Source organism: Yeosuana marina (assembly GCF_011762485.1).
Taxonomy (GTDB): domain Bacteria; phylum Bacteroidota; class Bacteroidia; order Flavobacteriales; family Flavobacteriaceae; genus Yeosuana; species Yeosuana marina.
In genome coordinates this window covers 73,747-131,417 of record NZ_JAAKGI010000027.1, presented here as the reverse complement: position 1 = coordinate 131,417, position 57,671 = coordinate 73,747, and the positions used below count along the sequence as shown (strand labels likewise).

General features: G+C 32.0%; 48 protein-coding genes (1 of these 48 running past the window's edge). 28 read left to right on the top strand and 20 right to left on the bottom strand.

All coding sequences use genetic code 11. The features are described from left to right. Window positions 1–40 carry the 5' portion of an ATP phosphoribosyltransferase gene (gene hisG, locus G5V56_RS14890; protein ID WP_166966520.1) on the bottom strand. Its footprint begins 818 nt before the window's first position, so only the first 40 of its 858 coding nucleotides appear in the window; its start codon is at window positions 38–40; the stop codon falls past the left edge of the window. A gap of 328 nt (window positions 41–368) precedes the next feature. Between hisG and G5V56_RS14885 the strand changes: the two genes are divergently transcribed. Then, on the top strand, window positions 369–887 hold the full coding sequence (locus G5V56_RS14885; RefSeq protein ID WP_166966518.1) for a thioredoxin family protein: 519 nt from the start codon (window positions 369–371) through the stop codon (window positions 885–887). Between the two features lie 65 nt (window positions 888–952). Here the strand turns inward: G5V56_RS14885 and G5V56_RS14880 are convergent, their stop codons facing one another. The 11 genes from G5V56_RS14880 to G5V56_RS14830 form a co-directional block, all read right to left on the bottom strand. Further along, window positions 953–1,768 carry a prohibitin family protein gene (locus G5V56_RS14880; RefSeq protein WP_166966516.1) on the bottom strand — a complete coding sequence of 272 codons (816 nt, stop codon included), beginning with the start codon at window positions 1,766–1,768 and terminating at the stop codon, window positions 953–955. Window positions 1,769–1,910: 142 nt separating this feature from the next. Beyond that, the gene (locus G5V56_RS14875) at window positions 1,911–2,681 is read right to left on the bottom strand and encodes an SDR family NAD(P)-dependent oxidoreductase (protein WP_166966514.1); all 771 of its coding nucleotides are present in this window, start codon (window positions 2,679–2,681) and stop codon (window positions 1,911–1,913) included. A gap of 13 nt (window positions 2,682–2,694) precedes the next feature. After that, a complete protein-coding gene (locus G5V56_RS14870) occupies window positions 2,695–4,638 on the bottom strand; it encodes a VWA domain-containing protein (RefSeq protein ID WP_317166433.1) in 1,944 nt (647 codons plus the stop codon). Between the two features lie 93 nt (window positions 4,639–4,731). Continuing rightward, on the bottom strand, window positions 4,732–5,478 hold the full coding sequence (gene fabG, locus G5V56_RS14865; RefSeq protein WP_166966510.1) for a 3-oxoacyl-[acyl-carrier-protein] reductase: 747 nt from the start codon (window positions 5,476–5,478) through the stop codon (window positions 4,732–4,734). 277 nt (window positions 5,479–5,755) lie between these two features. After that, window positions 5,756–6,634: a succinate--CoA ligase subunit alpha gene (sucD, locus tag G5V56_RS14860; protein WP_166966508.1), complete on the bottom strand. Its 879-nt coding sequence runs from the start codon at window positions 6,632–6,634 to the stop codon at window positions 5,756–5,758. A gap of 65 nt (window positions 6,635–6,699) precedes the next feature. Beyond that, a complete protein-coding gene (locus G5V56_RS14855; protein WP_166966506.1) occupies window positions 6,700–7,638 on the bottom strand; it encodes a UDP-3-O-(3-hydroxymyristoyl)glucosamine N-acyltransferase in 939 nt (312 codons plus the stop codon). 6 nt (window positions 7,639–7,644) lie between these two features. Next, window positions 7,645–8,211, bottom strand: a complete 567-nt coding sequence (gene efp / locus G5V56_RS14850; RefSeq protein WP_166966504.1) for an elongation factor P — start codon at window positions 8,209–8,211, stop codon at window positions 7,645–7,647. Window positions 8,212–8,242: 31 nt separating this feature from the next. After that, complete coding sequence (gene lpxA, locus G5V56_RS14845; protein WP_166966502.1) at window positions 8,243–9,028, bottom strand: acyl-ACP--UDP-N-acetylglucosamine O-acyltransferase; 786 nt, start codon at window positions 9,026–9,028, stop codon at window positions 8,243–8,245. A 268-nt stretch (window positions 9,029–9,296) separates the two neighbouring features. Continuing rightward, entirely contained in the window at window positions 9,297–10,703 is a 1,407-nt protein-coding gene (locus G5V56_RS14840) for a bifunctional UDP-3-O-[3-hydroxymyristoyl] N-acetylglucosamine deacetylase/3-hydroxyacyl-ACP dehydratase (protein ID WP_166966500.1), read from the bottom strand. Next, a complete protein-coding gene (lpxD, locus tag G5V56_RS14835) occupies window positions 10,690–11,718 on the bottom strand; it encodes a UDP-3-O-(3-hydroxymyristoyl)glucosamine N-acyltransferase (RefSeq protein WP_166966499.1) in 1,029 nt (342 codons plus the stop codon). Before lpxD ends, G5V56_RS14840 begins: the two co-directional genes overlap by 14 nt. 142 nt (window positions 11,719–11,860) lie before the next feature. Then, window positions 11,861–13,081, bottom strand: coding sequence for an HD domain-containing protein (locus tag G5V56_RS14830; protein WP_166966497.1), 1,221 nt, complete (start codon window positions 13,079–13,081; stop codon window positions 11,861–11,863). Between the two features lie 105 nt (window positions 13,082–13,186). Here G5V56_RS14830 and porX point away from each other — a divergent pair, with 105 nt between their 5' ends. The 4 genes from porX (at window position 13,187) to G5V56_RS14810 (ending at window position 16,052) form a co-directional block, all read left to right on the top strand. Continuing rightward, window positions 13,187–14,740: a T9SS response regulator signal transducer PorX gene (porX, locus tag G5V56_RS14825; protein WP_166966495.1), complete on the top strand. Its 1,554-nt coding sequence runs from the start codon at window positions 13,187–13,189 to the stop codon at window positions 14,738–14,740. Between the two features lie 85 nt (window positions 14,741–14,825). Beyond that, on the top strand, window positions 14,826–15,254 hold the full coding sequence (gene tsaE / locus G5V56_RS14820; RefSeq protein ID WP_166966493.1) for a tRNA (adenosine(37)-N6)-threonylcarbamoyltransferase complex ATPase subunit type 1 TsaE: 429 nt from the start codon (window positions 14,826–14,828) through the stop codon (window positions 15,252–15,254). A gap of 170 nt (window positions 15,255–15,424) precedes the next feature. Further along, complete coding sequence (locus G5V56_RS14815) at window positions 15,425–15,568, top strand: hypothetical protein (RefSeq protein ID WP_166966491.1); 144 nt, start codon at window positions 15,425–15,427, stop codon at window positions 15,566–15,568. Next, a complete protein-coding gene (locus G5V56_RS14810) occupies window positions 15,531–16,052 on the top strand; it encodes a hypothetical protein (RefSeq protein ID WP_240911338.1) in 522 nt (173 codons plus the stop codon). The genes G5V56_RS14815 and G5V56_RS14810 overlap by 38 nt, the downstream gene beginning before the upstream one ends. On the opposite strand, the gene G5V56_RS14805 is transcribed toward G5V56_RS14810, so the two are convergent. Beyond that, window positions 16,053–18,485 carry a TonB-dependent receptor domain-containing protein gene (locus G5V56_RS14805; RefSeq protein WP_166966487.1) on the bottom strand — a complete coding sequence of 811 codons (2,433 nt, stop codon included), beginning with the start codon at window positions 18,483–18,485 and terminating at the stop codon, window positions 16,053–16,055. A 189-nt stretch (window positions 18,486–18,674) separates the two neighbouring features. Between G5V56_RS14805 and G5V56_RS14800 the strand changes: the two genes are divergently transcribed. The 4 genes from G5V56_RS14800 (at window position 18,675) to G5V56_RS14785 (ending at window position 22,063) form a co-directional block, all read left to right on the top strand. After that, a complete protein-coding gene (locus G5V56_RS14800; protein WP_166966485.1) occupies window positions 18,675–19,874 on the top strand; it encodes an alanine dehydrogenase in 1,200 nt (399 codons plus the stop codon). A gap of 37 nt (window positions 19,875–19,911) precedes the next feature. Then, window positions 19,912–20,283 carry a hypothetical protein gene (locus G5V56_RS14795; protein ID WP_166966483.1) on the top strand — a complete coding sequence of 124 codons (372 nt, stop codon included), beginning with the start codon at window positions 19,912–19,914 and terminating at the stop codon, window positions 20,281–20,283. A 4-nt stretch (window positions 20,284–20,287) separates the two neighbouring features. Next, a complete protein-coding gene (locus G5V56_RS14790; RefSeq protein WP_206285910.1) occupies window positions 20,288–20,881 on the top strand; it encodes a sugar transferase in 594 nt (197 codons plus the stop codon). Between the two features lie 111 nt (window positions 20,882–20,992). Beyond that, window positions 20,993–22,063, top strand: a complete 1,071-nt coding sequence (locus G5V56_RS14785; protein ID WP_166966481.1) for an SDR family NAD(P)-dependent oxidoreductase — start codon at window positions 20,993–20,995, stop codon at window positions 22,061–22,063. On the opposite strand, the gene G5V56_RS14780 is transcribed toward G5V56_RS14785, so the two are convergent. After that, window positions 22,060–23,229, bottom strand: coding sequence for a proline dehydrogenase family protein (locus tag G5V56_RS14780; protein ID WP_166966773.1), 1,170 nt, complete (start codon window positions 23,227–23,229; stop codon window positions 22,060–22,062). The two genes, G5V56_RS14785 and G5V56_RS14780, sit on opposite strands and share 4 nt — an antisense overlap. A 102-nt stretch (window positions 23,230–23,331) precedes the next feature. Here G5V56_RS14780 and aroB point away from each other — a divergent pair, with 102 nt between their 5' ends. Beyond that, window positions 23,332–24,399: a 3-dehydroquinate synthase gene (gene aroB / locus G5V56_RS14775; protein WP_166966479.1), complete on the top strand. Its 1,068-nt coding sequence runs from the start codon at window positions 23,332–23,334 to the stop codon at window positions 24,397–24,399. Window positions 24,400–24,619: 220 nt separating this feature from the next. After that, window positions 24,620–24,931: a hypothetical protein gene (locus G5V56_RS14770; RefSeq protein ID WP_166966477.1), complete on the top strand. Its 312-nt coding sequence runs from the start codon at window positions 24,620–24,622 to the stop codon at window positions 24,929–24,931. A gap of 651 nt (window positions 24,932–25,582) precedes the next feature. On the opposite strand, the gene G5V56_RS14765 is transcribed toward G5V56_RS14770, so the two are convergent. Genes G5V56_RS14765 through G5V56_RS14750 form a run of 4 tightly spaced genes read right to left on the bottom strand, consistent with a single transcriptional unit; the run spans window position 25,583 to window position 31,882 of the window. Beyond that, complete coding sequence (locus G5V56_RS14765; protein WP_166966475.1) at window positions 25,583–27,979, bottom strand: GumC family protein; 2,397 nt, start codon at window positions 27,977–27,979, stop codon at window positions 25,583–25,585. Window positions 27,980–27,987: 8 nt separating this feature from the next. After that, entirely contained in the window at window positions 27,988–28,764 is a 777-nt protein-coding gene (locus G5V56_RS14760; RefSeq protein ID WP_240911336.1) for a polysaccharide biosynthesis/export family protein, read from the bottom strand. A gap of 35 nt (window positions 28,765–28,799) precedes the next feature. After that, the gene (locus tag G5V56_RS14755) at window positions 28,800–30,755 is read right to left on the bottom strand and encodes a polysaccharide biosynthesis protein (RefSeq protein WP_166966473.1); all 1,956 of its coding nucleotides are present in this window, start codon (window positions 30,753–30,755) and stop codon (window positions 28,800–28,802) included. Continuing rightward, window positions 30,752–31,882 (bottom strand): aminotransferase class I/II-fold pyridoxal phosphate-dependent enzyme, encoded by a 1,131-nt coding sequence (locus G5V56_RS14750; protein WP_166966471.1) that lies wholly within the window; start codon window positions 31,880–31,882, stop codon window positions 30,752–30,754. The genes G5V56_RS14755 and G5V56_RS14750 overlap by 4 nt, the downstream gene beginning before the upstream one ends. A 1,937-nt stretch (window positions 31,883–33,819) precedes the next feature. On the opposite strand from G5V56_RS14750, the gene G5V56_RS14745 reads away from it, so the two are divergent. The 17 genes from G5V56_RS14745 (at window position 33,820) to G5V56_RS14665 (ending at window position 53,428) form a co-directional block, all read left to right on the top strand. Next, entirely contained in the window at window positions 33,820–34,815 is a 996-nt protein-coding gene (locus G5V56_RS14745) for an SDR family oxidoreductase (RefSeq protein ID WP_166966469.1), read from the top strand. A gap of 367 nt (window positions 34,816–35,182) precedes the next feature. Beyond that, on the top strand, window positions 35,183–36,463 hold the full coding sequence (locus G5V56_RS14740; RefSeq protein ID WP_166966467.1) for a nucleotide sugar dehydrogenase: 1,281 nt from the start codon (window positions 35,183–35,185) through the stop codon (window positions 36,461–36,463). Window positions 36,464–36,502: 39 nt separating this feature from the next. Continuing rightward, window positions 36,503–38,056, top strand: a complete 1,554-nt coding sequence (locus tag G5V56_RS14735) for a lipopolysaccharide biosynthesis protein (RefSeq protein ID WP_166966460.1) — start codon at window positions 36,503–36,505, stop codon at window positions 38,054–38,056. Window positions 38,057–38,060: 4 nt separating this feature from the next. Then, the gene (locus G5V56_RS14730) at window positions 38,061–39,305 is read left to right on the top strand and encodes a glycosyltransferase (protein WP_166966458.1); all 1,245 of its coding nucleotides are present in this window, start codon (window positions 38,061–38,063) and stop codon (window positions 39,303–39,305) included. Window positions 39,306–39,309: 4 nt separating this feature from the next. Next, the gene (locus tag G5V56_RS14725) at window positions 39,310–39,921 is read left to right on the top strand and encodes a CatB-related O-acetyltransferase (protein WP_166966456.1); all 612 of its coding nucleotides are present in this window, start codon (window positions 39,310–39,312) and stop codon (window positions 39,919–39,921) included. Beyond that, window positions 39,911–41,059 (top strand): glycosyltransferase family 4 protein, encoded by a 1,149-nt coding sequence (locus tag G5V56_RS14720; protein WP_166966454.1) that lies wholly within the window; start codon window positions 39,911–39,913, stop codon window positions 41,057–41,059. The genes G5V56_RS14725 and G5V56_RS14720 overlap by 11 nt, the downstream gene beginning before the upstream one ends. After that, window positions 41,056–41,985: a glycosyltransferase family 2 protein gene (locus G5V56_RS14715; RefSeq protein ID WP_166966452.1), complete on the top strand. Its 930-nt coding sequence runs from the start codon at window positions 41,056–41,058 to the stop codon at window positions 41,983–41,985. The genes G5V56_RS14720 and G5V56_RS14715 overlap by 4 nt, the downstream gene beginning before the upstream one ends. Continuing rightward, window positions 41,975–42,718 (top strand): glycosyltransferase family 32 protein, encoded by a 744-nt coding sequence (locus G5V56_RS14710; protein ID WP_166966450.1) that lies wholly within the window; start codon window positions 41,975–41,977, stop codon window positions 42,716–42,718. The genes G5V56_RS14715 and G5V56_RS14710 overlap by 11 nt, the downstream gene beginning before the upstream one ends. Continuing rightward, window positions 42,715–43,881 carry a non-hydrolyzing UDP-N-acetylglucosamine 2-epimerase gene (gene wecB / locus G5V56_RS14705; RefSeq protein WP_166966449.1) on the top strand — a complete coding sequence of 389 codons (1,167 nt, stop codon included), beginning with the start codon at window positions 42,715–42,717 and terminating at the stop codon, window positions 43,879–43,881. The genes G5V56_RS14710 and wecB overlap by 4 nt, the downstream gene beginning before the upstream one ends. A 15-nt stretch (window positions 43,882–43,896) precedes the next feature. Then, entirely contained in the window at window positions 43,897–45,018 is a 1,122-nt protein-coding gene (locus tag G5V56_RS14700) for a glycosyltransferase family 4 protein (protein WP_166966447.1), read from the top strand. Window positions 45,019–45,218: 200 nt separating this feature from the next. Next, window positions 45,219–46,235 (top strand): acyltransferase, encoded by a 1,017-nt coding sequence (locus tag G5V56_RS14695; protein ID WP_166966445.1) that lies wholly within the window; start codon window positions 45,219–45,221, stop codon window positions 46,233–46,235. 285 nt (window positions 46,236–46,520) lie between these two features. Next, a complete protein-coding gene (locus tag G5V56_RS14690) occupies window positions 46,521–47,621 on the top strand; it encodes an EpsG family protein (RefSeq protein WP_166966427.1) in 1,101 nt (366 codons plus the stop codon). A 10-nt stretch (window positions 47,622–47,631) separates the two neighbouring features. Further along, entirely contained in the window at window positions 47,632–48,516 is an 885-nt protein-coding gene (locus G5V56_RS14685; RefSeq protein WP_166966420.1) for a glycosyltransferase family 2 protein, read from the top strand. A 2-nt stretch (window positions 48,517–48,518) separates the two neighbouring features. Beyond that, window positions 48,519–49,661: a glycosyltransferase family 1 protein gene (locus tag G5V56_RS14680; protein WP_166966413.1), complete on the top strand. Its 1,143-nt coding sequence runs from the start codon at window positions 48,519–48,521 to the stop codon at window positions 49,659–49,661. Between the two features lie 3 nt (window positions 49,662–49,664). Further along, window positions 49,665–51,041, top strand: coding sequence for a phenylacetate--CoA ligase family protein (locus G5V56_RS14675; protein ID WP_240911332.1), 1,377 nt, complete (start codon window positions 49,665–49,667; stop codon window positions 51,039–51,041). Window positions 51,042–51,045: 4 nt separating this feature from the next. Then, entirely contained in the window at window positions 51,046–52,464 is a 1,419-nt protein-coding gene (locus G5V56_RS14670; RefSeq protein ID WP_166966410.1) for an MBOAT family O-acyltransferase, read from the top strand. Between the two features lie 4 nt (window positions 52,465–52,468). Further along, a complete protein-coding gene (locus tag G5V56_RS14665) occupies window positions 52,469–53,428 on the top strand; it encodes a hypothetical protein (RefSeq protein ID WP_166966408.1) in 960 nt (319 codons plus the stop codon). A 46-nt stretch (window positions 53,429–53,474) separates the two neighbouring features. Here the strand turns inward: G5V56_RS14665 and G5V56_RS14660 are convergent, their stop codons facing one another. Together G5V56_RS14660 and G5V56_RS14655 are read right to left on the bottom strand one after the other, a co-directional pair. Then, on the bottom strand, window positions 53,475–55,445 hold the full coding sequence (locus G5V56_RS14660) for a right-handed parallel beta-helix repeat-containing protein (RefSeq protein ID WP_166966405.1): 1,971 nt from the start codon (window positions 55,443–55,445) through the stop codon (window positions 53,475–53,477). Between the two features lie 727 nt (window positions 55,446–56,172). Beyond that, window positions 56,173–56,394: a hypothetical protein gene (locus tag G5V56_RS14655; RefSeq protein WP_166966402.1), complete on the bottom strand. Its 222-nt coding sequence runs from the start codon at window positions 56,392–56,394 to the stop codon at window positions 56,173–56,175. Window positions 56,395–57,671: the final 1,277 nt, after the last annotated feature.

The window sequence follows — 57,671 nt, the reverse complement described above, 5'->3', positions numbered from 1 at the left end:
AACGACCTGATTTTTGTACTGCAATTCTTAATTTACTCATTTTTGTTAATTTAAAAGTTATCCGTTTTCGGGATAAAAAGATTCCCGTTTTAACGGGAAAAATAAAACCCGTTTGATTGTCTCAAACGGGTTTAAAATATATGTTGAATTTATTCAATACATTTTCACTTCGCTTGAGGGCAAATTTGAAAATGATGGTGATGATTTTGAATAAAACTCATAATTTCTTTTTTAATCGTAGCAAATATCTAAAATTTAAATGAATGTATGCAAATATTTGGTTTTAATTTTTTAGAAATTGAATATTTTTAGGTAATATGCATTAAAATTCAAGTAATCATAAATATTTACCTAATTCAATAAAAATTATGAAACCAAGATTGTTATCAATCGCAATTATGTTCTTTATGATGAGCAGTCATAATGGATTTACTCAAGAATCTTCTAAAGATATTTTAATAAAAGCAACGGCGCAAGCTCAAAAAGAAAACAAAAACGTTTTTATAATGTTTCATGCTTCTTGGTGTGGTTGGTGTAAAAAAATGGATCGTAAAATGAATGATTTAGCCTGTAAAGACTTGTTTGACCAGAATTATGTTATTGAGCACTTAGTGGTTAAAGAAACTTCTGCCAATAAGAAACTAGAAAACCCTGGTGCGGAAGATTTATTAGCGCAATATAAAGGTTCTAATTCCGGCATTCCTTTTTGGTTGTTCTTTGATGAGAATGGAAAGTTTTTAGATGATTCTTTTGATTTGAAGGGGAATAATTTAGGTTGTCCTGTTTCTAAAGAAGAAGTGTCATTATTTATAGACAAACTTAGAAAAACATCCTCATTAAACGAAGATGAACTTGCTACTATCTCAACCGTGTTTTTATCAAAATAGCTAAAACAATAAAGGCAGAAACCTTCTTTAGGTTCTGCCTTTTTAAAATAATTCTTATTTATCAGTTATTGATTCCCTAGGATTAAAGGTAACCCACTATCACCAGAACCGATAACTATAATTTTACTATTAGGTGAGTCGGCTAATTTAATAGTCGCGTCGATACCTTTATCTTGCAAAATTTTATCTGTTAACGAGGCACTCAATATTCTGTTAGATTCAGCCTTACCTTTGGCTTCAATAATTACTTTTTCAGCTTCTTTTTGCGCTGTCACTAATCTAAATTCGTATTCTAAAGATTCCTGTTCTTGCTTTAACTTACGTTCAATAGCTGTTTTAATCGTAGCTGGCAAGGTTACATCACGTACCAATATTTCATTCAATTGCACGTACTGTTTTTCAAGAATTTTCTTAGTTTCTATAAAAATTTCATCTTGAATAATGTCACGTTTACTTGAATATAATTGCTCTGGGGTGTAACGACCTACAACGCTTCTTGCAGCACTTCTAATAGCTGGTTTGATAACTCGATCTAAATAATTTTGACCAAGCGATTGGTGTAAATGTCCTAAGTCGTTATAAACCGGCTCATACCAAGCAGATGCATCAATTTGAATCTCCAAACCGTTTGAAGATAGTACTCTCATTTTTTCAAAAAGTTCTTGTTGACGAACTTCGTAAACATATACCTTATTCCAAGGCGCAACTAGATGAAACCCTTCACCCATTGGAGGTTCATCTGTTACAACACCTTTTCCAAAGGTCTCAAATAATACGCCTGCTTCACCAGAATCTATGGTTACAGCAGATTTTGCCAATACCACAATTAGTATGATGGCAGCAATAATAATTGGTATTCCTATTTTTGGTAATTTTTCCATAATCTATTGTTAATTTATATTAGTCCGTTATATTTTCTTAAAAATCACTTTATTGATAAACTAAAAACCCCAAAAAAGTGTGAGTATTTCCTATATTTATCAAAGATACGGCATTTTTGTTGCCTTATTGAATTACAAATGATTAGATTTTACCTTGATTTACTAACTGTCCACCATCTATTGTTAATAGCTGACCAGATGTTGTCACTGCATCCACTGCTAAATAAATAATACCTCTAGCAATATCTTCAGGCAATGAGGTTTTATTTATAAGAGAAGCTTTTTCAATACTTTTCTTTACAGACTCATATCTATCTCCTAAAAAGCCTTTAGTCCATCTAGTTTGGATAAAACCTGGGCAGACACCATTTACTCTAATCTCTGGAGCAAGTGCATGAGCAAGTGAAAGTGTCATAGTAGATAAGGCGCCTTTAGATGCTGCATAAGCAATTGAACTTCCTACACCAGATATAGCACTAATAGAAGATATATTAACAATAGCACCATTAACCTTTTTTAAATATGGCGTTGCAAATTTCACCATTTGATAGGCTCCAATAACGTTAACTTCGTAAAGATCTTGAAAATCTTTTTTATCTAGCCCTTCCAAGTTACCGTAATCACAAAATCTAGTGGTTCCAGCATTATTAACTAAAACATCAATTCTACCTAAAGTATTGATTGTATCTTCTACCATTCTTTTGCAATCTTCTTCTTTAGCTACATTTGCTTGACATACCAGAGTATCTACTCCAAAACTTTTACATGTCGCTTCTATCTTGTAAGCTTCGCTTTTATTTTGAGAATAGTTTATAACTACATTCCACCCCCTTTTTGCAAATTCAATACAAGAGGCAGCTCCAACTCCAGATGATGATCCAGTTACAATAGCAGTTTTAGTATCTATGTTCATTTTTTGTCTATGCTCAGATTAATCCGTTATATTTTCTTAAAAACCATTCAATAGTTAGACTTAAGACTATTAAAAAGAGTAGATATTTCCAATCTATCAAAGGTATGGTATTTTTATGGCTTTTTTGTATAGTTTGGTATCTATTGTCCTGTAGTAAATCAGTTATTAATGATTGATTTTGTGCGATAAAATAGCTTTTACCTAAACTATTAGTAGCAACTTGTTGCAGTTTTGTTACATTGGCATTTAAAAATTGTTGCTCAACGTTATATTCTAATATTTTAAAATGCCCTGATTGCGATATGTTTTCATTAGAAGCATTTACAACAAAACTATATTCTGATGGCTTTAAACTACTTAAATCAACCTGATACATATTGTCTTTAAGAATAAAAGGAAATGTTTGTTTTTTATTGGAAAGAGAATCTTTTACAGTAATTTCAAGCCCTTCACGATTATCAAAATTATAGTTTTTATCAAAAAACTCAGCTTTAATGGTAATGCCATTATTACCATTATAAAACGATTCATAATCAATAGTCAATCGTTTTTTAGGTTTGTTCGTAGAAAGGTATTGAATGATTTTATTAATAAAATTATCAAAAGCAGCAAACGACTTATTATCTATAAAACTTTGCGCTCTCCATTGCCAGATTCCTTCGCCAAATAAAACAGCTTCTCGTTTACCAGTAACTTCAAACGTACTAAGCAATGGTTTTGTTGATGTTTTAGAATCAATTTTCTGATATAAAATGGTTTCAAAAGGAATGGTGAAGGACACCTCTCCAAACTTTGACTTTAAAGGCGGAAACGATTCAAAGTTTATATCCTGAATAATAAAAGGAGCATAACTTTTATTTAATTCAGCTTGAACATCGTCTGTTTGATTTGTTATTTCTTGTGAGAAATATGTTGCATTTAAATTTAAAAAACGTAAATCTGTATCTGTTCCAATAATTATAAAAACACCTTTGTTATCGGTTTTTAGAGATTCAATCAAAGATTTAAATGTATTGTTTGGTTGATATAATATAACTGATTGAAAATCATTTTTTTGGACTAAAAAACTATTTGGTTTTAAAATAGTTACACTATGTTGTTCATTATTTTCAATGCTCTTTTTTAAGGCTCCAATATCTGGATGCGGAAAATCACTAACTATAGCAACATTTGTTTTTTGATCGATAACTTCAACAGCAAATACTTTAGAATTATTGATTGTGTTTTTTTCATTTTTAATTGGAGTAATTGTAGCTTTATAGGTATCGACCCCAACTCTATTTGCGGGTAGCGTAAAGTTTATTAGTTTTGAATTGTTGTTTTTTGAAAAGCTAACGGATTCAGAATATACCAATTTTTTTCCTGAACGTACTTCAAAACGAGAATTAATAGCCTTGTTACCATTATATACAACAATACATTCTACAGGAAATTGATTTTTTAAAAAGGCGTATTTGTTAACATTTAACTGCTGAATACTTAAATCTGTATGGGTTACTGTATCGCCTAAAATTATTGGATATATAGGATGCTTATAATTTGATGCCGTGTATTGATAATCATTACCATACGTTTGATTTCCATCTGTAATTAAAAGCATGGGCGCTGTCTCATTTTTATAAACTTGAGACAATTGATTGAATACATTATCTATATTCGTTTCTTGTTCTGTAAAGGTTATTGAATCGGTTGCCTTTAAAGTATTGCCAAAGGTATAGGTAGTAATATCAAACTTCGTGTTAAGTTCCTTATTCTCTTTTATAGTTTTTAATAAACATAGAAGGTTACCATCTTGTTTTAAATGTTTTATGGAGGTTGAATTATCAACTGCAAGAATTAAATTCGGCTTTTCTTTATAAAACGTTGTATTTTCAAATTTCGGATTTATAATTAGTAATAGTATAGAAAACAACGTAACAAATCTTAACAACAAAAAAAGCATGTTCAATTTAGACATGCTTTTTTTATGGTATTTATATTGGAAAAAGGCTAATAATAGCGCTATAATTCCGGCAATGATAATATATAATAGCGTAGTAATTGTCATTAACTATGTTAGCATTCCTCCATCAACATTAATTGTTTGTCCAGTGACATACGCACTTAAATCGCTTGCTAAAAAGACACATACATTAGCTACATCTTCAGGAGTGCCTCCACGTTTTAAAGGAATTCCTGCGCGCCATCCTTTGACCACTTCTTCATCAAGCTTCGCTGTCATTTCAGTTTCAATAAAACCTGGAGCAATCACATTGCTTCTTATATTTCTTGAACCTAATTCCAAAGCTACAGATTTTGAAAATCCAATAATTCCGGCTTTGGAAGCAGCATAATTAGTTTGCCCAGCATTACCCTTAACACCAACAACAGAACTCATATTGATAATCGATCCTTTACGTTGTTTAAGCATTGTTCTTTGCACAGCTTTGGTCATGTTAAAAACTGACTTTAAATTGACTTCAATTACAGAATCAAAATCTTCTTCACTAATACGCATCAGCAAATTATCTTTAGTAATACCCGCATTATTGATTAAAATATCAATACTACCAAATTCTGCAACCACTTCGTCAGCTAATTTCTGAGCTTCGTTAAAATCAGCAGCATTACTTTTGTAGCCTTTAGCTTTAATTCCAAGGGCATTCAATTCTGTTTCCAATTCATTGGCTGCTTCAACAGATGAGCTATATGTAAAAGCTACATTGGCGCCTTGTTGGGCAAAAACCTGAGCAATACCACGACCTATACCTCTACTAGCGCCTGTTATAATTGCTGTTTTTCCTTCTAATAATTTCATGTGTTTATGTTTATTGTTTTTTAACAGACGCATGCTGTTTGCTAATAATCAATCTTTTGGATGATAAAGCTTTTAGCATGCTCGTTTCATGTGTTTATTTTTTATTGACTAGATGCAACATCCAAAGACTTATTCTTTTTTATAAATAAATTTTAGTCATGGATATTTAATTTAATTGTAATGTTTTGTTGATTATCAAAGATAGCAAATACAAATTGTATCAAATAAAAAACCTTACAAGATTTATTGTAAGGTTTTTAAAAATATTTTGTTGTGATTATAAAGAAGCTAATACTTCTGCAACTTTTTTTCCTATCTCAGCAGGTGAATTAACCACATGAATACCACAATTCTTCATGATTTTCTTTTTTGCTTGTGCTGTATCATCACTACCACCAACAATAGCACCGGCATGTCCCATAGTACGTCCTGCAGGAGCAGTTTCGCCAGCAATAAATCCTATAATGGGTTTTTTACTTCCGCTATTTTTATACCAAGTTGCAGCATCTGCCTCTAATTGACCACCTATTTCACCAATCATAACAACGGCTTCAGTTTCTGGATCATTAATTAATAATTCAACCGCTTCTTTGGTAGTGGTTCCAATAATTGGATCCCCTCCAATACCTATCGCAGTTGTAATTCCTAATCCTTGTTTTACAACTTGATCGGCAGCTTCATATGTAAGTGTTCCAGATTTTGAAACAATACCTACTCTGCCTTTTTTAAATACAAATCCGGGCATGATACCTACCTTTGCTTCATCTGGAGTAATAACTCCCGGACAATTAGGTCCCACAAGACGGCATGATTTATTTTGAATATATTCAGCAACCTTAATCATATCTGCAACTGGAATTCCTTCTGTAATTGTAATAATAACTTTAATCCCTGCATCGGCAGCTTCCATGATTGCATCTGCAGCAAATGCTGGTGGAACAAAAATAATGGTTGTGTCTGCACCTACTTGCTCTACAGCTTCCAAGACAGTATTAAAAACCGGCTTATCTAAATGGGTTTGACCACCTTTACCAGGTGTTACACCTCCAACAATGTTGGTGCCGTAATCTATCATCTGGCCAGCATGAAAAGTACCTTCACTACCTGTAAACCCTTGAACTATTATTTTTGAATTTTTGTTTACTAAAACGCTCATTTTTCTTTTATTATTTAACTAAAACTACTACAAAAATACTTTATTGAAATTTGTTTTAAACTATTTTATTTTATTTTTTTGAGTTCTGATAAAATATTAGGGATTTGCTTTATAGATGCCATTTCTTTAAGTTCAATTCTTGCTTCTTGAGCAGGCGTTCCCCAATAGGTTTTATGACCTTCTAACGATTTACTAATTCCAGCTTGCGCATGCACTACAGCTTTCTCGCCAATAGTGATGCCACTTGTGCAGCCAACTTGCCCCCAAATAGTTACATCGTCTTCAATTATCACACAGCCAGCAATACCCGCTTGAGAGGCTATTAAACAATTTTTACCCACAACGGTATCATGTCCTATCTGAATTTGATTATCAAGTTTAGAGCCCTCTCCAATTATAGTATCGCCTGTTACGCCTCTGTCAATGGTGCACAGCGCTCCTAGATCGACATGATCTTCAATAACAACACGTCCGCATGATTTTAAACGGTCATAGCCTTCTGAACGTTTTTTATAATAGAATGCATTAGCCCCTAAAACAGTCCCTGCATGAATGGTGACGTGATTACCAATAACGGCATCATCGTAAATACTGACATTTGAATGGATAATACAGTGATCACCAATAACAACATTGTGCCCAATAAAACAATTAGGTTGTATCACAGTGTTTTTTCCAATAATGGCTGAATCTGATATGGATGATTGTGATGCAATAAACGGTTTAAAATGATTGGTAAGTTTATTGAAGTCTCTAAAAGGATCGTCACTTATCAATAATGCTTTTCCTTCAGGGCATTCAACTTCTTTATTAATTAAAATAATGGTTGCTGCTGAATTTAAAGCTTTGTCATAATACTTTGGATGGTCAACAAATACAATGTCACCAGGGGTAACAACATGTATTTCGTTCATTCCTAAAACTGAAAAGTTTTCGTCACCAACAAAATCACAATCAATCAGTTTTGCAATTTGTTTTAAGGTATGTGGTTTTGGAAATTTCAATGAAAGTTATTCTTTAACACGTTCTTTATAGGTTCCCTTGTCTGTTTCTACCTTAATTTTATCACCTTCGTTGATAAATAAAGGAACATTTACAATCGCTCCAGTTTCAACTGTAGCAGGTTTTGTAGCATTCGTTGCTGTATTCCCTTTTACACCAGGTTCAGTAGCAGTTACTTCAAGAACAACACTTGCAGGCATTTCAACAGAAAGAGGCATATTGTCTTCGGTATTAATAATCACAGTAACGACCTCGCCTTCTTTCATCAAACTAGGATTGTCTAATGCTGCTTCCGTTAATTGAATTTGCGTATAGTCTTCTTGATTCATAAAATGATAATATTCCCCATCATTATATAAAAATTGAAATTTATGAGTTTCTACACGCACATCTTCTAATTTATGACCCGCTGAAAAGGTGTTGTCTATAACTTTCCCATTGGTTACACTTTTCATTTTTGTTCTTACAAAAGCCGGACCTTTTCCCGGCTTTACATGTAAAAATTCAATTATTTTGTAAATATCATTATTGTATTTAAGACACAATCCGTTTCTAATATCACTTGTAGTTGCCATATATTAATTTATAAAGTCGTTTTTAGTTTTTTTAATTTGATTTGAAGTAGCCTTTCATGATACCTCTATGCGAGTTCTTAATGAATTGAAGAATCTCATCACGCTCTGGTGTTGCTTCCATTTCAGCTTCAATAATTTCTGAAGCTTGAGTGTTATTATAATTTTTTTGGTAAAGTATTCTATAAATATCTTGAATTTCTCTAATTTTATCTGAAGTATACCCTCTCCTTCTGAGTCCAACAGAATTTATTCCAACATACGATAAAGGTTCTCGAGCCGCTTTAACATACGGTGGCACGTCTTTCCTTACTAATGAACCTCCAGTAACAAAGGCATGATTTCCAATGGAAACAAATTGGTGAACCGCTGTCATACCTGCTAAAACCACATAATCTCCAATGCTAATATGTCCCGCTAACGTACTGTTATTTGAAAAAATACAATTATTCCCAACAACACAATCATGTGCAATGTGGCAATAGGCCATAATTAAACAATTATTACCAATAACAGTTTTCATTTTATCTGCAGTACCTCTATTAATCGTAACACATTCTCTTATGGTCACATTATCTCCAATTTCCACAGTGGTGTCTTCGTCATTATATTTTAAATCCTGCGGAATGGCAGAAATCACTGAACCAGGGAAAATATTACAATTCTTTCCTATTCTTGCGCCTTCCATAATGGTAACATTACTACCTATCCAAGTGCCTTCTCCAATGGTAACATTATTATTTATAGTTGTAAAAGGCTCAATAACTACATTTTTTGCAATTTTTGCTCCTGGATGTACATATGCTAATGGTTGATTCATTTTTATAATTTTGATTTTGATAAAGCGGTAAAAATGTGTTCGCAATTTAATGTTTTCGTTTTAAAGAAAATAATAGTTATTGCTTGGTTCATTTTTATAATTTTGATTTTGATAAAGCGGTAAAAATGTGTTCGCAATTTAATGTTTTCGTTTTATAGAAAATAATAGTTATTGCTTGGTTCATTTTTAAAGTTTTAATTCATTTAAGTCTGAAATGTATTTAATAAAATAATTGTTAGAACAGGTATACTACTTAAAATATTCTTTATTACTTTACTTTAGATATTTGAGCCATAAGTTCTGCTTCTGCACAAAGTTTACCATTAGCATAAGCGTAACCTTGCATATGACAAATTCCGCGACGAATAGGGGTTATCAATGAACACTTAAAAATTAACGTATCTCCTGGCACAACCTTTTGCTTAAATTTAACATTATCCATTTTCATGAAAAAGGTTAAATAATTCTCTGGATCTGGTACTGTATTCAATACTAAAACGCCCCCTGTTTGCGCCATAGCCTCAACAATTAAAACACCTGGCATTACTGGTGCTCCAGGAAAATGACCAGCAAAAAAGGACTCATTCATTGTCACATTTTTGGTAGCAATTACATAGTTGTCTGTAAGCTCAAACACTTTATCAATTAATAAAAAAGGTTGTCTATGAGGCAACATGGCCATAATTTGATTAACATCCATTAAAGGCGGTAAATTCAAATCAATTTTAGGCACATTATTGCGTCTTTCATTTTTAATGATTTTAGACATCTTTTTAGCAAACTGAGTGTTTACAAAATGACCTGGTTTATTAGCTATTACTTTACCTTTAATTCGGGTTCCTATAAGGGCTAAATCACCCAAAACATCTAATAACTTATGCCTTGCAGCTTCATTTGGGTGATGCAAGGTTAAATTATCTAAAATCCCATTTGGTTTAATGGCGATATTGTCTTTTTTAAAGGCTACTTTAAGTTTGGCAAGTGTTTCTGGAGATAAGGCTTTGTCTACATAAACAATCGCATTATTTAAGTCGCCCCCTTTTATTAAACCATGCTCTAAAAGCATTTCAATTTCATGTAAAAAACTAAAGGTTCTTGAATTTGAAATATCTTTCTTAAAATCTGATATTTTATTTAAGGTCGCATTTTGGGTTCCTAAGACTTTCGTGCCAAAATCTACCATGGCTGTAATTTGGTATTCTTTGGACGGCATCACTAAAATTTCACTTCCTGATTCTTCATCTGTATATGAAATAACATCTGAAATAATAAACTCTTCCCTAAAAGCATCAAGTTCCACTATGCCTGCTTTTTCAATAGCTTCTACAAAGAATTTTGAAGAACCATCCATAATTGGAGGTTCAGAAGAGTCTAATTCAATAATTACGTTATCTACATCCATGCCTACCAGAGCTGCCAACACATGCTCTGATGTCTGAATAGTAACCCCGTTTTTTTCCAAACAAGTCCCTCGCTCTGTATTGGTTACAAGAGTTGCGTCCGCTTCAATTACAGGCGACCCTTCCAAATCAATCCGTTTAAATGCTAATCCGGAATTAGCTTTCGAAGGTTTAAAAGTAAGAGTCACGTTTTTTCCTGTGTGTAAGCCAACACCTGATAAAGAAATTTCTTTCTTTATGGTTTTTTGCTTTATTTCAGTATTAACTATTGCCATGTATTTTTTTTTCTATTTCATTAATATCTTTAATAATCTTTGGTAGGTTCTTAAAGTGAACATACGACTTATTATAATCTCCGTAAGCAATCGCTGGAGACCCTTGTAATACTTCATTATCTTTTACATTACGCCCAATACCAGATTGCGCTTGTATTTTAACATTATTACCAATTGTTAAGTGGCCAACGATGCCTACTTGACCACCAATTACACAATTTTCACCAATTTTTGTAGAACCAGCTATACCTGTTTGCGCTGCAATCACTGTATTTTTACCAATCTCAACATTATGCGCTATTTGAATTTGATTGTCCAATTTAACCCCTTTTCTGATAATAGTAGATCCTAAAGTTGCTCTATCGATGGTTGTTGTAGCGCCAATATCAACAAAATCTTCAAGAATAACGTTTCCTATTTGCGGTACTTTACTATATTCACCATTATCACCAGGTGCAAAACCAAAACCATCAGCTCCTATAATGACGCCTGAGTTTATAACACAATAATTACCAATGATAGTTTCTGAATAAATTTTTGCGCCAGAGAAAATAATGGTATGATCTCCTATAACAACATTGTCTCCTATATAAGTTCCTGGAAAAATCTTTACATTATTACCTATTTTAACATGATCTCCTATATAAGAAAACGCCCCAATATAAATGTTTTCGCCATAAACCACATCGCCAGAAATATGACTTGGTTGTTCTATGCCTGTTTTGTTTTGTTTAATTAAGTTATAATATTCAAGCAATCTTGAGAACGACTTGTAAGCATCTTCGACACGAATTAAGGTCGTATCAAGCTTATTTTCAGGTTTAAAAGATTTATTAACAATGGTTATTGATGCTTTTGTTGAGTATATATAAGGCGTGTATTTTGGGTTCGCTAAAAATGTTAGCGAACCTTCTGTGCCCTCTTCTATTTTAGCTAATTTAGAAACTTCTACTTCGGTATTCCCTTCAATTTCACCTTCTAAAATTTCTGCTATTTGTTGTGCTGTAAATTTCATTAGATAAACACTAGTTGCATTAAAGAGGTATAAGTAATTTGCCTAGAAAAAAGTTTATTAAATGTTAACGTTCTAGATGTATTCATATAGCTCTCTAAGTTTGTTCTTTTTGTTTGATTGTGGCAAAAATATGAAAAATGTCCTAAAGTTTTTCTTTAGGATAGCATATATAATATTTTGTGACTGGTTTTGACAAGGCTTTTAGATTAAATAAATCTGATGCTTCCGTTATATCCTCTATCTTTCCAGATTTATGCAAAATGTTAATGTTTTGGGTTTTTGGCATATAGGCTTGATTAGAAATCGTACCCATGAACACAAAATACTCAGCCTCTTTTTTTGTTATATGATGCGTCGTAATTAACTTTTGAAGATGCTTTTGAAGTTTGTCTTTATTGATTGTCTTAGTCTTAACTTTTATTTTAAGTAAATCTCTATTAATAATCATTTTGCATAAATTACTTAAAACAAAATCTGCATGATGCTGCCATTGTTTCATCGCTGAAATAATATCGAAATCATCAAGTTCTGAAAACAATTTTACAGTAGATTCATTAAAATCGTTCAATGCAATGTTATGCTCTAAAAAATAGTTAAAGGCATAACTTGACTCTAATGCAATACCAGATTTTTTTAACTCTTTAGCACGTTTTAAAACACGTATTAACAATTGTTCTGCAACAATCCCCGTTTTGTGTAAATAGACTTGCCAATACATAAAGCGCCTCGCATTTAGGAATTTTTCAACACTATAAATACCTTTTTCTTCAACCACTAAGCAATCATTTACCACATTTAGCATTGTAATAAGACGCTCACTACTAATATTTCCTTCTGCAACACCTGTATAAAAACTATCGCGCTTTAAATAATCGGCTCTGTCCATGTCTAATTGTCCAGAAACCAATTGACACATAAATTTTTTGGGATAGGTTCCCTTAAAAATTTCTATGGCAAGCGTTAAACTTGAGTTAAATTCTTTATTCAATTGCTCCATAAACAAGAGTGAAATTTGCTCATGAGATAGACCTTTTACTATAGTATGTTCCATGGCGTGTGAGAATGGTCCGTGCCCAATATCATGCAAAAGAATCGCTATATATAGTGCGTTTTCTTCATCTTCAGAAATAGTAACTCCCTTAAAACTAAGCACATTAACGGCTTGTTTCATTAAATGCACACAGCCTATAGCGTGATGAAAACGAGTGTGATGTGCTCCAGGATACACGAGATACGACATCCCCATTTGGGTTATTCGGCGCAGTCTCTGAAAATACTTATGCTGTATTAAATCAAAAATAAGCGCATTGGGGATAGTAATAAAACCGTAAATTGGGTCGTTAAAGATTTTAAGTTTATTCAAACTTTAAATTTTAATGTTAAATTGTTACAAATATATAGATATGAGTAGCATATTTCTCATTATATAATTAAAAAAACATCCTAAACAACATTTAAATTTTTATAAATGAATACAATACAAATACTCTGGATTGATGATGAAATTGATTTATTAAAACCTCATATTTTATTTCTTGAGCAAAGACATTATAAAGTTACAACTTGTACAAGTGGCTCTGAAGCGCTAGATATTTTAGAAGAGGTCAATTTTGATATTGTTTTCTTAGACGAAAATATGCCGGGACTCTCGGGTCTTGAAACTTTAAATGAAATTAAAGAAAAACGTGATACGCTTCCAGTAGTAATGATTACAAAGAGTGAAGAGGAATATATTATGGAAGAAGCTATTGGTAATAAAATTGCCGATTACCTTATAAAACCTGTTAACCCAAACCAAATTTTGCTTAGTTTAAAAAAGAACTTAGACCATTCTAGACTAATTTCAGAAAAAACAACCTCTAACTATCAACAGGAGTTTAGAAAAATAGCCATGGATTTATCGATGGTGAATACGTTTGAAGAATGGGCCACTTTATATCAGAAATTGATTTATTGGGAAATTCAATTAGAAGATATTGAAGACATCGGCATGTTTGAGATCTTAGAATCTCAAAAAATTGAAGCCAATGCGCAATTCGGAAAATTTATCGATAAAAATTATGAATCTTGGTTTGAAGCAAATGCAGAAGCGCCTGTGATGTCTCATACACTTTTTAAAGATAAAATAGCCCCAGAACTGAGTAAAGAACAACCTACCCTATTAGTGATAATCGATAATTTACGATTTGACCAATGGAAAGTTTTTGAGCCTATTATTAATAATTATTACAAAAAAGAAAGCGAAACACCTTTTTACAGCATTTTACCAACTGCCACACAATACGCTAGAAATGCTATATTTTCTGGTTTAATGCCAAGCGACATGGAAAAGTTGTTTCCACAATATTGGAAAAACGATACCGATGAAGGCGGTAAAAACCTTTATGAAGCAGAGTTTTTAGAAAGTCAACTGAAACGTTTAGGATTACGTCATTTAACCTATGAATACCATAAAATTACCAATTTAAAAACGGGTAAAAAATTGGTTGAAAACTTCAATACCTTAAAAAACAATGACTTAACGGTAGTTGTTTATAATTTTGTTGATATGCTTTCACATTCTAAAACCGAAATGGAAGTCGTTAAAGAGTTAGCATCAAATGATAAAGCCTACAGATCGTTAGCCTTAAGTTGGTTTAAAAACTCTCCCCTATTAGAAATGATTCATCAAGCACAGCTATTAGGGTTTAAACTTATTATAACAACAGATCACGGAACGATTAATGTAAAAAATCCATCAAAAGTAGTTGGAGATAGAGATACTAGTTTAAACCTTCGCTATAAAACTGGTAGAAGTTTAACGTACGAAACTAAAGATGTATTGGTAGCTAAAGATCCAAAAAAAATACATTTGCCCTCAATAAATATGAGTAGTTCTTATATTTTCGCTAAAGGCGATTTGTTTTTTGCCTATCCTAATAATTACAATCATTATGTGAGTTATTACAGAAACAGCTATCAACATGGAGGGGTTTCGCTTGAAGAAATGATTATTCCGTTTGTTGTTTTCAACCCTAAATAAATCTGTATAACGCAAAAAACATCGATGAAATACATAAATTATTAGGTTTTTTCAAAAATTAATACTAATATTGTACAAAAATTAAATGCAGTACACCTTAAATTCGATTCATGAGGTCGCTAAACAGATTATTACCTGTTTAAACTCAAAAATCATAATTATATATGGTGATATGGGGGCTGGAAAAACAACGTTGATAAAAGCGTTGGTTAAAGCATTGGGAAGTGATGACGAGGTAAGTAGTCCAACGTTTTCGATAGTTAATGAATACACAATGAAAGATGACACTATTTTTCATTTTGATTTATATAGAATTAAAGATTTAGAAGAAGCTTACAATTTTGGTATTGAAGATTATATATTTTCTAAGTATTGGGTAATTATAGAATGGCCAGAAATTGTTGAAAGTGTGCTTCCTGATAAAATTGATAGAATAGATTTAGCGTTACAATCAGATAATTCTAGATTGTTAAAGTTGAATTTTAAAACAGATATTGATAAGCAAATATGCTGATTTTTATAGCTAATAAACAAAATAGCGCTCCAAATTTTGAAGGTTTACGGTAAAGCCACAACGTCAAATTTTAAAATCTATTGTTTTTAACATAATTTTAACATTTTCGAAAAATCTTCAAGACACTTTTAGTTACTTTTGAGGTATTAATTAATTAATCCCTTAAAATTATGAAAACTAAAAAGTATGTAATTGCACTAGCAATTTTCGGAGGTATGTTGTTTACAGCTTATGCAGCTAACACAATGAACCAAGATGGAAACCAAACCGCCAAAGTTGAAAAAGCAAGAGTTAAAATTCCAATTTGCGGATAAAAGAAGTTTAATAATAGGGAGTATTATTGCAACTATAATAGCAATGACACCCTATTTATTTTATTTATATGAAAGTGTTCCAGATGTTAAAGTTTGGAACACTTTTTTATTTACCTATAGAAGTGGATATTATGAAAGCGCAAATATTAGCATATGGGTTTTAAGTAGTAAGATAATACCTTTATTACTTCTTTTTATTTGGTTTTTTACGTGTCGACACTGGTGGTTTCATGCGCTTTTAGTTCCAATAGCCATGTACAGTTATCAAATATTTTTTACATTAAAACAGGATTTAGAATATGTTGATAGCAATCAGCTTATTTATTTAATCCCTATTATGGCAATCATAGTGCCTTCTATCTATTTAATTAGAGCACAAATTTTTAATAAAATCAATGATGCCACGAAATCTTTACAAGAATTAGAAGATGAATTTAAGGTATCCCCTAAATCCTTTTGGGATAAGATTAAACAATATTTTTAACTAGTTAGAATTTTTATTTAAGCGATCTCTCTCCTCCAACTCAATATCTTTTTGATTCGTTTTTAAATGGATATTTCCAAACTTGTAGTTAAATCCCACTGTAAATAAGCGATTTTCAAATCTCGATTTTAAATAATAATCCTGATTTAAATAATCATTGGTTTGTGTGAAGTTTTGAGTATTAAATACATCAGTAACACCAACGCTTAAGGATCCTCTATTATCCCACAACGTCTTTTTTAAATTAATAGTAAGCCCATGTCGACTTGTAATATTAGATGGACCATTTACAATAGGTGAGATATACAAATACGAGATATCAGCTAGTAAACTTTTGTCCTTAAGAAAGGAAAAATAATTAATTAGTTGGGAGTAAAATGACCATCTATTATTAGTCACTAATTGATTATTGATATCCTGGGCATAAAATTGATTGTCTTCATGAAACAACGAGGATAACAAATACATATTCCAATTTGTCGCTATCTTAGTATAGGTTGTAAAGTCTAATCCGTAAGAAATATTTTGATTAATATTGGTATTATTATATGTAATTAAATTTTCAACATTGTCTTGTAAAATAATCTCCAGTGTTGGGTCGTTTTCGTATCTGTAATAAGCTTCAAACGTATATTTTCTATTAAAGGTGTATCCTAAAGTAAACACATCATCAATTTCTGGTTTTAAATTAGGATTACCAACTGAATAAGCGTTATCATTTAAAAAATACTTAAACGGATTCAACTCACTATATCGTGGCCTGTATATACGTCTGTTATAATTAAAATAAAGTTCATGATGGTCATTAAAACGATGTAAGATATAGAACGACGGAAACAATTTCAGATAATCAGTATTATTTATTTGACTAGTAGCTAATGAGTTTCCTTGAATGTCTGTGTATTCTGAACGAAGTCCTAACTTTAAACTCCATGAATTCCAATCTTTAGAAAAACTTGCATAAGCAGCATAGTTCTTTTCATCATATAAAAAGGTGTCAGAATTCTCTAAATCTTCTTCTTTAGTGCCATTAACAAAAGTAAATTGATTTAATATACTTTTAGAATCAATACTAGAAACTTTAAATCCTGATTCAAATTGAGCAGAGTTATCAATAGGTAATTCATAATCGATTTGACCCGTGTATAATTTAATTTTTTGACTCGAGTATGTTTGGAATTTATTATTTCTAAAGGCATCTGCTGCATTGGGTAAAAAATAATCAGTATCTACATTTTGATAACTTGAAAAATCATAATCTGTATAGTGCGTATTTACTGAAATTTTCTCACCTTCTTTGTCAAATTTATGCACATAATCTAAATTAAAAGATAGGTTATACGTTTCATCAACTAACTTATTCGACGTATGAAACGTAGAATCTAAAACTTTATTAGAGTTAAAAACATCGGTTAAAGAATTAACAGAGGTCTTAGTATGATCTCTAGGCGCGATAAGCATATTAGTTGAAACGCTCAACGTATTACGCTCATCAATTTTAAAATCAATATTAGCATTAACCGTTTGGTTCATCGTTTCCCTTGTTCTTTTAAAGTCTGTTTCCCAGCTAGAAAAAATTTGATTATTATCTATAAAATTAACAACCTCGTTATTATGTCTAAAGTCTTTTCTCGGACTTATACTATAATTTACATATGCATCGATAACCTCCGTTTTAAAAAAATGACTTGTACCTAAAGCATATTTAGGATATTCAGAGCCTTGTTTATAGGAACCAAAAACACTGCCGTTATAGCCTGGTAATAAACTCTTACTCATCACGATATTAAGAACAGAACCACCTTCTGCTTCATATTTGGCTGGTGGATTGGTAATCACTTCAATAGATTTAACACTTGAAGCGGACGTACCTTCTAGTAACTGCTGAATTTCATTGGCCGACAAATGTACTTTCCGGTCATTAATATAAACCGTAGGTGTACTATTTTTTATCGTAATGGCATCGTTATACACCAAAACGCCAGGGGTGTTTTTTAAAACATCTAAAACATTACCATTGGAGAGCGTGCTATTCTCAACATTAAAAACTAAACGATCAACCAAGCGCTTTAACGTGGGTCTTTTAGCTGTAACAGTCACTCCCTCTAAATTTTGCAATTGCTCCTTAAGGATGATTGGTTTATAATTAAGGTTGCTGTGCAACGAAATAGTATCTCTATACGTTTCATAACCTAAGAAACTAACCTCTAACATGTAATTATCGGCTTTCAAACCTTCAAACTTAAAAATACCGTTATCATCTGTTGTGGTACCTTTGATAAAATTTGAATCTGACACGGATGTTATGATAACATTTGAGAATACGATAGGAGCATTATGTTCGTCTTTTATAGAACCATTTAAACTGAGTTCTTGGGCGTTGCAAATAAATGGACTTATAATAAAAAGAGATAATAATAATCTTACAAACATATATTTAAAACTAAGTAACAAACATAAAATAATTAAATTAAAAATCATTGTGGATTTAGCGTAATGGTTAATAAAATCTTACATTTTGTTTATATAATTATCATTTATTCCGATGAAATGCATCATTTTATTTTAAACATTCAAATTTTTATTCGTAATTTGATTTTTTATTAAACGCATTAAATACGTATGTCTAAATCGCTATCTCCTTTTACAAAACAGCAGCTTTTACCGCAAGAAGAGACTCTTGAAATTTTTAAACGTAAAGGCGAATTATTTATTGGTATCCCCAAGGAAACAGCTTTTCAGGAAAAACGGGTTTGCTTAACACCCGATGCGGTATCTGCATTGGTTAATAACGGCCATAGAGTACTTTTAGAGGCTGGTGCTGGTATTGGCGCTAGTTTTAGTGATAAAGATTATAGCGAAGCAGGTGCCGAAATTACAAAAGACACAGCTAAGGTTTATGCATGCCCTATGATTTTAAAAGTTGAGCCACCAAGTTTGGAACAAATTAAACTTTTGAATCCACAGACCATCTTAATTTCTGCGTTGCAACTAAAAACGCAAAGCAAAAAATATTTTGAAGCGTTAGCATCAAAACGAATTACTGCCTTAGCTTTTGAATTTATTAGAGACGAAGATGGCTTATACCCTGCCGTAAGATCCTTAAGTGAAATAGCAGGAACAGCCTGTGTTTTAATAGCTTCCGAACTCTTATCAAATAGTTCTGAAGGTAATGGTTTAATGTTTGGTAATATTAGTGGAGTGCCTCCGGTAGAAGTGGTTATTATTGGTGCAGGTACGGTTGGAGAGTTTGCAGCACGAAGCTCTATTGGTTTAGGGGCTAATGTAAAAATTTTTGATAATTCACTTTCAAAACTACGCCGAATTCAAACCAACCTAGGTAGAACCTTGTCTACTTCTACCCTTCAGCCAAAAAATCTAACCAAAGCCTTAAAACGTTGCGATGTGGTGATTGGAGCCGTTAGAGGAACCAACAGAGCACCTATAGTCGTCACAGAATCTATGGTCGAATCTATGAAAAAAGGTTCCATAATTATAGATGTGAGCATCGATATGGGCGGCTGTTTTGAAACGAGTGAAGTCACTACTCATAAAAATCCTACATTTGTAAAACATGATGTCATTCACTATTGCGTACCAAATATACCTGCAAGATACTCCAGAACGGCATCAGTATCAATAAGTAACATTTTTACGCCTTACCTATTAAAAATCGCGGATGACGGCGGCATTGAAAATTCTTTACGATTTGACAAAGGTTTAAAAAATGGATTGTATTTTTACCACGGTATTTTAACCAATAAATCTGTTGGAGAGTGGTTCGATTTAAAACATAGCGATATCAATTTGCTTATTTTTTAATCGTTAAAACATCCGCATTAAATTTCTTATTTTAAAAATGACATTATTACAACGTGTTGGATATTATCTTGGAGGGTTTTCCATGGGCTTAATTATTTTAGCCTTCTTTTTAAACGGTAAACATGTGTCTTGTAGTTATGGGCCTGAGGCCAGAGTTTTAAAAGATATAAGCACAAAAAAAGTAGTTTATAATGAAGCTGTGACTGAAGCTATTTCAAATCAAACAATAGATTCAACAACCATTGCACAAATCCTAGCAAATGGCAGTATTAGTTTTTCTGATAGTCAAGCCAGAAAAAAACCGTGCGGAATTTATGCTATTGAAGGAACAAACGACCAAAAAAACATTGTGTTATCTGTTGAAAATTGCGACAGTATTGCAACCGTTTTAAAGATTACCATGAAATAACTATATGATAAAGCGTGGTTTTGATTGTGTCGTGTCTTTAGTAAGCCTTATCATCCTCGCTCCTGCTCTGCTTGTCATTGCGCTTATGATTAAGTTAGACTCCAAAGGCCCCGTATTATTTATACAGCCAAGAGTCGGCTTAAATAATGTCGATTTCAACATCTTTAAATTTAGAACGATGTATTTGGAGTCTGATAAACAAGGCTTATTAACCTTAGGAAATAAAGATTCAAGAATTACCAACGTTGGTTATTTTTTGCGTCGTTACAAAATTGATGAATTCCCTCAACTGCTGAACGTTTTAAAAGGCGATATGAGCTTTGTTGGACCACGACCAGAGTTACGAAAATATGTGAATTATTACAGTAAAGACGATTTAATTGTCTTTACGGTAAGACCAGGGATTACAGGACTCGCCTCCATAGAATTTAGAAATGAAGTAGAACTTCTCAAAGCAGCAGAGGACCCAGAGCAGTATTTTATTCATACTATTATGCCTAAAAAGCTAAGTCTTAACAAACAATATATACAAAAACGTCATTTCTTTTTTGATTTGAAATTGATAGGAATCACGATCATTAGAGTACTTACAAAATAGACTAGTTTCTAAATATTTGTAATAATTTGGTATTAGGTATACACCAAAAAATTTTATAATTTGCATACGTTAGTTATCCTAATATAACACCTTTTTTACTAAACCCAGTCTATGAATGAAACCAACTCGAATCGAATCAAAAATTTATTAAATGAGTTCGATAATATTCTTAGCATTCAGAATAGCCTTGTATTAGATTTTGATTTTGCAAACGAAACTATTTTAATTACGGGGGCAGCAGGAACTATTGGTAGCGGTTTAGCTAAATTATTAATACGCTATCCTGTCAAACATCTTATCCTCCTTGATAACGCAGAAACTCCACTGTACTATTTGCAAAATGACCTAGAACAGCTATCAAAACAAAATATATCTATTGTATTATCTGACATTCGGGATGAAGAGCCTATAGTTGATTTATTTAAGACCTTAAAGCCATCCATTATTTTTCATACAGCAGCCTATAAGCATGTGCCTTTAATGGAGTCTAATCCTTATGAAGCGGTTAAAATAAATATTTTTGGCACCAAATTATTAGCTGATTTAGCAATACAATATCAGACTAAAAAGATGGTTTTTATTTCTACAGATAAAGCGGTACATCCAATAAGTGTGATGGGCATGACGAAACGTATTGCCGAGATGTATTTAGAACATATCAATAAAACACATAAAACACAATTTGTAATTACTAGGTTCGGAAATGTTTTGGGCTCCAATGGATCATTAATTCCGTTATTTAAAAAACAAATAGAGCGAGATCATGCCATTACGGTTACAGATAGCGACGTATCAAGATATTTTATTAATAAAGATAAAGCCTGTCAGCTTATTTTAAAAATAGCACATAATGATGATTGGGAGTATCCTATATTGACGTTTGATATGGGAGAGCCTATAAAAGTTTTAGACCTTGCTAAAACATTTATCAAACTATACCATACCAATACGGATAATGAGATAGCAATTAAACTCATAGGTCTTAGACCTGGTGAAAAACTTCATGAAGACATCATTGCTAATAACGAGCAATTAAAGCCAACCCGCCATCAAGACATACTCTACGTGGTTAAAAATCAGGAAACGCACTCTAAATCACTTGATTTAAGCTCTTTACAAGCGATTACCCCCTATCAAAAGCCTTCAGAAATTAAGGCACTCTTATCAACCTATTGCGATTAATTGAGCTTTCTACGTTTCCTTTCTTTACTTAATAAGGTTAATTCACGCCCTGTTTGTCCAGCTACTGAGGTATTTTCTTCGGCTCTTCTAATTAAATAAGGCATCACATCTCTAACAGGACCAAAAGGAATATATTTCGCAACATTATAACCTCTCTCTGCTAAATTAAACGTAATATGATCACTCATACCATAAAGCTGACCAAACCAAACGCGATCATCATTATTTTTAAATCCTTTTTCAGCCATAAGCTGCATCATTTTATAAGAACTGTCTTCATTATGTGACCCTAAAAATATGGACATATCTTCAATATGATCCAACATATAAGCAACAGCAGCATTAAAATTAGTATCTGTTGCTTCTTTACTACTACACATAGGTGTTGGGTAGCCCTTATCTTTAGCACGCTCATTTTCTTTTTCTAAATAGGCACCTCTAACCAATTTGTAACCTAAATAATACCCGTTCTCTTTAGCTAGTTGATGTTCTTGCTTTAAAAAGTCTAATCTATCGGTTCGATACATTTGCAACGTATTAAATACAATCGGTTTTTCTGTATTATATTTATGCATCATTTTGGTAACCAAATCATCAGAGGCTTTTTGCATCCAGCTTTCTTCAGCATCAATAAGTACCTCAATATCGTGTTCTTTCCCTTTTTTACAAACCATATCATATCTATAGACAACTTGTTCCCACTCCTCCTGCTCCTTAGCGGTAAGAGAGTCTCCTTTTGATAGTTTTTCAAATAGTTTAAACCGACCAAAACCAGTAGGTTTAAAAACAGCAATGGGCATAGCAGGTCGTTCATTGGCGAAATCCATAATCTTCAAAGTGGTATGCATAGCAGCATCAAATTCTTTAGCACTTTCCTTGCCTTCAGCAGAGAAATCTAAAACCGAACTCACCCCCTTTTCATACAACCTGTCAATCACTGGTAAACAATCTTCTTCATTGACACCACCACAAAAGTGATCAAAAACAGTCGACCGAATAAGTCCCTCTATAGGCAAATGAGCCTTAATAGCAAGGTTGGTCGCGACAGAACCTATTTTAACAAGGGGTTCTATAGAGATCATTTTAAATAAAAAATAAGCGCGTTCAAGCTCAGAATCACTTTTAAGAGAAAAAGCAACTTCAGTATTTTCAAAGATGTGATCGATTTTCATATTGATATAAAATTAATGTAAAGATAATTATTGTTCAATTATCATTTTATATAAAATCTCCTTAATTTCACACCGTAAATTATTTTTTTTTATGTTATGAATTCTATTACCGCAAATAACTCAACTATACATTTTAATAAAACGTGCTATTCGTCTTTAAATAAGCATATTAAAGAATCTAATTTTTCTAATATTTTTGTTTTAGTTGATGAAAACACCCATGAATTATGTTTGCCCATTTTGTTAAATCAATTGGAAACAACAAGTACAATAGAAATTATAGAAATTGAGGCGGGTGAAATTCACAAAACCATTGAGACCTGTCTAGGCGTTTGGAGTACGCTGTCTGATTTTGATGGCGATAGAAAAAGCTTACTTATCAATGTTGGTGGAGGTGTTATCACAGATTTAGGAGGGTTTGTAGCCTCTACCTTCAAACGCGGTATAGCCTATATTAACATACCTACTACCCTATTATCTATGGTCGATGCCTCTGTAGGAGGTAAAACGGGTGTCGATTTAGGAACCTTAAAAAACCAAATAGGTGTTATTAGTACTCCTGATTTAGTACTTATTGATACACAATACCTAAAAACCTTACCGCAAAATCAAATGCGCTCTGGATTGGCTGAAATGCTGAAACATGGTTTGATTAGTGATGAGTCTTATTGGAATAAATTTACAAAGCTATCAGACATGTCATTTGATAATTTAGATGAATTGATTTATAAATCCATTCTAATCAAAAAGAACGTGGTTGATGTCGATCCTTATGAAAATAATCTTCGCAAAACCTTGAATTTTGGTCATACCCTCGGTCACGCGATTGAATCCTATTGTTTAAGCAATCCAAATAAAAAAGAATTGTTACACGGTGAAGCTATAGCCATAGGTATTGTGTTGGCTAGTTACATCTCATCGCAACTAGTCGGACTTCCATTACAAACAGCAAACGACATTAAAACTGTTTTTAACAAATATTACGGCGTTATAAAGTTTGATGAATCAGATTATGCACCCATTCTAGAGTTGATGAAATATGATAAAAAGAATCATCATGGAAATATAAATTTTGTACTTCTGGAAGCAATAGGAAAGCCTAAAATAGATTGCTTGGTGGATGAATTGATCATCATAGAAGCTTTTAAATTTTATGAATCCTAATAATTTAGAATAAAAAAATAGTTGTAACTTTATAATATCAGCTTTTATAGGGCGTGCCAGTATCTTTTGATGAGTATTCGATATGAAGGCACGACATCTGAACATAAATACGAATTAAAAGATTTACAGATGAAACATCCATGGCTAAATTCATAATCCCATAAGGGAATGATTATATAGATGTTACATGGGATCAATTGAGAAACAATAAATTAAACACATGAAACGAATTATTGTTGATTACAAAAAGTTAACCCCCGAAGTGCTTAAATTGCTAACAGAAAAATATCCTGATGGTTATAGCGATAAAGATATTATTAGGTTTGATAATCATCATAATGAAACCATTGAAGCCGTTGAAATTACAACGGAAGATGCAGATTATTTGGTTAAGGTGAGTAGTAAACTACATTATACCATGATTAATTTTGATAAGGATGATTTTGAAGTCGATGAATTAGGAAACGTGGTAGTCGATCCAGATTTAGAAGACGCTGTAGAATCAGATTTATTCAATGATGATGAAGAATAATCTCCTTTTTTAAATAAAATCAAATTCAGTTATTGGATACTTAAAAACGAGACCTCTACACAACAAAGAAAATAGTTACTTGAAATGTCAGGCTGAGCGCAGTCGAAGCCTATTAACTTCAATAGTAAGTTAATCACAACCAAACCCAACAAAAATTAGTTTCTCTGTCAGGTTGAGCGCAGTCGAAGCCTTTAAAACAATAAAAGCCAACAGCTAAAAGCTAACAACCAACTTCAATGTCAGGTTGAGCGCAGTCGAAACCTATAATAGAATCTATAAACTTTTAATATTCATTAATCACAACCAAAAACACATAAAAATTAGTTACTCTGTCAGGCTGAGCGCAGTCGAAGCCTATCAACCTCAACAGTAAGTTAATCACAACCAAAACCCAATAAAAATTAGTTCAAATGTCAGGTTGAGCACGGTCGAAACCTTTAAAAACAATAAGAGCTAACAACCAACTTCAATGTCAGGTTGAGCGCAGTCGAAACCTATAATAGAATCTATGAACTTTTAATATTCATTAATCACAACCAAAACCCAATAAAAATTAGTTTCTCTGTCAGGCTGAGCGCAGTCGAAGCCTTTAAAAACAATAAGAGCCAACCCACAAACAACTAAAAGCTAGTGGCTAATAGCCAACTAATCTTAACGTTTTGAAAACCATTTAAATAACGGTTTCTTTTTAGGAGCGCCATAATAACCATATTTAGCACCATAGCCAAAATTAGCTTGATCCACATCATTCACAACCAGCATCATACCACGCAGTTTATTATTAGCGTGCAACTCCTTCGCAAACTTTAAAATAGGTTTCTCTGTATACTCTGCACGCGTCATATAAACGGTATGTCCAGCATATTGACTAAACAATAAAGTGTCGGTTACTAACATCGAGGGTGCTGTATCTACTATAACATAATCATATTGCTCAGACACTTTATCAAACAAAGGTTTCATACGCTCACTCATCAACAGTTCTGCAGGATTAGGTGGAACGTTACCAGACAGCATGACATCTATCTTATTATTTTTATCGTCATAAGACGTAATGGTTTCTCCAATAAGAATAGAATCATCAGCTAAATACTCCGTAAGACCAACTTTGGTCACAGCATCTTTTTTCTTCTTTTTTAAAGGTTCTAAATCTATTTTTGGATTTCGTATGTCTGCACCAATTAATAACACTCGCTTATCGGTATTAGCAAAAGTCAATGCCAAATTCATACTAAAAAATGATTTTCCTTCTCCATTAATGGTAGACGTTACAAAAATAACATTATCATAGTCCTTAACATGACGTCCCCGTCTTACATAATCAAAATTAGTTCGGATGATACGAAAGGATTCAGAGAGTAGAGATCTGTCATTGCGTTGCACTAATGGCATATGTTTACTTTTTATTTTAGGAATCTCACCTAAAATAGGAATATTCGTAATAATCGCCTCTAAATCTTCTTTGTTATGGATTTTAGTATCTAATAAATCACTCACATAAATCACGGAAAAGGGTAAAAAGAGCGCTAAGAAAAATGCCCCAATATAGATCATTTTTTTATTGGGCGACACAGGACTACCATAACTATAAGCACTATCAATAATTTTTAGGTTAGGCGACGTTGAGGTTAATGTAATGGCAGCCTCTTCTCGCTTTTGTAGCAAATACAAATACAGAGATTCTTTAATGCCCTGTTTACGTTCTATAGAGCGTAGCTTACGTTCCTGCCCTGGAACCGAATATATTTTTGAATTGATACGATCCGATTGATTTTCAAGACTACCAATTCTAATACGTAAGGACTTTGCAGCATTTTCAATATTTTGACGTAAACTTTGTCTTATGCTGTTTAAAGATTGGTCTAACTCTACAACCACTAAGTTTTTTTCACCAGCACTTCGTAAAAGGCGTTCTCTATTGGCTAACAACTCACTATAACGAGCAGCAAGCGCGCTAATAGCTGGGTCCCCAGATCCTAAATTAGCTGGAATAGGTTCAAAAGAGGAGTTGTCATCGCCTAGGGATTCTTCCATATAATTAAGAACCCGTAACTGAGTTTTACTTTCATCTAACACTTGTTGGTTTTGGGTACTTGAACTTAAAAACTGACCCGCTTCAGAGGAAACATCCGTAATTTTATTACCCGTTTTAAATCGAACAATACTATCATCCACATTCACTAAATCAGAGGCGATGAGCTGGATACGATTATCAATAAACTCAGAGGTATTTTTAGAGCGGATATTTTTGATATAAGACGTATAAACGTCATATTCACTAATTAAGGTATTAATAATATCGATGGCTCTGTCCGTAATAGCATCATCCAAACTAATAGACAACACTTTTGATGATTTAGCCGATTGATACACAGAGATAGAATTTCGTAAACGCTCGGTAACTTGATCTAAAGGTGTTAATTGAATTCTTAAATTGCGTCCTTTTAAAGAGGTCTCGGACTCTGTTTTTGGCGTTATAATCATGCCTCCAAAAGGCGTCGGTATAGTTTCACCAAAAACCACTTTTTTAGGCGTGTCCTCTTCATTAATACGATAATTAAAACCCGAATCAGAGTCAATGTCAATATAAAAGTTAAAACGTGTCGTGTTAATAATAGAATCTGAAGCAATAAAATTAATAGCGATTGGGATGTTTTTATATAACTCAGTTTCTAACACACGACCCTGTGTAAAATAGCGTAGATTTAAATTGAGTTTATCTGCCACTTCGTTAAGCACGCCTCGAGAGGTAAACACTAAAATTTCATCTTCTATTTTAGCATCTTCATTTTCCGAAAATAAAGATAAATCTTTAAAAACAGCACTGGGGTCTGAGGCATCTTTTTCACTAATCAACATAATATTCGCTGTAGCTTCATATTGAGGGATTTGATAGCGTAAATAAAAATACGCCAGGCCTACAAAAAGAAGGGTGGTCAACAAAAACCAAGACCACTTTTTAGTATATAATGAAATAGTTTTCTTAAGATTAAAACTTTCAGAAGATTGTGGTGCATCCATCATAGGAATCGGATTATCTGATATCATACATACATCTAATTTCTGGTTACAAATATAAGGGCTGTTGTGAGTATAAAAGACGTAATACTTATAATCGTTCCAATTCGTGTATCCCCTGAAGCACTACTAATAGCAGAATTATTAGGTTCTACATAAACCACATCGTTTTGGGTTAAATAATACACTGGAGAATTAAACACCTCTTTATTGGTTAAATCAACTCGGGTATACGTTTTCGTTCCATTAAAGTCTCTAATCACTAAAATATTATCGCGACGCCCTTTAATATTTAAATCACCTGCTAAACCTAAGGCCTCCATAATCGTGATGCGTTCCCCTGAAATGGTATAGGTGCCTGGATTATTCACAGCACCTAAAACAGAAATTCTGAAGTTAAGAATACGAATATTAACAATAGGATCTTTTAAATAGCCATCCGATAATTTTTGTTTAATCAATTCTTTAGCTTCTTCCACGGTCAATCCCAACAATTTAACTTTCCCCAACACAGGGAAATCTATATTCCCATCAATATCTATTAAATAATCAATAAGTTGACCAGAGCTTCCAGTTGATTTAATCAAATTAAACGGTTTACTTGCTTCCATATCAAAAGTAGACACATAAATACTCACAATGTCATTTACTTTTAAACGGGGGGTAAATGTATCGGTATCAACAATGGTTTCAAAATTTTTAGCATTTTGAAAATACACCACATCCTGTTTGGTCGCGCAAGACGATACTAGGAGTCCAATAACAACCAACATCCAAAGGGTTGTTCGTTTTTTTAAAAGAGATAATCCTGTCATGTTATATTTGGGGGAATTTATAATAGCGATAAGAATTAATTAATATTTATAAAGGTTTTATCAACCGTATTAGAAAGAATATCTTTTGCCTTTTCATGCACACGAACTCGTCTGTCAAATTTCTCAAAATCAGAATTATTAGACTTGTATTCAGGAATAAGCTGTTTCATCTTCAATACAATATTATTATTTTGAAAACGATTGGTGATACATAACGACTCAATAGCAGCTTTTACTTTTTCATGATCTAACTCCCTAGTTTTACTAATCATTATTTTCTTATGATAGGTTGATAAGGTATTCTCTCCGTTAGCCAACAATTCCTCATATAATTTTTCACCTGGACGTAAGCCGGTAATTTTAATATCAATATCTTCTGGAAAACGTAAGCCCGACAATTTAATCATATTTAAGGCAAGATAATAAATCTTAACAGATTCACCCATATCAAAAATAAATATTTCACCACCTTTACCCATAGTGCCTGCTTCCAAAACCAACTGCGATGCTTCTGGAATCGTCATAAAATATCGCGTGATATCTTTATGAGTCAAGGTTAATGGTCCGCCATTTTCAATTTGCTTTTTAAACAACGGAATCACAGAACCATTAGAGCCCAAGACATTCCCAAACCGCGTGGTGATAAACTTGGTTTTGCTTTCTTTTTGAAGACAACTAATATACATTTCTGCCAAACGCTTCGTAGCCCCCATCACACTGGTAGGGTTCACAGCTTTATCAGTCGACACAAATACAAACTTTTTAACATTATATCTGGACGCTATATCCGCTAAAATTTTGGTACCATTCACGTTGATTTTAATGGATTCATAAGGCGAGGCCTCCATCAAAGGCACATGCTTATAGGCTGCTGCATGAAATACCATCGTAGGCTTAAATTCTTGAAAAATACCATCTATTCTCAAACCGTCACGGATATCAGCCACAATCGATGTAAAATTATGCTTCCCTTGTCGTTTTAAGTCTTGTTCTAAATCGTATAAAGGCGATTCGGCCTGATCGATAAGTATTAAATGTTTCAAATCATAGTTTGATAGTTGGTTGACCAACTCACTGCCTATAGATCCTGCAGCACCGGTAACCACAATGGTTTCTCCATTAAACTCCTGTTTTAAATTAGGGTTGTCAATTTGAATCGGCGCACGCCCTAAAAGATCTTCTATTTGGAAGGTTTTAATTTGACTCGTACTTAATTCACCATTAATCCATTGTTCTACAGGGGGAACTTTAGTCACTTTAATATTGGAATCCACCGAATTTTCTACTAAATGAATAAGCTTATCGGTCGAAGAGGTTTGCGTAGCGACCACGATTTCATCAATTTGATGTGTTTTTAAAAACGCCTGCGTTATTTTATTGTACGATAAAATAGGCACGCCATCAATCAATTTTCCTTTTTTTACCGGACTATCGGCAATAAAACCAACCACACTAAATCGGGTTTTCATATTTGTTACCAAGGCATTATATGTGGTAATAGCCGCATCATCAGCCCCATAAATAAGAACGCGCTTAGACGAATTAAAACGACACTTAGCATATCTAAAAGCGATCTTAAACAACAAGCGACTAGAGCTTAATGCCATAAAACTTAACATCGCATGAATCACAATAATCGATAAAGGAATCGTAAATTTTGGAACAAGTCCCGTTAGTCTATTTAAAACCACTAAAAACACGGCAATAAAAGACATCAAGGTGATAGATTTAAACAAATTAATAACATCTGTAAATCCAGTATGGCGAATCACACTTTTAAAAGAGCCGACAATTAAAAAACTAAGAGCCGCAATGCTTACAATCGCAGGGACTTGTATCAAAAGCGCCTGAACATCAAAATCTAACGTAAAGTTAAATCTAATGAGATAGGTAAGTAAAAATGTAACAACAATTAAACTTAAATCTATAGCCAAAACAAGCCATTTTGAGGCATATTTTTGTGAGTAGTACGCTAGGTAATTTTTAATCATGATGAGAGAGTATTTAATATGATTTGCAGGACACGATCTAAATCGTCTTGTGTTAAATTGGAACCACTAGGCAAACAGAGCCCATGGTTAAATAAATGTTCTGAAACCCCATTGGTATACGATGCTGTGTTGCTAAACACAGGCTGTAAATGCATGGGTTTCCATAAAGGTCTGGATTCTATATCATCCGCTAATAAAGCCAAACGAACGGTTTCACGTTGCTCATACGAATCAAAAATCACACAAGTCAACCATCGGTTCGCAAAAAAACCTTCTGGTTCTTCTAAAAACTGTATGGAGTTAAAGGAGGATAACTGTGTTTTATAAAACTGATAGTTGGCTCTTCTGGCTCGAACACGCTCATCAAGGACTTCCATTTGCCCCCGACCTATGCCAGCCAACACATTACTCATTCTGTAATTATAACCAACAACAGAATGTTCATAATGGGGCGCCGCATCACGAGCTTGTGTCGATAAAAATACAGCACGTTGCTTAAGCGCTATATCTTTGGTTATTAAAGCACCACCACCAGAAGTGGTAATGATTTTATTACCGTTAAAGGATAAAATACCAAATTCAGCTAAGGTGCCACATTTTTGTCCAAAATACGTACTCCCTAACGCTTCAGCGCTATCTTCTATGACAGGAATCTCATAGGATTTTGCAATGGCAGTAATCTCACGGGCTTTATAAGGCATACCATACAAATGCACCGCTATAATGGCTTTGGGTTTCTTGTGATGTTTAATCCGATCTTTAATAGCCGTTTCTAAGAGTTCCGGACTCATGTTCCAGGTGTCAGGTTCACTATCAATAAAGATAGGATTCGCTCCTTGATACAGAATAGGATTAGCAGAGGCCGAAAAAGTAAAACTTTGACAGAGTACATCGTCGCCCGGACCAACACCTGCTAATTGTAAGGCTAAATGAATAGCAGCCGTTCCTGAACTCAATACAGCCACGTGCGACTCAGCATCTAAGTAGGTTTCAATCGCTTTTTCAAAACCATCTACATGAGGCCCTAAAGGCGCAATCCAATTGGTGTCAAAAGCATCCGCAACATACGCATGCTCTGTTCCACCCATGTGAGGTGATGATAAATATAGTTTGGTCTTTGTCAACATAAAATTAGCAATCATGGTTGTTTGGGCACATTCTCAAACAGGTATTTTTAAACATAACAATAGTAGGGCAACAAACTTTAGTTACCTATCCATTATTATAAATTATACATGTGTTTTGTGAACTCCCCCATTCATAAAAACAAAATCAATTAATTAATTTATTCACTTAAAAATGCCAAATCAAATACTATGTCATAGTGTTATATTAAACATGTAAGCGAATTCATTTGCTATCAATCAATTCAATTTTGAGTTTTACGGTGTAAATTTAGTAATTGTTTTAATGCAACGGTATGAACAAATGGTTAATTCGCTGAAATCCTTGTTAAAATCGGTTAACAGCATGTTCAAAATAATTTTATCTATAACATCAACAGATGGTCGATACTATTTTTATCATTTTAGTGAATACTAAAGAAATAACGCAATAAAATCTGAAATTTCATAACAATCTTCTAATGTTTTGAGCAAAAGCATGGTTTTTTTTGAGTTTTGACATGATGTTGCAATCAGTATCAACAAATAAACAAATCAACAACAAAAACAAAGTATCGAGAACATTGTCAGTTCGAGTGATTTTGGAAGAATGAGAAAATTGTATCGAGAACATTGTCAGTTCGAGTGATTTTGGAAGAATGAGAAAATTGTATCGAGAACAGTTATAGTGCGTCCCTTGCGTTCCTCTAACCGTCTAACCATCCATTATTAATAATAGCCTCACTGAGCGCAGTCGAAGTAAAATAAATGCAAAGCATTCATGAATACCAATTTATTAAATAAAAATACATGAATAATCTTATAAATTGAACTAGGAACTAAATTCTAAAATTCTAACCCTCTAACAATCTAACCAACCGTCATTACGAGCAAAGCGAAGTAATCTTATAAATTGAAATAGAAATTAAATTCTAACCATCTAACCATCTAACCGACCGTCATTACGAGCAAAGCGAAGTAATCTCATCAAACCATCTCTCACCATTCACCACTCCCTCCAAAACAAACAGACTGCCACGTCGTTCCTCCTCGCAGTGACGTAAATACCCGTCATTACGCGCAGCCTGTACTGAGCGCAGTCGAAGTAAAGTAAATGCAAAGCATTCATGAATTCCCATGTATCAAATAAAAATACGTGAATAATCTTATAAATTAAAATAGGAATTAAATTCTAACCATCTAACCATCTAACAATCCACTCACCACTCACTCCAAAACAAACAGACTGCCACGTCGTTCCTCCTCGCAGTGACGTAAATACCCGTCATTACGAGCAAAGTGAAACAAATGCAAAGCATTCATGAATACCGATTTATTAAAATAATAATGCATGAATAACCTCATTGGTTGAGCTCTCTCTTTTACAATGATTAAAATTCTAACTCTCTAACTCTCTAAACATCTAACCTACTCGTCATTACGAGCAAAGCGAAGTAATCTTACTAATTGAACTAGGAACTAAATTCTAAAATTCTAACCCATCTAACAATCTATTCACCTCTCACCTCTCACTCCAAAACAAACAGACTGCCATGTCGTCCCTCCTCGCAGTGACGTAAATACCCGTCATTACGAGCAAAGTAAAGTAAATGCAAAGCATTCATGAATCCCCATGTATCAAAAAAAATACATAAATAATCTCATTGGTTGAGCTCTCTCTTTTACAATGATTAAAATTCTAACTCTCTAACTCTCTAACTCTCTAACCATCTATCTGACCGTCATTACGAGCAAAGCGAAGTAATCTCATTAATTTAACTAGGAATTAAATTCTAAAATTCTACCCTTCTAACCATCTATTCACCAATACACCGACAAAATCACCACATACACCCTTAGCTAAGGACGTTTATCGTAAAAACAAGGACTTCATATAATAATAGTCTAACATTAAGATATTTTTCACATATTTGTGTCGCTATTAACAAAACCCAAATCAAATGACCCAAGAACAACAAGATGTCCTTAAGGGTAAGCAAGTGTTAATTACAGGAGGCGCAGGCTTTATAGGTTCTAACCTCTGTGAGACGCTGCTTAACCATCATATAAAGGTCGTGTGTTTAGATAACTTTTCCACCGGAAAGCGTGAAAACATCCAGCCCTTTCTTGATAATCCAAACTTCAAATTAATCGAAGGCGATATCAGAAACTTAGAGGATTGCCAACAAGCCTGCCATCAGTCAGACTATGTGTTGCATGAAGCGGCTTTAGGCTCTGTGCCACGATCGATTAAAGACCCCATCACCACCAATGCGGTGAATATTTCGGGCTTTTTAAATATGTTGGTAGCAGCCAGAGATGCAGGCGTCAAACGGTTTGTATATGCTGCGAGTTCGTCCACCTATGGCGATCATGAAGCCTTACCTAAAGTAGAAGATGTGATTGGAAAACCCCTGTCTCCTTATGCCATTACCAAATATGTGAATGAATTATACGCCGATATCTTTTACAAAACCTATCAGTTAGATACCATTGGTTTACGGTATTTTAATGTCTTTGGCAAACGTCAGGACCCCGATGGAGCCTATGCAGCAGTCATTCCTAAGTTCGTACAGCAATTAATGAAGCACGAATCCCCTGTGATTAATGGAGATGGGAGTTATTCAAGAGACTTTACCTATATTGATAATGTGGTTCAAATGAATCTATTAGCACTAACCACAACCAATCAAGAAGCGCTCAATCAGGTCTATAATACGGCCTATGGTGATAGAACCACCTTATTACAATTAGTAGAATTATTAAAAGAGTATCTGTCAGAGTTCGATAAGGACATTCAAAACATCCCGATCAAGCACCGTGAAAACCGCGCAGGCGATATTCCACATTCCCTGGCCTCGGTTGATAAAGCAAAACAATTATTAAACTATAACCCCAAATACAATATCCAAAACGGTCTTAAAAAGGCTGTGAGTTGGTATTGGAAAAACATTTAAATAACCTTGTCAGTTCGAGTGATTTTCTGTCAGATTGAGCGCAGTCGAAATCAAAGAAAATCGTATCGATAAAAACAATAAACGAATAAACGCAAAACAAGAAAATTGTATCAAGAACCATATAAACGAATAAACAACAAAAATGTCAGTTCGAGTGATCTACAGAGGAACGACGTAGATTGTATCGAGAACAAATAACCAAATCAACGAATCAACAAATAAACAACATAATGTCAGTTCGAGTGATTTTCGAAAAATGAGAAAATAGTATCGAGAACCTAGTGATTTTCGAAGAATGAGAAAATTGTATCGAGAACAGACACAAACAAATAACTAAATAAACGAATCAACAAAAAAACCCCACCATATGCAAGACATTAAAATCGCCATTATCGGCTTAGGATACGTCGGCTTACCATTAGCAAGATTGTTTGCAACTAAATACGACGTGGTTGGTTTCGATATCAATCAAACCCGCGTCAATGAGTTACAAGCAGGGAAAGATGTCACTCTTGAAGTGGAGGAACATATCTTAAAACCAGCTTTAAAAGAAAAAAACAGTAAAGGGAATGGCTTATGGTGTACAGCTATGCTAGAAGATATCATGGACTGTAATTATTACATCATTACGGTGCCAACGCCAACGGATAAAAATAACAGACCCGATTTAACGCCCTTATATAAAGCCAGTGAAACGGTTGGGAAGGTCTTGAAGAAAGACGATATAGTCATTTATGAATCGACCGTTTACCCTGGAGCAACTGAAGATGACTGTATTCCGGTTTTAGAAAAAGCAAGTGGCTTGCTATTTAATCAAGATTTCTTTGCAGGCTATTCACCAGAACGTATCAATCCAGGTGATAAACTGCATACCGTAGATAAAATATTAAAAGTAACGGCAGGGTCAACCCCTGAGATAGGGAAGAAAGTAAATGACTTATACGCATCAGTCATTACAGCAGGAACACACCTCGCTCCTACTATCAAAGTAGCCGAAGCTGCTAAGGTCATTGAAAACTCGCAACGTGATATCAATATTGCCTTTGTCAATGAGTTGGCTAAAATATTTAATCTGATGGATATTGATACCCACGCGGTTTTAGAAGCGGCAGGTACGAAGTGGAACTTTTTACCCTTTAAACCCGGTTTAGTGGGTGGCCATTGTATTGGGGTCGACCCGTATTACTTAGCCCAAAAAGCACAAGAAGTGGGCTACCATCCAGAAATTATTTTAGCAGGACGTCGCCTTAATGACAGTATGGGCAAATATGTAGCCATGGAGGTTATTAAATTGATGCTACAAAAAGATATCAAAATTAAAGGGGCTAAGATATTAATATTGGGTGTTACGTTTAAAGAAAACTGCCCAGATGTGCGGAACACCAAAGCAGTAGATGTTATTAAAGAACTGCAAAGTTTTGGAACCCAACTCACCATTTTCGATCCCTGGGCAAATCCAGAGGAAGTGATGCATGAGTATGGGTTAATAACTACCAGAGAAGAACCCACTCAGTCTTTTGATGCCGTTGTTTTAACGGTAGCTCATCAGGAGTTTTTAAACTTAAATTTAAAAGCCTTATTAAATACTACGGGCGTCTTATACGATGTTAAGGGGATACTTACTGAGAATGTAGATGGGCGATTATAATATATAAATATTCCAACTAAGTATAATAAAGAGTTTTAAATGTCGAGAACAAAAAAAACAATAAAAAATGCTAGAATAAGCTTAATTTTTTATATTCTTTTTACTTTAGTTGCCTTTTTCTCAAGAAAAATTTTTCTTGACTATTTAGGCCCAGAATTTTTAGGTTTAACGGCAACAGTTAGTAATATTTTAGGTTTTTTAAATTTAGCAGAATTAGGTGTAGGGACTACTATTGGGGTTTTTCTTTATAAACCGCTATATGATGAAAATCATGATGAGATTAACAAAATTATATCTGTCTTAGGTTATATTTATAAAAAAATTGGAATTATTGTTTTAATTATAGCTATAGTTGTATCGTGCTTTTTTCCTTTAATTTTCTCAAAAGTAACAATTTCACTTCCAATTATATATTTATGTTTTTATGTGTTTCTTACCAACTCCTTATTAGGCTATTTTGTTAACTATCATCAAACCTTATTATATACTGACCAAAAAGGTTATATCATAGCAATATATTATCAAAGTGCTAATTTATTAAGAATAATTTTACAATCACTTATAGCTTATTATTATCAAAGTTTTTTATTATGGATAATTTTAGAGTTTATTTTTTCAATTATTTATGCCGTTATAATACGCTGGAAAGTAAGGCAAGAATATCTATGGTTGAAATTTAATTTAATAGCATCAAAAGAGGATTTAGTCAATTATAAAGATATATTTAAAAAAATAAAGCAAGTATTTTTTCATAAATTTTCACATGTAATTTTTACGTCTACAGATCAATTAATGATTTACATTTATGTAAGTTTAGAAAGTGTAGCTTATTATAACAACTATTTACTAGTTTTTGGAAAAGCAACTTCTTTACTTAATAATTTCTTTGAGGGTACAAAAGCAGCTATTGGTAATTTGGTAGCTGAAAATGATTCAAAAAAGATAAAAAAAGTGTTTTGGGAGATGATGGCTTTACGTTTCTTTATTGGAGGCTTCCTTTTTATTACATTATTGTATTTAACAGAACCTTTTATTACATTATGGCTGGGGGAAAAATATATCATGGATCCTACAATTTTATTATTATTGCTAATCAGCCTTTTTTTAGGTCAAATTATAATTCCCATTGAAAATTTCCTAAATGCTTATGGTCTATTTCAAGATATATGGGCACCTACAACTCAAGCCGTTTTAAATATTATAATTTCAATAATACTAGGAAAATTAATGGGCATCTCAGGAATCATTTTAGGGTCTATATTAAGTACATTACTAATCATTGTGCCTTGGAAACCTTATTTTTTATATAGTAAAGGTTTCGAAAAATCAGTTTCTGAATATTGGATTGGGTTTTTTAAATTGGCGATGCCATTTATTGGTACCCTAATAATTATAAAATATATTTTATTTAATGTAGTCCTTTCAGATAAAATAACAACGGTAATAGACTGGATATATCTTGCTATAAAGACTTCTATTATTGCAGTTTTAGTGTATGGCTCACTATTGTTTATAATAAATCAAGGCTTTAGGGATTTATTTAAAAGATTTTATATGATGTCAAATAATCTGATAAACAAAATTTTAAAATAAAGATTTGAATAAAAAACTTAAAATACTATTCAGTGTTAATGGGTTTCCCGCTAAATCGGAAACATTTATAGTTAATCATATCGTTGCGGCTCTAGATGCAGGTATGGAGGTTGTTATTTTAGCAAATCATAAACAATCATTACAAGAGACAACACAACAAGATATTTTGCTTAAGTACCAATTGCTTGATAAGGTCGTTGTAAAAAAAGGAATGCCAAAAAACAAACTAGTGAGGGTTTTTACAGCCTTAAGCCTGGCGTTTACTAGCTTAAAAGCGTTTAAATTCTTTACAATACTGTTAAACCCCTTTAAATTTGGTTTTAGTAATTTTAATATGAATGCCTATTATGAGCTGTATCCGCTATTAAATCTCAACACGTTTGATGTCTATCATGCTCATTTTGGACAAAATGCCATTGGCATTGCTTTAGCAAAAGAACTAGGGGTTATTCATTCAAAATTAATAACTACGTTTCATGGCTATGATGCAGCTTCAGAAGATGTAAAAAGTAAACGCAACCTAATAATGAGTTATAAATATGTCTTTAAACATAGTAATACAATTACAGTAAACACACCTTATTTAAAAGAAGTCCTAAACGACTTGGGGTTCTCCGGTTCTATAATATTACCCATGTCTATCAATACCGATTTTTTTAAACCAGATGCTTCTTATAATAAAAATTTAAAATCAAAAACGATTCATCTTATTTCTATTGGAAGGCTTATGGCATTTAAATGTCATTATCTAGGAATAGAAGCGGTAAAAAATCTAATTGAAAAAGGGTATAATATAAAATATCATATTGTAGGTACAGGACCAGAATATAATAATTTAACGAATATCATTAAAAACTATCAGTTGGATGATAACATCATTTTAGAGAAAAATAAATCTCAAGAAGAGATAAAAGAATTACTACTAAATTCTGATATATTTTTAATGACCTCTAATTATGATAACTATGGTCGTAGAGAAACACAAGGTGTCGTAACCATTGAAGCGCAAGCTTGTGGCATACCTGTGGTGGCTTTTGCTTCTGGGGGAGTGCCATATACCCTAATCAATAATAAAACAGGGTTTTTAGTAGATGAAATGGATATAGAGACTTATACCAATAAACTAGAAGAACTTTTAAATGATTGGGCATTAAGAAAAGAATTTGGTAAAAATGCGAGACAATTTGTTCTTGATTATTATTCTAATAACGCTTGTAACAAACAACTTTTAGAAATCTATAACAATTAATAAAATGATACGTAGATTAAGACATATCTTATGGAGAGTGTTGGGGTTTGATTATCAAATGATGTTAAACAAAACAGATTATACCTTGCTACAAGATGACAATTTCACAATTAAAGGAGTGGGCACCTATGCAAATGGGGCTAAGGTTTGGCGTTGGTCAAATGCAAAATTAATAATAGGTAACTATTGCAGTATAGCAAACAATGTGAATTTTATCATGGACGAAGGCAATCATACAGACTCACCAGTTACAAACTATCCTCTCAAAGAAAGAATTCCAACTGAATTTTTATTAGATGCTAAGAATAAAAAACAAAAGGAAGGTATTACTTTAGGTAATGATATTTGGATTGGAATGGGATCCTACATTATGCCAGGGGTTTCTATTGGAAATGGTGCCATTATAGCGGCAAATTCGGTCGTTACAAAAGATGTGCCTGATTATGCAATGTTTGGAGGTAGTCCTGCTAAACTAATTAAGATGAAGCATGATGATAAACTAGTAAGTTCATTAAATATAATAGCTTGGTGGAACTGGGATTATAATAAGATAAAGAAACATATCAATGACTTTTATCTACCAATTGATCAATTTATAGAAAAACATGGCAAATAAATATCATATATTATTTTGCATTCCATCATTAGCCAGCACTGGTGGCATGGAAAAAGTCATTACGGCAAAAGCAAACTATTTTGCAGAGGTTATAGGGCATCATGTAACCATTCTTATTTCAGATCAAAATAATAAACCAATAAGTTTCCCTGTATCTAAAAATGTCACTTGTAAAGACTTACATATTAAAAATATGATATCGGGAGGCATTAAAGGGATTAGCTTTCTTAAAAATATCATTACGTTACGAAAAGTATATACCAAAGAGATTAATACACTAAACCCCGATATCATTATAGTTCCAGAACGGGGTTACGAAGATTTTATCATTCCCTATATCTGTAAACACATCCCAAAAATTAGAGAATATCATTTTTCAAGAAAAGCATCAGAATTACTTGAAAAAGAACTGCCATTGTCAACCAGAATAAAAAGCAGACTCATTAAACAATTCTATTTTAAACAATTTAAAAACTATAATAGTTTGATATTGCTTACTGAAAAAGACAAAAAAGAATGGAAACATATTAAAAATGTAAATGTGATACCTAATTATATAGAGTCTACAGCTGATGGGAAGCATGCTATTTTAACGCGTCCTAAAAAAGTCATTTCAGTGGGCAGTATGCAAAATGATAGAAAAGGGTTTTCAAATTTAATTAGAATATGGTCTAAGTTAAATAATACGAATCACTGGACATTACATATTTATGGAGATGGAACTTATAGGCCTGTTTTGCAAAAACAAATTGAAAAATTAAACTTACAAGATAGTGTATTCTTAGAAGGGAATAGTAACAGTATTAATCAAAAATACCAAGAATCACAATTGTTTTTATTTACATCTAAAGGAGAAGGTTTCGGGATGGTCATTGTTGAAGCACAACAACATGGGGTACCTGCTATTTCTTATGATTGTTACTGTGGCCCAAGCGATATTATTAAACATAATCAAGGGGGCTTTTTAATCCCTATGAATGATGAAACAGCCTTTATTAAGCATTGTGAATTACTTTTAAATAACGATAGATTAAGAAAAGAAAAATCGGAAGAGGCCTATATAAATGCAAAACGTTTTAATAAAGAAAATATCATGCCATTATGGGACGATTTATTTTTTAAACTAATAAAACAATGAATCTAGTATCCATTATCATACCAACCTATAAACGCAGTAATCGCCTACCCATAGCAATTAATAGCGTATTAAATCAAACCTATCCCAATATAGAGATTATTGTGGTAGACGATAATGGAGACAATCAATATAGTGCAGAAACAAAAAAAACACTACAACCCTATTTAGATAACAATCAAATCATATATATAGCCCACAAAACAAATCAGGGGGGCTGCGAGGCAAGAAATACGGGAGCCTTTGCCGCTAAAGGCAATTTTATTGCCTTTTTAGATGATGATGATTTTTATGAACCAACAAAAATAGAGGAACAAGTAAATTTTATTAATAATCATAAAGATTTAGATGCCTGTATATGCTCTATGTACCGGATAGATGAAAACAACGAGCAAATAAAATCTCGCGAAAATATAGCGCGTGGGGTCACATTACAAGAAGCCATTTTAGATGGCAACCTATTCACCTCCATGCTATTAATAAAAAAAGAGGTGTTTATTAAGTTAGATGGCTTTTCTGAAATACCAAGATTTCAAGATAAATACTTCCATTATAAATTTTTAGAAAACAATTATAAAATCGGTGTGCTAAACAAACAACTATTAACCTTGGTAGAGCATTCTGATATTAGAATTTCATTAGCCGCTCATGACAAAATAATAAAGGCACTTGATACTTTGCATAAAGTTGAATTACAGCATAAAAAAAGGTTTAGTCATAAAGAATGGCGTTTTATAATGCATAGACTCTTTTACAACAAAGCCTATACCGTATCGCAAGGATCGTTTAAAAACAAAATGGTTGGGCTTGGTTATATTATTAAATCATTGCCTTATTATACTGGAAACTATAATTGTTTTAAACTTGCTTTAAAAACCTTAACACCAAATTTTATTTTAAAACTTAATAGAAAAAGAAATGATACCTAAAATTATACATTATTGTTGGTTCGGTCGTGGAGAAATGCCAAAATTAGCTAAGATTTGTATGGAATCTTGGAAAAAATATTTACCTGATTATGAGTTAATGATCTGGAATGAAGATTCATTTGATTTAAACTCTAATTTATATACCAAACAAGCGTATGAGTCCAAAAAGTATGCATTTGTAACAGATTATGTCAGGTTATATGCTTTATATCATCATGGCGGTGTTTACATGGATACTGATGTAGAAGTTATTAAGAATATGGATTATTTCCTTCAGTTCCCTGCTTTTTCGGGATTTGAAGATGAAATAAATATTCCTACAGGGATTATGGCAAGTCAAAAAGGGGGATACTGGGTTAAATATTTATTATCTTACTATAATAATCGTTCTTTCATTTTACCTGATGGCACTTATGACACTCTAACAAATACAGCAACCATAGGAAAAATGACCAAAGAATTAGGTTTTATCCCTAATAATAAATATCAATGTATTAATGATGAAATTCATATTTTTCCAAAGGATTATTTTTGTCCAAAATCACAAGTTTCAGGCAAAATTGAACTTACTAGCAACACATATTGTATTCATCATTTTTCAGGATCATGGATGTCTTCTAAGAAAAAAAAACTTACTGAAACTAAAAGGAAATTAATGAGATTTTTAGGTGTTAAAAATATTGAATTTGTAATAAAAATTTTCAGATTAAAAAATTTAAAGAAATATTTATGAAAAAAATATTATTAGTTTTTGGCACAAGACCAGAAGCCATCAAAATGGCACCTTTAGTCAAAGAATTTAAAGCAAACGCTTCCTCATTTGAAACGATTATTTGTGTTACCGCACAACATCGTGAAATGTTAGATCAAGTACTACTTCTTTTTGATATTATACCTGACTATGATTTAGATATTATGAAGCAAGGTCAGGATCTATATGATATAACTTCAAGAGTTTTATTGAATTTAAGAACTGTATTAACAGAGGTGAAACCCGATTTAGTACTTGTTCATGGTGACACAACTACGTCTACCGCAGCAGCTTTAGCTGCATTTTATCAAAAAGTTCCCGTAGCACATATTGAGGCAGGTCTTAGAACCAAAAACATATACTCTCCTTGGCCTGAAGAAATGAATAGACAAATTACAGGACGCATCGCTACATATAATTTTGCTCCTACCCAACTAAGTAAACAAAATCTTTTAAGCGAGGGAGTGAATGAGGATAAAATTATTGTAACTGGTAATACAGTAATTGATGCTTTACATTTAGTATTGAAAAAAATTAAAGATACTAGTGATTTACAATCTGGTATTATTCAAGCCTTAGAAAAAATGGCCATTTCCTCATCCAAATTAGAAGGTTGGATGAATCATACTCGGAAATTAGTTTTAATAACTGGGCATAGACGAGAAAATTTCGGAACTGGTTTTCTAAATATTTGTCAAGCAATAAAAGAATTAGCAAATAAATATCCCAAAGTAGATTTCTTATATCCAATGCATTTAAATCCAAATGTCAGACAACCAATTTCAGAAGTATTTGGAAGTAATGCACTTGATAATGTTATATTTATTGAGCCATTAGAATATTTACCATTCGTTTTTTTAATGAGTAAGAGTTATTTAGTGCTAACGGATTCTGGTGGTATACAAGAAGAGGCCCCTGGTATTGGTAAACCTGTATTGGTTATGCGAGATACTACGGAAAGACCCGAAGGATTAGAAGCCGGTACAGTTAAATTGGTAGGTACCGATAAATCAAAAATAATTCAAGAAGTATCTAATTTACTTGATATTAAGAAATTATACATCAAAATGTCAGAAGCCAATAATCCATATGGTGATGGTCTAGCTTCTAATAGAATTGTAAGTTACCTAAAAAAAGAATTGTAAATAAATTACTGAAAAATGAAACTTATATATATTACTGAACAATTATACTTACATGGTGGTGCAGAGAAAACATTAACGCAAAAACTTAACTATTGGGCAGATACATATAATTATGAAGTGTTATTAATTACTTCAGAGCAAAAAAACAATAAACCATGCTATCCACTCTCAGAAAAAGTGAATCATATTGATTTAAATATAAATTATGCGGCAGGTTCTTATTTTAGTTGGAAAAACTTAAACAAAATATCAACGCATTATAAATTGTTAAAAAATGAAATAGAAAAATTTAATCCTGATGCTATATTTTTAATTTCCTTGTCTTGGGTTCGCTTTATCTTACCAATAATTGGAAAAAATTATAAAATTTATAATGAATATCACACATCTTATTTTGGTTTTTACATGGGATATAAAAAATCTTCATTTTTAGGTAAAATTAAATTTAAATTAAAACAATTTTTTATAGAACGTGTTGAAAATTATTATACGAATATTATTTTCTTAAATGAATCTGAACTTAAGCACTATAAAAGAAAAAACGGTGTTGTGATTTCTAATTTTTTTGATCCTATTGATAACGAATTAGAAGTTACTAAAAAAAATCAAATTATTAGTTTAGGTAGATTAAGTTTTCAGAAAGGCTATGATATGCTCATTGATGCCTGGGCTAAAATAGATAGTAAAATAACGGATTGGACACTTTTAATATATGGTAATGGTGATGATAAAACACAACTTTTAAATTTAATTTCTAGTTACAACTTTAAAAATACAGTTGAAATTAGGGATGCCATATCAAACGTAAATCCCATATTAGCCGAATCTAAATTTTATGTAATGAGCTCTAGGTTTGAAACGTTTCCTATGGTATTATTGGAAGCGTTATCACATGGACTACCAGTTGTCTCATTTGATTGCCCAACAGGACCTAGAAGTATTGTTAAAGAGCATGAAGATGGTGTTTTAATTAAACCTAATGATATTAGTGAACTCGCAGATAAAATTTTATCATTAATTAAAAATGAAAAACTAGTAAAAGAAATGTCTAACAAAGCTAAAGAAAATATTTATAGATTCAATCCTAAAATAGTGATGAAAAGATTTGATGATTTGATTACTCTTAATAACAATTAATTAGCTATTTGCAGTGAAGTAATTATTACTCTCCTTTTTGTGAAATTTAAAATTAAGAGATAAAAAAAATAAGGATGTGTCATAAAAACAATATTTTTTTTAAATATATAATTTAAAACAATGTGATTATGCCATTTGAGTGTTTATTTAGTTTAAACAATTATAATTTTTATAAAAACTATTACTAACTTTTTTATTTTATGAAAATACAGTACATAAACAATTTGAGAGCTTTCGCTTGTTATCTAGTAATATTAACCCACTCCGCTATGCCTGCAATAAGTGAGTCATATGGGATGTTTATGGTTTTTTTTGCTATAATTGCTTCTCCTAGTTCTGAATTATTTGTGATGATTTCTTCTAGTCTATTGGCTCCAACTAAAGAAGGAATGATTTTTTTTTATAAGAAAAGATTTTCAAAACTTTTAGGTCCTTTTCTTTTTTGGTCTTTAATTATATTAATTATTAAATACTTCCAAAATAAAATTTCATTAAATGAATTATTTTATGATTTAGCTCTTTTTCCAATTAAACCGGTTACAGGTGTTTACTGGTTTGTATATGCTATCTGTGGTCTATATTTAGTAATTCCAATAATTTCTCCATGGTTGAATATATGTAAAAGAAAAGAACTATTATTTGTTTTAGCATTATGGTCAATAACTTTATTTCTTCCTTATTTAAACATATTTTTAGACGATAGCATATATAACCCTAAAGGTGATTATTATTTCATTTTAACCTATTTTGGAGGATTTATAGGTTATTTATTTTTAGGCGTGTATTTGAGAAAATACCCTATTTTATACTTAAACAAAGTAAAAGCTTTTTCTTCTATATTATTTATCTTATTTCTGGGGTTATTACCAATAATTTGTGGCTATATTTTTAATAGAAATTTATTGATTTTAAGTAGAGAAAATCTTTCAATTACTAGCGCATTCTTTGTTATTGCAATTTTTACCTTTTTCCAAAATTTCAAGTTACCTCATTATATGGAATACGTTTTAAATATTATTGCTAAACACTCTTATGGAATTTATCTTATTCATATTATCATTATTCGAGATATAGTATGGCGTTTTTTGGAAAATAATAGAATATTTCATCCAGTTATTGAAACACCTTTAATTTCAATAGTGTCACTTCTAATATGTTTAGCAATTGTGCGCGTCCTAAGCTTTCTTCCAAAAAGCAAGTATATTGTTGGTGTTTAATTATTAATTCAACTATGCATTTAGTCTTTTAAACGAATTTACATCTCAGTATTAAACTTTTATTCAAAAAAAATATATTTTTCCGGTACTGGGGATAAATATTTCAAAAGAAATTATTAAAAAATATTATTATAAATTTAATCCTTATTAATAACTACCTAAAATTAATAAATACCATATTTGCTCTATTAATAAACTAATTACCCAAATTGAAAAGTTTTAAGAAAACTTGTATCCTTTAACATAATCTTAATTTTATAATTTAAGTTAGTAAAAAATTAAAAAATGATAACATTTATTCCTGCTGAAATATATTATGATTTATATATTTATTTTTCTTTTTTTTTAGTTATTGCAAATTTATTACATGCTTACACTTTATCTTTAAATTCTGAAAAAAATTTAAAGTTCTTAAGAACTTCTGGTATAATTTTGTTTTTATCTGTTATCCTGTATATTGGATTACGACCTGTAAGCAGGTATTTTGGTGATATGGGGGCTTATAGAGGTTTTTTTCATAACTATTCAATTGGGTTTCCTGTAACTTCAACTAAAGATGTTGTATTTCATTATTATATGAAATTTTTATCTAATTTTGTTAGTGTTCCTATTTTCTTTTTAATAACAGCCTTTTTATATATATTTCCAATGTATTTAATTTCAAAAAAAAATTTTAATAACTATTGGTTTTATGCATTTTTATTATTTGTTGTGTCTTTCTCCTTCTTTAGTTATGGTACAAATGGCATTAGAAACGGCTTAGCTACGTCTTTGTTTTTATGGGGGATTTGTTTTCCTAATAAGAAGATATTAATGATCATCTTATTTATATTAGCCAGCTTGGTCCATAAATCCTTGCTACTACCTATAGCAGCATATGTTCTAACTCTTTTTTACAACAAACCGAAAACATTTTTAAAATCATGGGTAATAGCTATACCAACTTCATTTATATTTGGCTCATTGTTTATTAGTCTTTTTACAATTTTGGGATTTGGAGATGATAGATTGGAGGGCTATCTTTCTTCAAGTATGGATGCTAGTAAATTTAGCAATACAGGATTTCGATGGGATTTTTTGTTTTACAGCGCTTTTCCAGTCTTTGCTGGTTGGTATTTTATAATTAAAAAGAAGTTTAAGGATGAGTTTTATTTTCGATTATATAATACTTATTTAATTTGTAATACATTTTGGATTTTGATTATTCGCGCTAATTTCTCAAATCGTTTTGCCTATCTATCTTGGTTTTTAATGGCAATCGTAATTATTTACCCCTTATTAAAGCAACAGTTTTTTAAAAACCAGCAAATCGTGATTGCTAAAGTAGTCACGGCCTATTTTATGTTTACCTTTTTAATGTACTTTATTTACTATGATGGAAAATAATAGTCAGCCTATGAAAACACTTACTGTTTTTACCCCCACCTTTAACAGAGCCTATTGTCTTCACCAATGCTATGAAAGTTTGGTACAACAAACAAATCAGAATTTTAGATGGTTGATTATTGATGATGGCTCAACCGATAACACCAGAGACTTGGTAGAATCATGGATACATGATCATAAAATTGACATCCAATACCACTATCAAGACAATCAAGGGATGCATGGAGCACATAATACCGCCTATAAATTAATAGAAACACCATTAAATGTGTGTATTGATAGTGATGATTGGGCTCCTGAAAATGCCATTGAAGACATACTGCAATTATGGAAAAAAATTGAATTAAATAAAGATATTGCAGGTATTGTGGGGCTTGATGCGGATAAAAACGGTAATATTATTGGGTCGCAAATACCAGACCATATCAAACAAAGTACATTATACGATTTATACCACAAACATCATGTGACAGGAGATAAAAAATTAGTGTATAAAACAGACGTTGTAAAACAGTTTCCACCATATCCAATATACAATGATGAACGGTTTGTTCCTTTGGGATATTTATATCAGTTAATTGATCAAAAATACAGCTTATTAACAACGAATGCCGTTTTTTGTATCGTGGAATATATGCAAGATGGATCGAGCCTTAATATATTAAAACAATATAGACGACATCCTAAAGGCTTTGCCTTTTCAAGAAAAAGTAGAATGCTGTTAGGACATACCTTTAAGGAGCGTTTTAAAAATGCCATACATTATGTGTCAAGCTCTATGTTTATTAAAAATAGTGCTTTTGTATCAGAATCTCCTCGAAAACTATTAACAATTATAGCCATACCGTTTGGTATCATGTTACATATCTATATTTTATATAAAACAAGAAAATAACAATGAGTGTAGTTAGGGTATTACAAGTTTTTACGGTCATGAACAGAGGGGGTGCAGAATCTATGATTATGAATTATTATAGAGCTATAGACCGCACTAAAATACAATTTGATTTTTTGGTACATAGAAAAGAAAAAGGAGCTTTTGATGATGAAATAGAAAGCTTAGGAGGAAGAATGTATAAATTAACGCCCATAAACCCCTTATTACCAAATAACTACTATAAAGCATTAAGAGCGTTCTTTAAAACAAACCAACAGTATAAAATTGTTCATTCTCACCTAAATACATTTAGTTGTTTTCCATTAAAAATTGCTAAAGAATTTAATATTCCGTGCCGTATTGCCCATGCACATATTGCTATTGAACCTATAAAACTTAAAGATGTCATACAAAAAAATGAAAGCTTAAAGGAAACGTTTAAAAAACTTATTAAATTTCAACTTAAAAAGAAAATTAAAAACGCCCCAACGCATTATTTCTCATGTGGCGAAAAAGCAGGAAACTGGTTGTTTGGCGAAGAAACTACATTTACGATTATGAATAATGCTATTGATACCGAAGCATTTACATATAACCCAGAAATAAGTAAATCATATAAAAAAAGAAATGCCTTAGAAGATAAGGTGGTGATCGGTCATGTAGGACGATTTTCAAGCCAAAAGAATCACTTGTTTTTATTTCAAATTTTTAAGAGTTTGCTTAACAAAAAAGACAACTGCGTTTTGGTTCTTGTAGGCGATGGTACTATGAGAGAAAAATTAGAGACAGAAGTTAAAAACTTAGAGATAGCAAATAAGGTACTGTTTTTGGGTGTACGCACAGATATTCCTCAATTATATCAAATGATGGATATGTTTGTTTTTCCGTCTTTTTATGAAGGGCTTCCGGTAACCTTAATTGAAGCACAATCTGCGGGCTTAAAAGTTTTTGCTTCTGATAAAATAACTAAGGAAGTTGCGCTCACAGACGATATAACATACCTACCCTTAACCGAAGATTCAGATATCTGGGCAGATAAAATTTTAGAAAAAATGACAGAAACAAAAAAGGATCATGTTGAATTGTTAAAAAACAAAGGCTATGATATTCATAAAAATGCAGAATTAGTTCAGGAATTTTATTTAAAACAAATACGTGTATAGAGTATGACAAATATAAAAGACAAGATATATCTAAAATCTCCACATATCGTTCAGAATATAATCATATCGTTATTTAATATAGTCGCTTATAATAAACGATATGGTTCTAAATATAAGGAGTTTAAAAAACAATATCTAAAAAACAGAAGCTTGTCTTATGACGACTTAAAAGACATACAGACCAAGAAGTATAGAGATTTTGTAAAGTATGTAAATGAAAAATCAAAATATTATAACAGCATCTTCAAAAAAATAAAAAATCCTGAAAACTTGGATAATATTCAGCAATTACCAGTTATAGATAAGGAAACATTACGAAAAAATATCCATGACATATATACCATAGATAAAAGTACCGGGGTTCTTTCTAAAACAGGAGGAACAACTGGTAAATCCCTTGAAGTTTTATATACCTCTACAGATATACAGGAGCGATTTGCCATACTGGATAATTTTAGAAATGGATTTGGATACCAATTAGGCAAGAAAACAGCATGGTTTAGCGGCAAAAATCTTTTAACTAAAAAAGATCTACAAAAAAATAGGTTTTGGAAAACAGATTATATATATAAGGTGCGCTACTACTCTACCTTCCATATACACACTACATATTTAGAACATTACCTAAAAAATCTAATATCCTATAAGCCTCAATATATGGTGGGCTTTCCATCTACCATGTATGAGATTGCTAAATATGGTAAAAATAATAATATAGAGTTTCCAGAGCATGTCATTAAAGCAATATTCCCAACAGCTGAAACCATTACGGATGATATTCGCCATGTGTTAGAAGGGTATTTTAAAACAAACCTATATAATCAATATGCATCGTCTGAAGGAGCACCATTTATAGTAGAATGTAAAAACAAAAAATTACATTTAGAATTGCAAAGTGGTGTTTTTGAAGTGTTAGATAACAATAACCAGCCTGCTCAAAAGGGAAGACTCATAGTTACCTCATTTAATACCCATGGAACACCATTAATTAGATATGATATCGGGGATGAAATTGAACTAAGTGACGACACCTGCTCTTGTGGGAATCATAATCCAACAGTAAAACAAATTTTAGGACGAATGTCTGATTATATTTATTCTGAAGAAACAGGAAAAATTAATTTAGGAAATATATCCAATTGTCTTAAAGGGGTTCATGGCATCATTAAATTTCAAATACAACAGCATGTACCAGATGAGATAATAGTCCTTATTAATAAAGATGAAAATATTTTCTCTTTAAAAGAAGAAAGCACGTTTCTAAAAAATATTATAGACCGAGTAGGACCACTAATGAACATTAAAATAGAATATGTAACGGACATACCTGTTGAAAAAAGTGGTAAGTTTCTCTTAGTTAAGAATACATTAAAAATCTAAGACCATGTTATTTAATTCATTTGAGTTTCTTGTTTTTTTTACAATAATTTTTATGCTTTATTGGCTGCTTAATAACAATCTCAGCAAACAAAATATTTTATTACTAATATCAAGTTATATTTTTTACGCTTGGTGGGATTGGAGATTTCTATCCTTAATAATTTTGAGTTCTTTTATTGATTTTAAAGCAGGTTCTGAAATATTCAAATCAAACACAGTTAAAAAAAGAAAAAATTGGTTACTAGTAAGTTTAATTGCAAATTTAGGTTTATTATCTATATTCAAATATTACAATTTTTTTGCCGAATCATTTACAGATTTAATGACTAAATTCGGATGGCATCCCAATGATTTAACATTAAATATTATTTTGCCTGTAGGTATAAGTTTTTATACATTTCAAACTTTAAGTTATACTATTGATATTTATAGAAAACAATTACAACCAACTAAAAACATCATATCTTTTTTTACTTATATCGCCTTTTTTCCCCAGTTAGTTGCAGGCCCAATTGAAAGAGCTACTAATTTACTACCACAGATAGAGAAAAAAAGGATTTTTAAAAAAGAATGGTTTAATGAAGGTGTAATTCAAATATTAGTCGGTCTCTTTCGTAAAATAGTAATTGCTGATTCACTAGGTATTTATGTAGATACAATCTATGGAGATATTGGGATTTATAATTCTACTTCCATAATATTAGCAACTTTTTTATATGCATTTCAAATATATTATGATTTTGCAGGTTACTCAGATATTGCGATTGGTACTGCAAAATTATTAGGATTCAAATTCAACCAAAATTTTAATCTGCCGTATTTTTCAAAATCATTGACTGAGTTTTGGAGAAAATGGCATATGTCTTTATCCTTTTGGTTAAGAGACTATTTATATATCTCACTAGGAGGCAATAGAAAAGGAATAAAAATTACATACCGCAATTTAATGCTAACCATGCTGCTAGGGGGCTTATGGCATGGTGCTAATTGGACCTTTATTATTTGGGGTGGTATACATGGTACTGTATTAAGCTTAGAAAAATATTTTAAATCTACTCCATATGCGCATAAATTAAATGGTTTTGGGTTTCTAGGTTATCCAATAACATTTACTATAGTGCTATTCTCGTGGATATTTTTTAGAGCACAAAGTTTAAATTCCGCAACCATAGCAATAAAAAAAATAATTCAATTTGACTTTTCTATGCCATTTATAGGCGATATAAATTCAGTTATAAATGCTATACTTGTTTTATCAATGGGGATATTATTTGACCTTTATATCTTTAATAAAAAGATAGATTTAGAAAATTTTGGAGCAAAATTCAGTATTACTAAAATAGCCATTATATCTTCTGTCATTATAATTCTAATTAACCTATTTTATTCTACCTCGAATAATTTTATTTATTTTCAATTTTAAAGCTATGGACACAAAGAATTTAAAATATATTATAAAAACTTTTGTTTTTATTCTTCTTATTACACTTCTTGTCGACAAAATAGTTTTTTTTGTTCTTAATACAATAAGTGATCAGGTTTTTACAGGCCAAAGTATTGGTAAACTAAATCATTTTTTGAAAATAAAAGATGATGTTGATTTTATTGTTTTTGGAAGTTCAAGAGCCAATCATAATATAGATCCACTTATGATATCTCAAAATAGTTTCAATATGGGAATGGATGGGCGTAAAATAGCATACCCCGCAACTTTGATTAAACTTTTGCCAAAAGAAAAAAAACAAATAATCTTATTACAAATTGATACAGAAAATGCATTTTCAGAAAATTATACAGGCGTTGATATACAAGCTTTGAATTCAAAATATAACAGAAATAAAATTATAAAAAATGAAATTGATAAATTAGGACAAAATAATATTATCCAAAATTTTTATTGGAGTTTGAGTTATAATAGTTCTGTCTTGGGAATATTAAAAAACTATTTCAAACCAAATTATAATTATAAAACGTATTTTGGTTATGACCCTATTTATGTAAATGAAAATCAAAGAAAAATTTTCAAAAATATTCTAAGCGACGAAATATCAGAAAAATGTCAACAGCGGTTGGCTATAAATAAAATTTATAACAGCTACTTAGATGAGCTAAAACTATTTTGTGAAGAAAATAATAAAACAATCATTTTTTTCACTTCGCCAAAATTTAATGATACCTGTAAAAATGACAATGATAAATTAAGTGAAATTATGAAAACAAAAAAATTAATATATTATGATTTAACAGATTATTTTAAGGGAAACAATTTACTTGGATATTGGAAGGACAAAGATCATTTGTCTAAAGAAGGAGCTGAGTTATTTACACAATCAATTAAAAAAAAATTAACTAATCATATATTGGGGAAAGAATACACCTTTCATTGAGAAAAGTGTATTCTTCAATTTGAATAGGAACTGCTCTAAAATATTTTTAATTACACGTATTATTATAAATATTAAGGTTGGTATTATCTTGTTTATCCCTTATACATTCAGAAGTTCCGTTAATTGTAATAGCATTGTTAAATACTTCTATATTATCATTTAAGCTAGAAAAATCAAGACCTATTGAACCGTTTGTTTTAATGGTATTATTTGCAAATGTTGAATTAGTAGCACCAACCATTCTAAATCCGCCTTCATTAATATTATCATTAAACACTAAACCACTTAAATTATTAAAAGATGAAGTTCCTCCATTTGATTTTGTAGTGTTGTTTATTATATTAAAACTATTATTTGTGTTATCTAAATTAACATCCTGCATTTTAAAGGCACTTAATACTACATCAATAGTATTGTTTTTAATAGTTACATTATTTATTGAGCTTGTTGAAGCTTTTGTTATAATCCCCATACTTCTGTCTGATGTACTTTTTATAACATTATCATGTATGCTACTATCTTTTAACTCATTAATTATAATACCTGTTTTGCAATTAATAATCTCGTTGTCATAAATCTCATTATTGAAATTAACTACATCTAAACCAATAGCGTACCCAGTCACTTTATTACCATAAATTTTATTGTTATAGTTTCCATAAATAGTAGGAGAAACACCTCCTAATAAACCTGTACTACTTGTTTTTTGCTCATTAGACGTTGCTATTATAGTATTGTTTCTAATAACTGAATCGTGCGATTCATAAAAACCAATAGAGCCTTGTGTATTATTATCTTCAATGGTTACATTACTTCCAGATGCAATATAAAAAGAGAAAAATGCAGCACCCGTTTCTGTATTGTTTCTTATAGTAATATCTTTTGCTATTTGATAAACAACACCACCATTGTTTTGTGCTTCAATATCAATAGCCATTCTTGGCGCAGTTCCTTTTGAAAGTTCTGTGTCTACACCATTATCAATAAACTCATTATTTTCAATAACTATATTTCTTCCATCTCCTATGGAGATTCCATTACGTCTGTTTCTAATAATAGTACAGCCTGTTATTAAAAGGTTATCTGTTGGTCGGTAAAAAGTATCGTATGCATGACCATGTGAACCAATAGAAATTCCATCACCACCTGCATCTATACTGGTAATTCCTTTGATCGTAACATTCTCTGAACCTCCTACTCGTATTGAATGCCCCCATTCATGTGTTTCACCATCAGAATAATCATGGGTATCTCGGTCTCCATGAAAAAAACCTCCTTCTATAATTACATTTGATACTTTAAATACTGCTAATAAAATAGTGCTTTTATTATTATTTGGTTGCTGTCTTAAATGGGTGTTATCTGACATTAATAAATGAAAATCAGATGGTACATTAATAGCTCCTTCACTTGATTGAACAGTAGGATCATCTGTTTTAAAATAAGCGTCTAGGGTATCAATTTTAAAGGTTGTGGCCCCCAAAGCTTTAGCTTGTTCAAAATAGCTTACCAATAAATCACGATTACGTTGAGCTACGTCATCAGACACCTCACCTTGAACAATATCCCAACGTGTTGGATCAAAGTTAAAGGTAGGGTCTTTTAATTGTGGAGTACTACCGCTAAGGGTGACGCTGGAGTTTAACAACTCACCAGAAATGACAGAATTATCAGAAAAATTAAGCGTCCCGTTGGTAATATCGCCCCCTTCATAGAGGATGGTAACATTAGAAGGTAAATTAATGGTTTGGCCATTTAAATCCATCAAACAATTGATAATAATGGTATCCCCAGAACTGGCGGTGCTTAAATCAAAATCACAGGGTGTGGTTGTATTAACGGGGTCAACGGTATCTTCAGGAGGGGTCGGGGTATCCGTACTAGTAGAATCGGTAGGCGTGGTGGTCTCAACAGGCGTATCGGCCGTAGGTTCTACAAACAATTCTTCATTATTACAGGAAGCAATAGAAATGGTTACTAAAAAAATAAAGAGCATAGGTTTTAAAATAGACGTCATACAATTAAAATTTAGGGAGGGAATCATTAGTGTTTTATAAAATTAAATATTATTTAAAAAAAATCGTTTAAGAGTTTTGTTATTTCGACAAAATACATAGTGGTTTAGAATAATTTTCGTTTAAGTGTAATTTAATATCGATAAACTGTTTTTTAAAATAATAATATACCCTATCTACGACAATCAAGACGTTTTGGATCTTTATTTTTTTTGAAACACAAAAATAAGGGAATAGTACAGGTTTAAAAGGTCTTGTTAATAACTATTAATAACTTGATAGTGGGATGGTTATAGGAAGTAGTTAAATGGCAAAACTATTGAAGTAAAAATAAAAATTAATAGAAAAATAGGCTGGATATTCATTAAGCTGATTTACCTTGAAGACTCATAGTAGATTGATTAATCATATGAAATAATAGCATCATGGGGGAAATCCATAGACTCACAAAACTCTTTAATACTAACAGGGCGTTTTGAGCATCTTTAATAGTTCTAACCAATTGGCAGGAATAGGTATAAGGTTTGCCTCATAGGGTAGCGATTTTTTTATCATACAATTCAAGAATAAATGAACTATAAATAACCATTAAATGGATTATTAAATTGTTGATAATTTTAACTGCAAAATACATATACTTTGAATCAAGGCACAGGTCTTATTAAGATAAATAAAAGGAATAGAAGGAAATTGGGGAGGGAAAATAGAAAAAGATAGAGAACGCAGGGATTAAGCTGACTTACCTCGAAGACTCATTGTAGATTGATTAATCATATTAAAAATATCATCATGGGGTAAATCCATATACTCACAAAACTCTTTAATACTAATGGAGCGTTTTGAGGTAATACCATAAGCATCTTTAATGGTTCTAACCAATTGGCAGGAATGGGTATAACTTTTGCCTAATATAATGGCGATTTCTTTCGGGTAAATACAATATCGGTACATAAACTACAATATGTTGGGTGTTTCTTAAACACGGTTCCTAAATGTTTTAAAATTGCTTTCATCCTTTCATAAATTTAATTAGTTAACAAAACAAAATTAACGAAATGTTAAGGATGTGTTAAAAACCGTAGAACGAGTTATTAAGAAAGTTATTAACATGATAAAACCTACGATTCAAAGTTACGAAAGAAACCTAATAATCATGGGTAAAACAGACACCCAATTATAAACAATGTCTTAACAAAAAAGCTGTTAATAACTTAACAAAATAGTTCATTAGTTAGATATAAAGTAACATTCCCATTACAGACTGGGCATAAAACAACCGCATCAAAACCCTTAAATATGTTTACAAAAAAACCAAGCCCTTACTCCCACAGCATACATCGTATCAAAACATAACTCCTTGTCAGTTCGAGTGAAATCCTTGAAAAGGGTTTTGTATCGAGAACCTTGTCAGTTCAAGTGATCTACGGAGGAACGACGTAGATTGTATCGAGAACTATTTTTAGTGTATTGCTTCTCGATACAAATTTGTTCCGTTGCACTACACAAATCCACTCGAAGTGACATTTAGTTTTTAAATACCCTTCTGTTCCTCTCTGTCAGTTCGAGTGATCTACGGAGGAACGACGTAGGTTGTATCGAGAACCTTGTCAGTTCGAGTGATCTACGGAGGAACGACGTAGATTGTATCGAGAACCTTGTCAGTTCGAGTAATCTACGGAGGAAAGACATAGATTGTATCGAGAACCTTGTCAGTTCGAGTGATTCGACGCAGGAGAATTGTATCGAGAACTATTTTTAGTGTATTGCTTCTCGATACAATTTTCTCATACTTCGAAAACCACTCGAAGTGACATTTAGTTTTTAAATAACCTTCTGTTCCTCTCTGTCAGTTCGAGTGATCTACGGAGGAACGACACAGGTTGTATCGAGAACCTTGTCAGTTCGAGTGATTCGACGTAGGAGAATTGTATCGCGAACTATTTTTAGTGCATTGCTTCTCGATACAAATTTGTTCCGTTGCACTACACAAATCCACTCGAAGTGACAGTATTAACGCTTTTGTCAGTTCGAGTGATCTACGGAGGAACGACATAGATTGTATCGAGAACCTTGTCAGTTCGAGTGATTCGACGCAGGAGAATCGTATCGAGAACTATTTTTAGTGTATTGCTTCTCGATACAATTTTCTCATGCTTCGAAAACCACTCGAAGTGACATCTAGGTTTTTAAATAATCACTCGTTACCCCTGTCAGTTCGAGTGACCTGT

What these genes read in the sequence shown, in the direction of transcription:
- G5V56_RS14715 (WP_166966452.1), top strand. Translation starts at nt 41,056, where the DNA reads ATGAATCTAGTATCCATTATCATACCAACCTATAAACGCAGTAATCGC.
- G5V56_RS14790 (WP_206285910.1), top strand. Translation starts at nt 20,288, where the DNA reads ATGATAAAGCGTGGTTTTGATTGTGTCGTGTCTTTAGTAAGCCTTATC.
- G5V56_RS14665 (WP_166966408.1), top strand. Translation starts at nt 52,469, where the DNA reads ATGGACACAAAGAATTTAAAATATATTATAAAAACTTTTGTTTTTATT.
- G5V56_RS14795 (WP_166966483.1), top strand. Translation starts at nt 19,912, where the DNA reads ATGACATTATTACAACGTGTTGGATATTATCTTGGAGGGTTTTCCATG.
- G5V56_RS14695 (WP_166966445.1), top strand. Translation starts at nt 45,219, where the DNA reads ATGAAAATACAGTACATAAACAATTTGAGAGCTTTCGCTTGTTATCTA.
- G5V56_RS14815 (WP_166966491.1), top strand. Translation starts at nt 15,425, where the DNA reads ATGAAAACTAAAAAGTATGTAATTGCACTAGCAATTTTCGGAGGTATG.
- G5V56_RS14750 (WP_166966471.1), bottom strand. Translation starts at nt 31,882, where the DNA reads ATGTTGACAAAGACCAAACTATATTTATCATCACCTCACATGGGTGGA.
- tsaE (WP_166966493.1), top strand. Translation starts at nt 14,826, where the DNA reads ATGCAGTACACCTTAAATTCGATTCATGAGGTCGCTAAACAGATTATT.
- G5V56_RS14675 (WP_240911332.1), top strand. Translation starts at nt 49,665, where the DNA reads ATGACAAATATAAAAGACAAGATATATCTAAAATCTCCACATATCGTT.
- G5V56_RS14885 (WP_166966518.1), top strand. Translation starts at nt 369, where the DNA reads ATGAAACCAAGATTGTTATCAATCGCAATTATGTTCTTTATGATGAGC.
- G5V56_RS14805 (WP_166966487.1), bottom strand. Translation starts at nt 18,485, where the DNA reads ATGTTTGTAAGATTATTATTATCTCTTTTTATTATAAGTCCATTTATT.
- G5V56_RS14660 (WP_166966405.1), bottom strand. Translation starts at nt 55,445, where the DNA reads ATGACGTCTATTTTAAAACCTATGCTCTTTATTTTTTTAGTAACCATT.
- lpxD (WP_166966499.1), bottom strand. Translation starts at nt 11,718, where the DNA reads ATGAAATTTACAGCACAACAAATAGCAGAAATTTTAGAAGGTGAAATT.
- G5V56_RS14700 (WP_166966447.1), top strand. Translation starts at nt 43,897, where the DNA reads ATGAAACTTATATATATTACTGAACAATTATACTTACATGGTGGTGCA.
- G5V56_RS14740 (WP_166966467.1), top strand. Translation starts at nt 35,183, where the DNA reads ATGCAAGACATTAAAATCGCCATTATCGGCTTAGGATACGTCGGCTTA.
- G5V56_RS14725 (WP_166966456.1), top strand. Translation starts at nt 39,310, where the DNA reads ATGATACGTAGATTAAGACATATCTTATGGAGAGTGTTGGGGTTTGAT.
- wecB (WP_166966449.1), top strand. Translation starts at nt 42,715, where the DNA reads ATGAAAAAAATATTATTAGTTTTTGGCACAAGACCAGAAGCCATCAAA.
- G5V56_RS14760 (WP_240911336.1), bottom strand. Translation starts at nt 28,764, where the DNA reads ATGACAGGATTATCTCTTTTAAAAAAACGAACAACCCTTTGGATGTTG.
- G5V56_RS14880 (WP_166966516.1), bottom strand. Translation starts at nt 1,768, where the DNA reads ATGGAAAAATTACCAAAAATAGGAATACCAATTATTATTGCTGCCATC.
- G5V56_RS14735 (WP_166966460.1), top strand. Translation starts at nt 36,503, where the DNA reads ATGTCGAGAACAAAAAAAACAATAAAAAATGCTAGAATAAGCTTAATT.
- G5V56_RS14685 (WP_166966420.1), top strand. Translation starts at nt 47,632, where the DNA reads ATGAAAACACTTACTGTTTTTACCCCCACCTTTAACAGAGCCTATTGT.
- aroB (WP_166966479.1), top strand. Translation starts at nt 23,332, where the DNA reads ATGAATTCTATTACCGCAAATAACTCAACTATACATTTTAATAAAACG.
- porX (WP_166966495.1), top strand. Translation starts at nt 13,187, where the DNA reads ATGAATACAATACAAATACTCTGGATTGATGATGAAATTGATTTATTA.
- G5V56_RS14870 (WP_317166433.1), bottom strand. Translation starts at nt 4,638, where the DNA reads ATGTCTAAATTGAACATGCTTTTTTTGTTGTTAAGATTTGTTACGTTG.
- G5V56_RS14690 (WP_166966427.1), top strand. Translation starts at nt 46,521, where the DNA reads ATGATAACATTTATTCCTGCTGAAATATATTATGATTTATATATTTAT.
- G5V56_RS14770 (WP_166966477.1), top strand. Translation starts at nt 24,620, where the DNA reads ATGAAACGAATTATTGTTGATTACAAAAAGTTAACCCCCGAAGTGCTT.
- G5V56_RS14720 (WP_166966454.1), top strand. Translation starts at nt 39,911, where the DNA reads ATGGCAAATAAATATCATATATTATTTTGCATTCCATCATTAGCCAGC.
- sucD (WP_166966508.1), bottom strand. Translation starts at nt 6,634, where the DNA reads ATGAGCGTTTTAGTAAACAAAAATTCAAAAATAATAGTTCAAGGGTTT.
- fabG (WP_166966510.1), bottom strand. Translation starts at nt 5,478, where the DNA reads ATGAAATTATTAGAAGGAAAAACAGCAATTATAACAGGCGCTAGTAGA.
- efp (WP_166966504.1), bottom strand. Translation starts at nt 8,211, where the DNA reads ATGGCAACTACAAGTGATATTAGAAACGGATTGTGTCTTAAATACAAT.
- G5V56_RS14745 (WP_166966469.1), top strand. Translation starts at nt 33,820, where the DNA reads ATGACCCAAGAACAACAAGATGTCCTTAAGGGTAAGCAAGTGTTAATT.
- G5V56_RS14680 (WP_166966413.1), top strand. Translation starts at nt 48,519, where the DNA reads ATGAGTGTAGTTAGGGTATTACAAGTTTTTACGGTCATGAACAGAGGG.
- lpxA (WP_166966502.1), bottom strand. Translation starts at nt 9,028, where the DNA reads ATGAATCAACCATTAGCATATGTACATCCAGGAGCAAAAATTGCAAAA.
- G5V56_RS14755 (WP_166966473.1), bottom strand. Translation starts at nt 30,755, where the DNA reads ATGATTAAAAATTACCTAGCGTACTACTCACAAAAATATGCCTCAAAA.
- G5V56_RS14765 (WP_166966475.1), bottom strand. Translation starts at nt 27,979, where the DNA reads ATGATATCAGATAATCCGATTCCTATGATGGATGCACCACAATCTTCT.
- G5V56_RS14670 (WP_166966410.1), top strand. Translation starts at nt 51,046, where the DNA reads ATGTTATTTAATTCATTTGAGTTTCTTGTTTTTTTTACAATAATTTTT.
- G5V56_RS14655 (WP_166966402.1), bottom strand. Translation starts at nt 56,394, where the DNA reads ATGTACCGATATTGTATTTACCCGAAAGAAATCGCCATTATATTAGGC.
- G5V56_RS14840 (WP_166966500.1), bottom strand. Translation starts at nt 10,703, where the DNA reads ATGGCAATAGTTAATACTGAAATAAAGCAAAAAACCATAAAGAAAGAA.
- G5V56_RS14800 (WP_166966485.1), top strand. Translation starts at nt 18,675, where the DNA reads ATGTCTAAATCGCTATCTCCTTTTACAAAACAGCAGCTTTTACCGCAA.
- G5V56_RS14710 (WP_166966450.1), top strand. Translation starts at nt 41,975, where the DNA reads ATGATACCTAAAATTATACATTATTGTTGGTTCGGTCGTGGAGAAATG.
- G5V56_RS14785 (WP_166966481.1), top strand. Translation starts at nt 20,993, where the DNA reads ATGAATGAAACCAACTCGAATCGAATCAAAAATTTATTAAATGAGTTC.
- G5V56_RS14875 (WP_166966514.1), bottom strand. Translation starts at nt 2,681, where the DNA reads ATGAACATAGATACTAAAACTGCTATTGTAACTGGATCATCATCTGGA.